The following is a 55,743-nucleotide window of genomic DNA, read 5'->3' as shown; positions in this document are numbered from 1 at the left end:
GCGATGGCCGAAGTCCTGCCGACCATGATCACGGTCGGCCTGAAAAATACATTGATCCTGGCGGCCGCGTCGACGGTGCTGGGTGTCGTCATCGGCATGATGCTCGCAATTATGGGGATCTCGCGTTCCGCATGGCTGCGTATACCCGCTCGTCTTTACACCGACATTTTTCGCGGCCTGCCTGCCATCGTTACCATTCTGCTGATTGGGCAGGGCTTTGCGCGCATCGGGCGTGAGCTGTTCGGTCCTTCACCTTATCCGCTCGGTATTCTGGCACTCAGCCTGATTGCCGGCGCCTATATCGGCGAGATCTTTCGCTCAGGCATCCAGAGTGTCGATCGCGGCCAGATGGAGGCCTGCCGGGCGCTTTCTATGAGCTACGGCCAGGGTATGCGGCTGATCATCGTGCCGCAGGGGGTGCGTCGCGTGCTGCCCGCCCTCGTCAACCAGTTCATTGGGAATGTGAAAGATTCGAGCCTTGTCTACTTCCTCGGCCTGCTTGCGTCCGAACGTGAAATCTTTCGCGTGGGGCAGGACCAGGCCGTCGTGACCGGCAATCTTTCGCCACTGCTGTTGGCCGGTGTCTTCTATCTGGTGATCACTGTGCCGCTGACCCATGTGGTCAATGCCATCGACACGCGCCTGCGGCTCGGCAAGCAACGGTCGGCCGTTGTCACAAGCGGGCTGGAGGAGGTCGGCGAACTGGACGCTGCTGCTGGAACTTCCGAGGCCGCCTTCAAGGGTGGCAGTCTCGATGTGCGAAATCTGGGCATGGCCTATGGCGACCTGGACGTGCTCAAGGGTGTCGATTTGTCGGTGAAGCCAGGCAGCGTCACCTGCATCATCGGTCCCTCCGGCTCTGGAAAATCGACGTTGCTGCGCGGAGTGAACCGGCTGGTCGAACCCAAGTCCGGTGATGTATTCATCGACGGCCAGAGCATTTTGACCATGAGGCCGGAAACGCTGCGGCGGCGGGTCGGCATGGTGTTCCAGCACTTCAACCTCTTCCCGGACCATACGGCCCTTGAAAATGTCATGCTGTCGCTGACGAAGATCAAGGGGATGCCGAAGGCGGAAGCCGAGCGGATAGCCAAGGCGCGGCTTGCCGATGTCGGTCTTGAGAGCCGTCAGCATCATCTTCCCAGCGGGCTCTCCGGTGGACAGCAGCAGCGCGTTGCAATCGCCCGGGCGCTCGCCATGGAACCGGAAATCATCCTCTTCGATGAGGTGACCAGCGCGCTTGATCCGGAACTGGTCAAGGGTGTCCTGAACCTCATGGCAGATCTTGGCGGGCGAGGCATGACCATGGTCGTCGTCACCCATGAAATGGGCTTTGCCCGCCGTGTCGCCGACCAGGTCGTCTTCATGGACGAGGGACGCGTTGTGGAAACCGGTACGCCCCAAGCCATTTTCGACAACCCGCAGAGCCCGAGGCTTCAGCGTTTCCTGGCGGAAGTGCTCTGAAGCAGACAGGAGAATGACGATGACAGCAAAGATCCGATGGGGCGTATTGGGTTGCGCCGGCATCGCCGCCAAGGCGGTTATACCAGCGATCCAAACGAGTCGCCTTGGGTTGGTTACGGCCATCGCATCCCGGGATGGCGACAAGGCACGGCAAATGGCCGAGCGCTTCGGCATCGCCAAGGCTTATGGCTCCTATGAGGAATTGCTAGCCGACCCCGAAATCGATGCGATCTACAATCCCCTGCCCAATCACCTGCATGTACCCTTGACGATCAGGGCACTCCAGCAGGGCAAGCCGGTACTTTGTGAAAAACCGATCGCGCTCAATGCTGCGGAAGCCAGGACGCTCCTGGCTGCGCAGCAGGCTGCCGGCCTGCCGGTCGCGGAAGCCTTCATGGTCCTGCATCATCCTCAGTGGAAAAAGGCGAGGGCGCTGATCGCCGAGGGGCAACTCGGCGAGGTGAGCGCCATCCAGACGGTCTTCTCTTACTATCTTGATGATCCCCGGAACGTTCGCAACCAGGCCGAGATCGGCGGAGGCGGCCTGTTCGATGTCGGCTGCTATGCCATCAACACAGCCCGTTATCTTTTCGACGCGGAACCACTGCGGGTGATTGCTCTGATCGAACGCGACCCGGCCTTCGGCACGGACCGGCTGGCAAGCGGACTGCTGGCCTTTCCGCAGGGCCGCCAGCTCGCGTTCACCTGCTCCACTCAGCTGGCACTGACGCAGAAGGTCACTGTTCTCGGCACGCTTGGGCGATTGGAAATTCCCGTTCCGTTCAATGCGCCTGCCGATTTGCCGACCCGGCTCGTCCTTGATGACGGCGGCGATCTCGACGGCGGTGGGCGTACCGAAATCAAGATCGAGCCTGTCGACCAGTACCGCGAACAAGCCGATGCCTTTTGCGAGGCCGTGCTCTCCGGCACGCCGCTTGCGACGGGGCTGGAGGACGCGATCGCCAACATGAAGGTGATCGACGCGCTCTTCCGCTCTGCCGAAAGCGGGCGCTGGGAAGAACTCTGAGCCGTCCGGTCCTTGCCACATCTGATGAAACATGACCAACCGACTGAAAGACAGACCATGACAGACAAGACCATCTCCTCGGCCGTTATCATCGGCGCCGGTATTTTCGGCGTTTCTACCGGTGTTCAGCTTGCCAGGCGCGGCATCCGGGTGACCATTCTCAACGATGGCCCGGCCGCCAACGGCGCTTCGGGCCGCTCGCTTTCCTGGCTGAACTCGGCGCGCATGCGTTCCGAGCCCTATCACCGCCTGCGTATGGCCGGCATTGACCGCTACCGCACGCTGTTTGCACAGTACCACGATACCGACTGGCTGCGTTTCGACGGCGGACTGACCTGGGATGCCGGCGATGCGGGCAACGAGATCGCCGCCGCCTATCGCCACGAGGTTTCGCTGGCCTATGATGCGCAGCATCTGGCCGCTGGATCGGTGGCGGGTGTCACACCGGGCCTTGATGCACGCGCGATTACCCCGCAGGGTGGGATCTTCAATCCCGGCGAAGGTTGGGTGGACCTGCCGGTGTTGATCGACCTGCTTCTGCAGGAGTTTTCCGCTCTCGGAGGCGTGCTGGTGACGGATCAGGGCGCGGCGCGGGTCATCATCGAAAGCGGCCGTGCCATCGGAGCACAAACCGCAAGCGGCGATCGTTTCGAGGCCGATGCCGTGGTGGTCGCCACTGGGCCGGCGGTGCCGAAGATGGTGGCCGAGAGCGGTAAGTCCATTGGCGATGATACGCCGATTGCGCTCCTTGTGCAGACGAAGCCGGTCGCACATCCGCTGCGCGCCGTTCTCAACACGCCCCGCGTAGCCGTTCGGCCGGCGCCGGGCGGGACCTTTTCGCTCGATGCCGATTGGGCTGCTGACGAGGGCGTAACGCTGCGTCCCGATGGACGCTATGAAATAGACGATACCGTGGTTGAGGCTCTGTTGGTTGAGGCGAGCAAGGTAATGGAGGGCAATCCGAAGCTTGAAATCGCGTCCATCGGCGTTGGCGGCAAGCCCATCCCCGGTGATGGCGAACCGGTCGTCGGCGCGCTCAAAGCTATTCCTGGTTACTATGTCGTCTTCAGCCACTCCGGCGCCACGCTTGGCCTGATCGTCGGTGAACTGCTCGCCTACGAGATTGTAACGGGTGGCGAACATCCTATGCTGAAAACGTTCCGCCCCGAGCGCTTTGGGTAAGCGCAGCCGATCCTTCTGCCTTGGTCGCTAACATATGACCTGATCTGCCATTTGGCCTACCGCTGTCCGCAGCGGCAGGCTTGATAAATCGCATCGCCACGCGTTGTCCCGCCGAACGAGTTCGTTTCTCTTTTGTAAGTGCTGGGATTCGGTCAATGCCGCCGCTCTGGCGCTAGAGCCCTGATGGGAGCTTCCACGACCTCGCGCACATCGCGGCGGTGGATCTCAACTCCGTGCAGGGCATCGAAAGAGTAGGGCGACGGAGAGTGTCGCTCGGCTACCCGATGATGACCAGGGCACGCGGCTTGCGGTGAAACACCTGATCGCGCGCGCGAGGTACCGCAACATATCCATTCCCGGCGAGGTTTCCGTCGTCGGGCTCGACAATTGGGATGTTATGGCGGAGCAGACGCGTCCGGCGTTTACAACTACCGATATGGAGCTGAAGGAACTCGGACGACTGGCTGGACTTGCGATCCTTGCTCCGTCCAAGCCGCAGGCGTTCAGCGGCGGGGCCCGAAAACTCCCCTGCAGCATTGTCGTCAGACAATCAAGCTGGTCGGCTTGCCCCAATTGCAAGTATTCATCCTTGATGAACAAGGCGCCTCTCATATTGGAGCGCGAGCGCCGTGATGTCGGCGGTCAATGCCGCCTCGTCATCCGGAGTCTTGGCGATCTTGCGCTGCGTGGAACGATGCTGACCGAGAACCTGGCATGCCCGTCGTTCGGACACACCCAGTTCTGCGGTGATATGATCCACACAGGCACGGCGGCGAGCGGGGCTTAAAAGTTTCCCCTGGCAGCCTCTGCCAAGATCATCTTGTCCAGGGTCAAATCGGAAACTGCCCGCCGGAGACGAGCGTTCTCGGTCTCCAGCTCCTTCAATCGCTTCACTTGATCGCCCTTCAGGCCACCATATTCTGCTCGCCAGCGGTAATATGTAACTTCCGTCACGCCTATCGACCGGATCGCCTCCGCCATCGATTTGCCTTGCACATTCAGCACGTCAACCTGACGAAGCTTCGTGACGAGCTCTTCTGCCTTGTGTCTTTTCGCTGCCATTTCAATTCCTTCCTCGGCTCATAAGCCATACTTCAAGAAGGATCACTTTTCAGGGGGCAGACCACTGCTCGATCGCATCACCCACCACGTCAACATCCTTGAGATGAACGGCGACAGCTATCGTCTCGCCCAAAGCCGAGCCCGAAAGGCAGGCTGAATACCCTTCGGAAAATCGACGCGCACGCATAAGACCCCCCGCTCGGGCTACGCCCTCCCGGAGGTCTCATGCGTGCGCCGAAAGTGGCCTGCTTTTGCTCCGCCGCCTGGCCGGTTTTTACTCCGCCGTTGACAATGCGGGCGACGATCAAAAGCTTGAACATCCCGCGGCAGACGCCGGGGACACTGGCCGAAATAGCCAAACAGCTCGATCCACTTTTTCGGGGGTGGATTGCCTACTATGGTCGGTACAGTCGTTCGGCCTTGTCCACCCTGGCTGATTAGGTCAATCAGAAACTTAGGGCTTGGATCAGGCGAAAGTTCAAGCGCTTTCAGTCCCATAAGACACGCGCCAGTCTTTTCTTGCGATAGCTGGCACATGGAAATCCGGGGCTCTTCGTGCATTGAAAGGCGTTCGGAACGAACACGTTTACCTGATGGGAGCGGTGTGAATCGAGAGGTTCACGCACCGTTCTGCGAGAGGCCGGCAGGTGAAATCCCTCCGGCCTACTCACCCCGGCCTGAGCACGAAGATGTCTCGGCTTCGCGGACGAGCCCTTTGTGGAGAACGATGCCGTTCACCGATCCCGCACGGCCATTGGAAGACAACGACGTTTACCGGAGCGCTCAGGCTATCTGGCATGACCGCGCCGATGGTCCTCGACGGTGCGATGAACGGCGTCGCGTTCCAGGCCTATGTCGAACAGGTTCTCATTCCAACCTTGGCACCGGGCGACATCGTCATCATGGACAATCTGCCTGCACACAAGGCGGAGGGAGTGCGTCACGCAATCGAAGGTGCGGGATGCCGGTTACTCGACCTTCCTCCCTACAGTCCGACTTCAACCCCATCGAGAAGGCCTTTGCGAAGCTCAAGGCTGTCTTGCGCGCCAAAGCCGAGCGGACAGTAGAGGGCTTATGGAACACGGTCGGCCAGATCGTCACACTGTTCGAGCCGCAAGAATGCGCCAACTACTTCAAATCCTGCGGATATGATCCCGAGTAAACCGGACGCGCTCTAGTTGAAGCGATTTTGGGGCTCCAGTAAGTGAAAACGCCTTGTCGTTGGTTCACATCTTATCAAGAGCAGCGAATGTCATTGATTTGGATCGACCGCAATGACCGCCAGGATTGTTGTGGCTATACCCATGGCCGGCGGGTCTGAGAAGTGCCCGAGCGACGGAGTGGGAGCTGGTCAGACTACATTTCTTGAAACACGCACCCTTCTCGGGAGCGAGCTGACCTTTTGCCGCCTCGGTGGGTTTTGGCCTATCCACCAAGGCAGGGGTTGTAACCGGTCTATGCCGCGCCGGTCACTGCATCGCCGAGGGGGATCCCATTCAAGCTTTCGGGCAACTGCACGGAGTAGATTGCGAATGGTGTCTCCGGCTTGCATCCGGCTCTCTGGGCTTGCGCGGTACGTACAGACGCCGGTCGGCCGAGATGAAGGCGCCATCCGGCCGGACAAAGTCGGGGTCGAAGGCGAGCGTCGCCGTTTTGCCTGAGGGCGCGAGCAAAGTGATCTTGCCAGTCTTGGTCTCGCAAAAATAGAAATTTCCGAGCGAGTCCATCGAGCAGCCGCTCGAAAATTCGATGTCTGCCACGTGCTGGACATGCTTCTCGATGTCGTCGTCACGCAGTTTGGTGTCGTTGAGATGCCGCGTCTCGATCTTGTACAATGGACCGGTCGGAGCCGCCCAGAACAGCCATTCACCGTCCTGGTTGATCTCAATCATGTCGCTGTTGGGTGGATTAAAGGGCTTTTCTTTGCTATCCAGCTGCAAGGCAAGGGTCATCTTCATCGGCTTGGCCATCATCGGCTTTAGCCCGGACAGGCGCCTAGTCGTCTCACCCGTCGCGAAATCATGCACGATGATCGCGCCAAGTCCTGAATCTGTCACATACATCTTCGAGCCATGGAAACGGAGATCGTTCATCTTCGCCCCGCTGGGCAGGACGTCTTCATCGAAGCGCAGCACGGTGAGGATTCCACCGGTCAGCGCATCGAGTTGGACGATCTTCTGGGTTCCGGGTTTTGGAATGGAAAACTCATGAGGAAAGACATCTGGGCTCGGCGCCCCCTGATCGACCACCCATACGGTATCGTCGGCAAAGATATGGACGGAATTCAAGTAGACGAAGGCGTCGCGGCCGTCATCGCCAAGCTTCCATTCGTTCCAACCATTGCCCGGAAACGGCATCAATTTGCCGTTCGCGTCCCGGCGTGCGAGGGCCGGTGTCTCTTCTTTTGGCGTGTATCTGGGGCAACCAAGGAAAAGCACGTCGCTGCTGGTCAACGCGACCTGATTGGCCATCCACGGGGATCGAACGGCTACGGAGAGCTGCAACGGCGACTGAGCGTTGGCGGTAGCCGGCAATACGACCGATAAGCCGATGGCACTGGCGCCGGCAAACAATGAACGTCGATTCATGTCCATTTAAGAACTTTCCTTGTTGGTCCGACGATGGTTCGCTTTGGCGCTGGGCTTACTGCGCTGCGCCTTTACCTGCGCCGCGGTAACGCGAAAGCCAGTGGGCGTAGGGAGCGGGGAGTGTCCAGGCAGGACGATCCTCGCCAAGTGCCAGGGCGACTTGATAGGGATAGTGCGGATCGGCGAGCATGGCACGACCGACCATGACGATATCCATCTGTCCAGTGGCAACGGCCTTCTCGATATCCGAGGGTGCATCGACGCACCATGCGGAGGCAACCGGCATGCCGGTTTCGCTGCGCACGCGACCGACAGTCGGAACGAGGAAGGAAGGCCCCCACGGAACTTTGGCGTCGATGGTGGAGAAGCCCATGCTGACATCCATCAGGTCGAGGCCGCCATCGCGCAGCGTCTTGGTCAGCGTGATCGCCTCGGCCAGCGTTTCCTCGTCGCGGCCGTCGAACTCGATGACACCGAAGCGGGCCGTCAAAGGCAGGTTTTCAGGCCAAACCTTGCGGACTTCCTCGAATGTTTCGATGAGGAAGCGGCTGCGACCGGCGGCGTTGCCGCCATAGGCATCGGTACGGGTGTTGGCGTGCATCGAGAAGAAGCTCTGTGCAAGATAGCCATGGGCGAAATGTAGCTCGAGCCATTCGAAGCCCGCCTGCAGGGCGCGCTTGGCGGTCGCCACGAAATCTGCCTTGACGCGTTCGATATCGGCGATCGTCATTTCCCGCGGCATTTTGGACAGGCCGCCACCGAAGGCGATTGCCGAGGGAGATATGGTCTCCCAGCCGCGCGAATCTCCGTCGGCGATGTGATCATCGCCTTCCCAGGGCAGATTGGCGCTCGCCTTGCGGCCCGCATGGCCGATCTGGATGCCAGGAACAGAGCCGGCGGCCTTGATGGAGGCGGCGATCCGCGCCATGCCCTCGATGTGCTCGTCCCTCCAGAGGCCGGTACAGCCTGGCGTGATGCGGCCATCGGCCGAAACGCCAGTCGCTTCCACGACCACCAGTCCGGCGCCACCCCGGGCAAGCACGGCATAATGGGCCCAGTGCCATTCATTGGTGAAACCGTCCCTGGCGCTGTACTGGCACATCGGCGGCACGGCGATGCGATTGCGGAGCGTGACATCCTTGAGCTTGAAAGGCTGAAAAGCTGAAGACATTCTGTGTTTCCTTTGTTCTTGTTTTTAGTTCACCTTGATCAGCGGTTTGCCGCTGAACGTGCGTTTCTGCAGGCCCGCCAAAAGCTCCGGTAGGGCTGAGAAGTCCCGTCTCAGCAGCGGCTCGGGTTGAAGCTTTCGCTCGACGATCTGTCTCATGATGGTCTCGCCAGCGTTCACAAGGCGTGTCCAGGCCGCGTCACTGCCGAAGACATGCAGGGCGCCGAGTGCAACCTCGTGAATGGACAGGCACCGTCCGAACGGATCGGAGGGCCAGGCGGGCAAGCGATCCTGAACGCAGACGATATGGCCGTTGGCCTCAAGCGCCGGCACAAGCGTTGCGGCATGGCCGCCGCTGACGGTATCGATGACCGAGAAGTAGCGGCCCATCAGTTCGCCCGGCAATTCGGCGCCAGGGTCGATCGGTCCTGCGATCAGGCTCTGGACGCCATAACCGCGTAGCCGATCCCAATGCCGGGCGTTGCACATGGCGGTGACGGAATATCCGCACTGCAGCGCCAATTGGACCAGATAGTTTCCGACTGCCCCGCCGGCGCCACTGATCAGCAGACGCGCACCAGGGCGGATGGGAAGCTTGTCGAGTGAAAGCCAGGCAGTGAGGGCAGGGCAGGGCAGACTGGCCGCAAGCGGCAGGCCGAGGCCGTCCGGCACCTGCATCAGCGCCCGTGCTGCAAGCGGCGTATATTTCGCAAAGCTGCCCTGCTTGTGCAGGCTTTGATGATAGGCGACGCGCCGACCAATCCAGGGCCTGAGGCTTTCGTCACCGACGGCCGCGACGATGCCGGCGCCATCGACGCCCGGAACATGCCCTTCGGAGCAGGAAGGTAGCCCCGTCAGCACCTTCCAGTCGACGGGGTTGAGGCCGATGATCTCGTTGCGGACCAAAACCTCGCCGCGAAGCGGCTTGGGCACCGCGATCTCGCCGCGTTCAAGCGCGCCGGGCATTGCACTGCCGCGCCAGGTCCAGGCACTCTGGGCACCCGGTATGCGTTCCTCGATCGATGCCATCTTGCCTCGCTCAGCGTTCAACGCGGATGGCTTCGATCGTCAGGCGAGCCGCCTGCTCCGATGACGCCGGGTTCTGGCCAGTCACCAGCTTGCCATCACGCAGGGCGAACGGCTGGAAATCCGGTCCGCTCTTGTACAGGCCACCAAGCGACGTCAGGCGGTTTTCGAGCAGGAAAGGCACCACGTCCGTCAGGCCGGCCGCCTCTTCCTCGGCATTCGAAAATCCGGTCACGTTGCGCCCTGCGACGAGCGGTTGGCCTTCGGCGTCCTTGGCAGACAGAAGGCCGGACGGGCCATGGCAGACCGCTGCCACCACCTTGCCATCGGCCCAGGCTTCACCCAGAAGCGAGGCAAGTGCCTGGCTTTCCGGCAGATCCCACATCGTGCCATGTCCGCCGGGAAGGAAGACGGCGTCGTATCCCACGGCCGAAAGGCCGGCCAGCGGCCGCGAGGCGTTGACCACCTGCATGGCCTGGGTATCGGCGAGGAAACGGGCAACACATGGCGGATGCTCGCCGTCGACCGAAGCGGGATCAAGCGGCACCTTGCCGCCGGCGATCGAGGCAATGTCGACCTCAAAACCTTCGGCGAGGAAGATGTAGTAAGGCGCGGCCAGTTCTTCGAGCCAGACACCCGTCGGCTTGCCGGTGGTGCCCTTGGTGGCATGCGATGTCAGGACGAGCAGGATGCGGCGTGTATCGGTCATGGCCTTGAATTCCTCGTGGCGACGGCGGGTTCAGTTATAGGCGCCGGCCGAATAGGTGAGCTCGTAGGAGTGGGAATAGAGCTCGAAAACGATGCCAAACGGATCTTCGACATAGACCATGCGGTAGGGCTTTTCGCCCGGGAAGTATTCGCGGACCGGCATGCGCTGCTTGCCGCCGGCAGCAACAATCCTGGCCAGAAGCCCCTCGACATCGGGATCCTGGATCGCAAAATGGAACATGCCCGTCTGCCGGAACGGCAGGTTGTTGTCGGGCGCGTGGTTGCCGACAAATTCGAAGAGCTCGAAGCCGATCCGGTCGGCGGTGGCGAGATGGGCGATTCGGAACTTGCCCCAGCCCGGACCGAAGACGTCGTTGCACATCACGCCAATGTCGGTCTCGTCCTGCTCGATCAACGTCGGCGGCATGATGACGTAGAAGCCGAGCACATCGCGATAGAATTCAACCGCCCTGTCCAGATCGGGAACCGACAGGCCGATATGGGAGAAGGTGCGGGGCGTGGTCTGGGTCATGAAAATCTCCGGCAATGGTATTAGGCGGTATCTAGGGATCGATGCCATCGATGTAAAATTATGATATGGATGCAAAGTGATTACGAAACGGAATGAGCCCATGCTGAACGCCCAATGGCTGGAAACTTTCGTCGTGCTTTGCGAGGAAGGTCACTTCACCAAAGCCGCTGCCAGGCTGAACATGACCCAGCCGGGTGTCTCGCAGCATTTGCGAAAGCTGGAGGATCAGGTCGGCCAGGCCCTGATTACCCGGGACGGCAAGCAATTTACCCTGACACCTGCCGGCGAGGCGGTGCGCGATGTCGCCCAGCGCCGTCGCAACGAGGAAATACGGCTCCGCCAGACACTCGACGGAGACGATGCCGGCCGCGGCGAGGTGTCGTTGGCGTGCTCGGGCAGTCTTGCCATGCTAATCTATCCGCGTGCCATCAGCCTGATGCAGAAATCGCCCGGGCTGACGGTCAAGCTCGAGGCGGCACCGCAAGTGCGCGTGCTGGAAGGCGTTCTCTCCGGACTTTACGATATCGGCATTGCGGATCATCGGCCGACGAACCCTCGCCTCGACGGTGACCTGATCGGATCGGACGAGCTTTGTCTGCTGCTGCCACTTACCGGGCCGGCCGAGCCGGATTTCGCGGACCTGGAGAGGCTTGGCTTCATCGCCCACCCGGACGGCTTCGCCTATGCGGACGAATTGCTGTCGGCGAACTTTCCGAACGACTATCAGGGCGTCGACCGGCTGCCTATTCGTAGCTTCATCAACCAGATCGGCCAGATACCGGAACCTGTGGCCAGCGGCGTCGGCTATACAATCCTGCCGCGAAGTGGCGTCGATGCCTATCCCGGCCGCCAGGCGCTCGCCTGCATGACGCTGGCCAAACCCGTTCGCCACGATCTCTGGCTCGTACGGCGGCGCGGCAAGGTTCTTGCCGCGCGCACACAACGGATCGTCTCGGAAGTGATCGATGCGGTCAGCGAGCTCAGCCCGCTGTCGTGACAGCACTCAGGCCTTCTGGGCAGCAGCGACGAGACCGTCCAGCCAATCCTGGTGGCCGTTGATCATCGGATTGGGCTTTGCCTTGGCGAGCTCTGCGGCCGGCTTGCCCTTCTGGGTTTCCTGGGTGAGGATGCGCACGCGCCCACCCGGCAGGTCCTCGACCAGCCAGGCATGATGAACATCCAGCCGCGTATCGCCTTCGCCGGCCCAGCCATGCCAGGCAACGCGACCCGGCTTGCCTTCTTCTGGCGCCACATATTCGACGACCTGTGCTTCGACCGGGAAGCCGAAGGTCTCGAAATAGAAGCGACGACCGACGTCCAGTTGCGGGCCCTTTTCATCGTAAAAGCGGATATTGGCCGAGTTGCTGTAATAGCTCGGCCAAGCCGGAGCATGGCTCAGCAAGGGCCAGACCTTGGCCGTCGTCAGGCCTGACACGATGACTTCGTTGGAGCAGAAATTTTCGGTGCAGCCGGGCTCGTAGTCCTTGGGCCATTCGATCGCGTTCATCATGGTCATGTCGGTTCGTCCTGTTGTGGAGGTGGTTCGGTTGCCTCCTGATGCCAGATGTGTTGAGATAAGAAAAATCGTCATTTCTGATTGCGGTCATAAGCATGCGTGATATCAAGTCGCTCGATCTCAACCTGCTGAAGGCGTTCGACGCGCTTCTCGACGAGGGCAGCGTGACGCGCGCCGCCGATCGCCTCGGCCTCACCCAGCCTGCGGTGAGCGGCATGCTGGGCCGCCTGCGTGATAGCTTCGACGATCCATTGTTCGTCCGCACTCAGCGCGGCATCGTGCCGACGATCAGGGCGAGCGAGTTGGCCGGTCCCATCCGGCAGATCCTGTCAGACGTCGAAACATTGTTGCAGCCGACTGTTTTCAATCCCGCCACAGCGGAATTCACGGTCTCACTTGCTGCGACGGACTATGCGTTGCATGCCGTCGTTCTACCGTTGCTGCCGCGCCTACGCTTGGCAGCACCCGGCATCCGGGTCTCTGTTCGCCCGGTGGAGAATGATAATGCACAGGCGCGGTTCGAGCGTGGCGAACTTGATCTGGCGCTGGTGACGCCCGAAACGGCGCCGCGCGATCTGCATGCCCGGCGGCTGTTCGACGAATCCTATGTCTGCGCGCTGCGGCGGGATCATCCCGATGCTGCAGGAGAGACACTCAGCCTTGATCGGTTCTGCGAGTTAGACCACGTGCTTGTATCCTATTCGGGGCAACGTTTTCATGGCGTGACCGACGATGCGCTCTTCGCCATTGGACGGCAGCGCCGGGTCGTGCTCTCGGTCATGAGCTTCCTTATTCTGGCCGATGTCCTGAAGACGACCGACCTGATTTCGGTCGTGCCGAGCCGGCTTGTCCTGCATGACACGGGCCTCAGGACGATGTCGCCGCCAGTCGCGGTTCCGGGTTTTTCCAAGATTGCCGTCTGGCACGATCGGACCCATCGCGATCCCGGACATCGATGGTTCCGCTCCCTATTGTTTGACACAATCGGGAATGTTTAATGGCGCATCAGTTCAATAAAGGTGTCTTGCTCCGGCAACTATAGCTTCTCAATAGCTTTAGGAAAGGGACATATGGATCGTCGGTCTATATCCCATCAAGGCGTGGTATCGGGAAGCCTCGGCGCTTCCGCTTGAGCTTTAAGAGCCGCCATTGTTTACCGCGCCCGCCGACGAGAAGTATCACTCGTCGCCAGGCACCCCATAAGACGGAGCCGCCAAGGGATTCAGTGCTCGTGTCACGTAGTCCCGTGCCTGCGGCTTGTAGACGTCCCAGGCCCGGGCCACCGCCGCTATCGGGCAGCCTTCGTCCAGCCAGTCGATCCGCAATTCGGCATAGGGCCAGGTTTCCTTGTCGACGATCAGCAAGCCTGCCGATCGAACCGGGCCTGCTTCACCGCCCGCGTCAACGGCCGCCTTGAGTGTGGCGATCAGCCGGTCTCCTAAGCTACCCGAGGTAGACTCGAACGCCTCGATCATCGCCTTCGGCACGCCGTCATTGGCCAAAAGGTTGCCGGCGGCAACACACTGGTGACCCGCCGCCGAGGTCCAGGTTCCAAGAGCATTGGGGCCTGAATGAATGGCGATGCCGCCCTGCGCATCGACCGCCAGCAACTGGCGATAGTTTGGAAATTCATCGCTCTGTCTCGCCGTTGCTACAGCGTCCGAAGCGCTTGCGCCTTTTGCAAGTTCGTCCAGCATTCCCGGTCCGAGTGCGGGATTGGTGACGTTCTGCGTCGCGACCGCGCCGATACCGGCACGAGCCCAGGCGCAGCGGGCGGCCACGGCCGGAGAGGACGACGAGATCGCCACACCGAACTGGCCGGTCTGCTCGCAACGAGCGACGATGGAGAAGGTCATGGGAACTCCTGTATGAGGACGATAGAGCGTCGTTGCCGGCTTGCAGTCCGCATCGGCCGGTCATTGCCGGCCGATCGCTCTGAAAAACGATCAGTCGGGGATGACGGCCGTTGCGTCGATCTCGACCAGCCATTCCGGTCGTGCCAGTGCCACGACGACGAGTCCGGTGCAGACCGGGAAGACGCCCTTGATGTAATCGCCCATCGTGCGGTAGACCGATTCGCGGTGGCGAACGTCGGTGAGATACACGACCAGCTTGGTCACATGCTCCATCTGCCCGCCGGATTCCTGCACCAGCTGGCGGATGTTCTGCATCACCTTGTGGGTCTGCTCGACCGGATCGTGGCTGTCGATGTTCTTGGCGGTATCCAGATCCTGCGGGCACTGGCCACGCAGAAAGATCATCGTGCCGCGCGCGACAACGGCCTGGCAGAGGTCGTTGTCGAGCTTCTGCTCGGGATAGGTTTCCTTGGTGTTGAACTTGCGAATGCGCGTATGTGCCATTCTCTTCTCCATCTGATTGTTCATGCGGGGATGCCGGCAGCTGGTCGATCAGGGTTGCGGCGCGTAGGCGAGGTAAGTGTCCTGGATGTGGATGTGGTCGGCAACGTGCTTGGCATCGTGCCAGACACCCCAGATGAAGCTGGAACCGCGGCCCGAAAGCCAGGGAAGGCCGAGGAAATAGATGCCCTTTTCGGCAGAAACGCCGCGCTGGTGTTTCGGCCGACCGGCCTCGTCGAAGGCGTTGACCTTCAGCCAGCTGTAGTTCGAGGCAAAACCCGTCGCCCAGATGATCGTGGTCACGCCGGCGTCCGCCAGGTTCAGGTCGCGCAGCGGATGGGTGACACAGTCGACCTCAGGCCCGAGGATACGCGCATCGGGCTCCGGCGGAAGATCGAGCCCGTTGCGGGTGACGAATGCGTCTGCCTCGTCGAGCAGCGACAGGTAGTTCTGGTCGCCGCGATCGAGGTTGCGGGCCAAATCGTCGGCGAAGGACAACAATCCGTCACGGTAGGCGCCGGTCATGCCGGCAAGGATCATGCCCTGGGATGCCAGACGGCGGAAGTCGATCGTCCGGCCGCCATGTGCGCCGCTGACGGCAATGGTCACATGCTCGGTGCCGGGCGCCTGCGCCTGCGCGTCCCATTTGCCGAGAACGCCAAGCCACCAGACGAAATCGCGGCCGCGATAAGCGCGGGGCGGGCGGTCATGCGGGCCGACGGAAAGATAGACCTTGCGGCCGGACAGCATCAGCTCCTCGGCAATCTGCACGCCGGACGAACCGGCGCCGACGACCAGCACGGCGCCGTCGGCAAGCTGGGAGGGATTGCGGTACTCGCTCGAATGCATCTGCGTCACGCCGGCATCGGCGGGTACGATCGGCGGGATGCTGGGGTTCTGGAACGGTCCGGTGGCGGCAACTACGTTGAGCGCCTCGATCACGCCCTTGGATGTTTCGACTCGGAAGCCGGGGCGATCGTCGAGCCGCTCGACGCTGGTGACATCGACACCGCAGCGGATCGGCGCCTTGTGCATGTTTGCATAGGCTTCGAAATATCCGGCGACGCCATCCTTGGGCACGAACGCGTCTGGGTGGCCGGGGAAATCCATGCCGGGAAAACGGTCGTGCCAGGCCGGGCCGTTGGCCACGAGCGAATCCCAGCGCATCGAACGCCAGCGTTCGGCAATGCGGCCGCGCTCAAGCACAATGTAATCGACGCCATTGCGGCTCAGGTGTTCGCTGATGGCCACACCCGCCTGCCCGGCGCCGACAACCAGCGTATGGATCTTCTCGACTGACATGCTTGCGCCCTTTTCTGTTTCGCCAAGACCAGCTGATCGGCATCAGCTATCGTTCCGCTCTAGCGAACGGTTAGCCTTCAGAAAATTACGATTTGCTGCAGCACTGGTTAGGATTGCCGAAAGCAGGCGTATGACCGATCGGCGCCATCGGCGGCGAAGCGGACAGCAGGAGAACATTTACATTTTAGCAAACGGCAAATAGTAAGCTGCCTTCCGCACCCTTCGCATCGGCATGGGCTTTGCCGGCCGCCGCCGGGCGCGAATCTGGATCGGGGCCTCAAATGCGTTTCACACTGCGTCAGCTGGAATATTTCATCGCCACGGCCGAGGCCGGCTCCATCACGCTCGCGTCGGACCGCATCCGTGTTTCACAACCCTCGATCTCGACCGCGATCTCGCAGCTGGAAATCGAGCTGAACACCCAGCTTTTTCTGAGGCGGCACGCGCAGGGCCTGTCTCTGACACCGGCCGGCCAGAAATTGCTGCTGCAGGCCAAGGCGGTGATCGAGCAGGTCCAGAACCTCTATACGGCGGCGTCCGAAGCGACGGATCAGATTCGTGGAACACTGTCGCTAGGTTGCCTTTTGACCTTTGCACCGATGTTGCTGCCGGAAGTCAGCCAGAGCTTCAAGGCGGCCTATCACGGCGTCACCGTCCGTCCGACTGTCGCGGATCATCGCACGCTGCTGACGCGGCTGGAGCGTGCCGAGCTGGATATTGCACTCTCCTACGATCTGTCGGTTCCCGAGGGCTTCGAGTTTACACCGTTGGCCGAACTGCCGCCTTATGTCCAGGTGGCCGAGACCGATCCGCTGGCGGAACGATCGGCGATCTCGCTTGCCGAACTGGAAGAGCATGAGTTCATCCTGCTCGATCTGCCTCTGTCCCGCGATTATTTCCTGGGGCTTTTTGCCGCCGCCGGTGCCAATCCGAATATCGTTGCGCAGATCCAGCATCAGGAGGTTATCCGCACGATGGTCGCCAGCCGTTACGGTTACACGCTCGCCAATGTCCGACCCAAGAACAAGGCCGCGCTGGATGGCCGGCGGCTGGTCAGCCTGCGTCTGTCGGGGGAACACAAGCCGATGCGCATCGGCCTGATCCGTGTCAGCCAGCAGGTCTCCACCCGGCTGGTACGGACGTTCGAAGAGCATTGCAGCAATCTGATCTCCGACAATTACGTGCCCGGCATGGAAGCCCCGATCCTCAACCTGCGTCGGACAAGCCAGAGCTAGAACGGTTCCAGCAAAAGTGCGCAGCGGTTTGCGCCCGGAACTGCGGCAAATCAAAGAGCCAGAGCGATTCGAAGAATCGCGGAAATGCACTGGGCTCGCTTTTTTCAAAGCATCAGTTTCGAATATCCTATTTTTCTTTTTGATCGCCGGCTGACAGTGTGCGCGCCAAACGCCGCCTGACCAGCGCGGCGAGTGCCGCATCACGGAGTCCAGAATGCCAGAGAAGAACCAGCCTGCAGACCAGACGATCGCATCCATCGTCGAAGCGATGACCAACCAGGAAAAGGTCGATCTGCTTTCCGGTTTCGGAATGTGGAAGACCGCAGCGGTTCCCGCTCACGGCATCAAGCCGATCGTCATGACCGACGGTACTTACGGCGTGCGCTATTCGATCCCGCAGATCGACAGCGACGAGCGCGGCGGCATGGATCTCGATGCCTTCCTGTCGGTGGTCAACCAGCGCGCCAGCGACGTCGCCATCGCCTGGGGCGAAATGAAGCCGGCAACCTGCTTTCCCAACGGTTCGGCGATGGGCAACAGCTGGGACGAAGGCCTGATGCAGCGGCTGGGCGTGCTGCTCGGTCAGGAGTGCCGCGCCATGGGTGTGCATCTGCTGCTCGGCCCGGGTATCAATCTGCGCCGTACGCCGCTGGCCGGCCGTTCTTATGAATATTACTCGGAAGATCCGCTGGTAACCGGCAAACTGTCGGCGGCGGTGATCGCGGGCATTCAGTCGCAAGGCGTCGGGACCTCGCTGAAACATTTTGCCTGCAACAATTCCGAAGTCGAGCGCACGACGATGGACAGCGTTATCGAAGAGCGCGCGCTCCGGGAAATCTACCTCAAGGGTTTCGAGATCGCCATCAAGCAGTCCAAGCCTTGGACCATTATGTCTTCCTACAACCGGCTGAACGGCGTCCAGGCCTCGCAGGATCCATGGCTTCTCAATGATGTCCTGCGGGAAGACTGGGGCTTTGACGGCGTCGTCGTCTCCGACTGGCACGGCATCAAGGATCGTCCGGTCTCGCTGATGGCCGGTGGCGATCTCGACATGCCGGAAAGCCCGCGTCGCAAGGCCGATCTTCTCTCGGCACTCGACAGTGGCACTGTCCCGGCCGAGGCGGCGAATCTGTCGTGCCGGCGCATGCTAGCAATGATCGAGCGCTGCAATGAAGGCGCCCGCCAGCCCGTGCCGGTCTACACGGCCGAGGAACACCATGCCGAAGCGCGCGCGATGGCGGCGGCTTCGATGGTTCTCGTGCGCAACGAAGGTCTGCTTCCGATCCGGCAGGAAATGAAAACCATTCTGGTGGTTGGCCGCGATGCCGGTACGCCGGTCATCCAGGGTTCCGGTTGTGCCACCACCATTCCGACCATGGTCGACCAGCCGCTGCAGCAGCTGGAACAGGCTCTCGGTGGAAACCACGCCCTGACGTTCAGTGAACAGGCCGATGCCGAAACGCTGGCGCTCGCAGCCAAGGCGGATCTGGTTCTGGTCTACACCTCCACCGAAGGCGCCTATGACGGTGAAGGCTCCGACCGCACAACGCTGGCGCTCGGCCCGGGTCAGGATGCGATGATCGCAGCGCTTGCCGCTGCTTCGGATAAGGTGGCGGTGGTGGTTGCCTGCCCGGACGCGGTGGAGATGCCGTGGATCGATGCGGTGAAGGCAGTGCTCGTCACCTTCTATTCCGGTCAGGCAATGGGCGGTGCCGTCGCCGACGTGTTGACCGGCAATGTCAATCCGTCCGGTAAGCTGTCCGTTACCTTCCCAAAACGTCTGGCCGACGTGCCCGGCTTTCTGCATTATCCGGGAGAGAACGGTCGCCACATCTATGGCGAAGGTATCCATGTCGGCTACCGCGGATATGATCTGCGTGAAATCGAGCCGCTGTTCGCCTTCGGCCACGGCCTCAGCTACACCACGTTCGCCTATTCCGACCTGACGGTGTCGTCGGCGCAGATCGGTTTTCGCGATGAGATCACCGTCGCCTTCACCGTCACCAATACGGGCGACCGGATCGGTGCGGAAGTCACGCAGCTGTATCTTCAGGCGCCCAGCAAGCGCCTGAAGCGTTCGCCGCAGGAACTCAAGGGTTTTGCCAAGCCGGTGCTTACGCCGGGCGAAAGCAGGCGGATCGAAATCGCCATCAAGGGTTCGGATCTGGCGATCTGGGATCCGGCGCTCGGCCGCTGGGTGCTGGAAGGTGTCGAAGCCCGACTGGTCGTCGGTACCTCCTCGCGCGACCCGAAGCTCTCGGCCGATGTGACCATCAGGCCTTCGGTGCTGCCGTTCCGCCGCATCGCCTATGATACCCAGCCGGCCTATGTGCTGCCGAACGCCATCGCCTGCGAGCATATCTGCGCCTACCTGACGAGCCGATGCAATATCTCTACGGAAAATGCGATGCGCATGCTCGACCATTGCTCGAATTCGTTCTTCGGGATTTTCACCTCTCTCGAGCGCCGCCTTCGCGTTTCCATTCCGGAAGCCGAGGTCGCCGGACTGATCGCCGAGATCAACGCGGCGATGGACGAGGCGGAGTCGAAACTGTGACCTCGACACAGGATTGGCTGGAGCGCCTCGTCGCCTATCCCACGGTAAGTTCCGACACGAACCTGCCGTTGATCGAGGAGATCGAGGCGGCGCTGGCCGATGCCGGAGCCGTCTGCGAACGCTTCTACGATACGACCGGGCAGAAGGCTGCGCTTCTGGCGCGCCTGGGACCAGATGCGCCCGGAGGCTTGATGCTTTCCGGGCATGTCGACGTGGTGCCTGTTGCGGGGCAGGACTGGACGGTGCCGCCGTTCAACGTCACCCGCAAGGATGGCAGGTTGTACGGGCGCGGCACGACCGACATGAAAGGGTTTGTCGCCTCTGCCGTGTCGCTCGCCCAGACGGTCGACATCAAAAGCCTGGCAGCGCCATTGTGGCTGGCCATCTCCTATGACGAGGAAATCGGCTGCGTCGGTATCAGGCCGATGCTGGAGGAGATTGCCGGGCGGGACATCTTGCCCGACCTGATCGTCGTCGGGGAGCCGACATCGATGCAGATCGGTCTCGGGCATAAGGGAAAGATGGCTTTCCATGTGAAGGCGAGGGGCGTTCCGCGCCATTCCGCCGAAGCACCGCTGGCGCTCAATGCGCTGCATATCGCCACCGACTTCATATCGGGCCTGCGAAAATTGCAGGACGAGATCGAGGCCCGGGGTCCGCGCGAACTAGGCTATTCCGTGCCGTATGCGACGGTCCATGTCGGCAAGCTGTCGGGTGGAACCGCAGTCAATCTGGTGCCGGATCAAGCGGAACTGCTGATGGAATGCCGCATGATGGCGGCAGACGATCCACTGGCTCTGGCCGAACAGGTCCGCAAGGCCGGCGCGGCTGCGATTGCCCCGTTCAAGGATCGTTTCAAGGAAGCGTCGCTCGAGATCGAGATCACCGGAAATTATCCCGGCCATTCCATTGATGGCAGCCATCCGGTTGTGCAGGCATTTGCGACTTGCCTGCCGAAGAGCGCCAGGGAGTGCCGTGTCAGCTTCGGCACGGAGGCGGGACTGTTTGCACAGGCGCTCGACGTGCCCGTTGTCATCTGCGGCCCGGGCAGCATGAATCAGGGCCATCGCCCCGACGAATTCATCGAGGAAACGCAACTTGCCCTGTGCGATACGGTGCTTGGCGCTGCCGTCATTCGCTTTTGTGTAAGCCGTCGGTCGTTTGGTTCGCATGTCCCAAAGCAGATGCACGGAAAAATATAATTTACCGAAGCCGCTGAGATGAGAAAAGTACAGCTGACGAAGGTCAAACAAACGCCGGAGGGTAAAAAATGAATAACAATGTATCACGCCGTGATTTTATGAAGACGACCACAGGGCTTGCCGCCGTTGCGCTTGCAGCTCCGGTCCTTCTGAAGGGCAACCGCGTATTTGCCGGCGAAACGCTGGTGGTGCGCGACATGGGCGGCGCCTTCTATGAAGGTTTCAAGGTCGCCTTCTATGACACCTTTGCCGCCGAGACGGGCGTCACGATCCAGACTAACACGAACGAGCCGGATCCGATCCCGCAGTTCAAGATGGCGATCGATACCGACACCAAGCTGTTCGACGTCGCCCTGATGACGCCGGAACATGTCCTGCGCATCCGCAAGCTCGGTGACAACTACATGTTGCCGCTCAACATCGAGATTCCCAACCAGGCCGACTTCGCACCGCATACGTTCGAAAAGGATTTCGCTGGCGTCGCCATCTTCGCGCTTGCCATGGCTTATCGTAAGGACACCGTAGAGACAGTTCCGACCAGCTGGGCAGATTTCTGGAACGTAGAAGCCTTCAAGGGCCGCCGCGGCATGTGGCGCAGCCCTGTCACGACGCTGGAAATGGCATTGCTCGCGGACGGCGTTCCGCTCGACAAGCTTTATCCACTCGACGTCGACCGCGCCTTCAAGAGCCTCGACAAGGTCAAGGCCAACATCGACATCTGGTGGACGTCGGGTGCTCATGCGACCCAGCTTCTCCAGAACGGCGAATTGGATATGATGTCGACCTGGTCGACCCGTGCACAGGCAGCCATCAATGCCGGCGCACCGGCAGGCATCGTCTGGAACGGCGGCCTGTTCAACATCGACGGCTGGACCATCGCCGGCAACACGCAGAAGGCCGATCTGGGCCGCAAGTTCATCGAATGGTGTCTGGATGCCAAGCGTCAGGCAGCCTATACGAACATCCTTGCTTGCGGTCCGACAAACATGAAGGCCTACGAATACCTGAGCGCCGAAAAAGCCCAGCTGCTGCCAACGGCTCCGGCCAACATCAAGGGGCTCACGGTTCTCAACGCCGCTTATTGGGCAGAGAACCAGGATGCGCTGACCCAGCGTTTCGAGCAGTGGATCTTGAGTTGATCTCCAACGGGAACAACCATCTGAGCTTCAGGTCCCGCCTTTCGGCGGGGCTGCCTATCTGACAATGGGTGGCCCGGTTCTTCAATATGCCGAACGGGCCATTTCAACAAACGGGACATCCATGGCTGAACTCTCCGCCAAAGACACCTTCGCACAGAAGCGCCCGCGAGCGGATAGCCTCTGGCTCACATTGCCGGGGCTTGTCTACATGGCTCTGTTGCTGATCCTGCCGGCTGGTGCACTGATCTGGCAATCCTTCATCGATCCAAAATCTGGCGCCTTCGATCTTAGCGTCTACCACCAGATGTTCTCTGCCCGTGTGTACGTGAAGGTACTTGCCAATACTTTTGCCATCTCGGCACAGGTGACTATCGTCTGCCTTGTGGTCGGCTACCCGATCGCTGTCTGGCTCGCAGGCATGGACGAGCGTCGCCGGCGTATGGCCATGTGGCTGGTGCTGCTGCCGTTCTGGGTCAGTCCGCTGCTGAAGAATTTTGCCTGGATCGTGCTGCTCGCCCGCAAGGGCATCGTTGCGCAGATGCTGACTGGCATGGGTTTTGATACTCAACTCGACCTGCTTTATGGCCGCGGCGCGGTGATCTTCGGCATGGCGCATGCCATGCTGCCTATCGCTATCCTGACTATGCTGCCGACCATGCTGTCGATTGACGGCCGCCTGATCCCCGCCGCCATGACCATGGGCGCAAGCCGCAGTCAGTCCTTCTGGCGCATCTTCGTGCCGCTTTCCATGCCGGGCGTTGCTGCAGCGGGCCTGCTGATCTTCGTGATGGGTCTCGGGTTCTTCATCACGCCAGCTCTTCTAGGCTCGCCGCGGGAAACGGTGATCGGCCAGATGATGATCACCCAGGTTCAGCAGTTGTTCAACCTGCGGCTTGGTGGTGCCCTTGCCGCGCTGCTGCTGGCCGTCACACTGATTACCATAGCCGTCTACGACCGCCTGTTCGGCATGTCGGCCGTTGCCGGAAACAGTGCTGCTGCCAGGCGCGGCGGCGTCATCGGTGCCATCGGCAGCGCGGCCATCGAGATCGGTGCAGCGGTGAGCGATTTCATCGCCAATCTTTTCCCCGCCCGCCTCGGACGCGCCGTCTTCATCGCATTCGTCTGTATTGTGATCGCTATCCTGATCGTGCCCGTGCTGGCTTTCCCGCCGATGGCTTTCTCCGGATCGAGTTTCCTCGAATTCCCGCCGAAGAGCTTCTCACTGCGATGGTTCCAGACCTATCTGAACTCCGACCAGTGGATGGGCGCGACCACCCGATCGGCCGTGATCGCGATTGTGACAGGTGTCGTTGCCACCATCATCTCGGGCATGGCGGCCTATGGCTTGGCGCGCACGCAGCGCAAGGCCGGCGGACTGATCTTTCTCTCGTTCATGCTGCCGATGATCGTGCCCAATATCGTCATCGGCGTGTCGCTTTTCTACGTGCTTGCCAAGATCGGCCTGATCGCCACCAATACCGGTATTATTCTCGGCCATACGCTTTCGGCCATGCCGATCGTCTTCGTGATCCTGCTGACGACGTTCCGCAGCTTTGATTGGCGTCTTCTGCAGGCTGCTGCGACGCTGGGTGCCAACACCTGGCAGCAGATCCGGCTCGTGCTTCTTCCGCTCATCAAGGGTGGCGCCATCGCGGCCTTCCTGTTCGGCCTGCTGCATTCATTCGAAGAGCTTACAATTGCGCTGTTCGTCGGTGCAGGCGTCAAGCAGACGCTGCCCAAGCAGATGTGGGACGATATCATTCTCAGCATTTCGCCGACCCTGGCCGCGGCCTCGGTCTTCATAGTGGCAGTGGTGACAGTTCTCTTCGTCATCGCCGAAAAGGCAAGGCCGCGCTGACATGCGCAAGCCCGCAGATCCCATCACGACCAAAGGAACCACATTCGACATGTCAGCTGCCACCGCCAACGCGCCGGAAATCAAGCTTCAGGTCAACGGCCTCGCCAAACTCTACGGGCACACCACCGCACTCGATTATGTCGATCTCGAAGTCCGGAAGGGCGAGCTTCTGACCCTGCTTGGACCGTCCGGTTCGGGCAAGACAACACTTCTGCAGCTCATCTGCGGCCTGCAGGAACCGTCGTCCGGTACCGTCGTCATCGACGGCAAGGACCAGACCCACGCACCGGTCAATAAACGCGACATCGGCGTCGTCTTCCAGAACTATGCGCTCTTCCCGCATATGACCGTGGCTGAGAATGTCGGCTTCGCGCTGAAGATGCGCCACCTGCCGAAGACCGAAATCGAGACCAAGGTGGCCAAGGCGCTGGAAACCGTCGGCCTGGCGCATGCCGCGGCCCGTTCTCCGTCGCAGCTTTCAGGCGGCCAGCAGCAGCGCGTCGCGCTTGCCCGCTGCCTCGTCTACGATCCGGCGATCATCCTGATGGACGAGCCGCTCGGCGCGCTGGATGCCAAGCTGCGCGAAGTGATGCAGATCGAGATCAAGCGCATTCATCGCGAGACCGGTGCGACGATCATCTTCGTCACCCACGATCAGCAGGAAGCGCTCGCACTATCGGACCGCATCTGCCTGATGAACGACGGCAAGATCGCACAGCTCGGCACGCCGCGTCAGATGTATGACGAGCCGCAGAACCTGTTCGTGGCTGATTTTATCGGCGTCTCGTCGATCATCCGCGGCACTGTGAAGGCCGGCGCGCTGGAAGCTGCCATCGGTACTCTGCCGATCGCTGGCCAAATTCCGGCAGACGGTACGAAAGGTGCGATCGTCGTTCGACCGGAGGTCATCACGCTGGGTGAAGGCTTTTGCGAGGGCCGTGTGCGTGAAACCGTCTATGGCGGTTCCGAAATGCGCGTCATCCTCAATGTCGGCGAACAGGAAATCATTGCACGCGCACCCGCGACGGCCGGCGACGTGGCGGTCGGTTCGACGATGCGCTTCGGCTGGGCGCCGGACGCTGCCCGCTTCCTCGTCGACACCAACTGAGCAGGACAGCAGAGATGACGGCCTTGCGTTTCCTCTACGACTGCGATCCTGGCGCTGACGATGCGCTGGCTATGTTGCTTGCACTCAGCCGGCCGGACGCGCTGGATATGATCGCAGTGACCTGCGTCGCCGGTAATGTCGGCCTGGAGCCGGTCGTCAACAATGCAAGGCGTATCCTCGAGCTGTGCGGACGGCAGGATATCCCGGTCTATGCGGGAGCGGCTCGACCGATCATGGCTTCGCGTGGCCGTCTCTCCATCATGCATGGTTCGGATGGGCTTGCCGGCAGTACCTTGCCTGCTCCGACCATGCCGGTAACCGATGGGCATGCGGCAAACGAGATTTCACGGATCGCCCGCGCAGAAGGAAAACTGCATATCTGCGCGACCGGCCCGCTGACCAATCTGGCGCTGGCGCTGCTTCTCGACCCCGATCTGCCTGATTTCATCAGCGCCATTACCATCATGGGCGGAGCCGCTTTCTGCCCCGGCAACACGACTCCACTCGCCGAATTCAATTTTACCGTCGATCCTCAAGCGGCCGCGATCGTCTTTGACAGCGGCATCCCGATCACCATGCTTGGTCTCGATGTCACCCGCCAGGTCACGGTCACGGCAGATATGATAGGCCAAGTCCAGGCCATCGATACTGCGGTTGCCAGGGAAGCGGCGCATCTGCTGATCAACTACGGCTCCAAGGACCCTTGCCTGCATGATCCGGCGGCAATCGCATGGATGCTGGCGCCGGAGATCTTCGAGACAGTGAAGGCACATGTCTCCATCTACACCGACACAGGGCCGGCCGCCGGACAGGTGGTCGCAGCCGTCAGCGAAAGACATCTTGCGGGACGGGAGCCGAACTGCACCGTTGTCACGGGTGTCGACGCGGAAGAGTTCAGGCGGATGTTTGTAAGCGCACTGGCCTGAGCGCCATCTTATTGAAACGACGTGATTCGTGCACTGAATGGATGCGTGAGATGTTTAGCCAAGTACCTAAAAATTTCGAAATTGTTGTGCTCCCGCGTGTCTCCAAGTGAGAATGGCGCGCCGACGGTTCCATCCCCATCAAGGCGTTCGTGACTTTGCTTGTCCATACCGAAGACATGCTGTCCATCAGCTCTTAAACAGTGCTGAGAGGTTACGCCGTCCGTCCACCACTCGGACGATCTCGACGGCATGAATAGGGCCGTCATCGGCGTCGGGCTTTGTCTCATAAAGAATGACAGTAACGTTGCTAGATAGCGCTTGGAAGCAGCTCATGTCTTGCGCGAGAGAGGTCGGTCCAGAGCATGATCTCTCCGTCAGTGTTCGCCGTGTATTTCGCGCTTTGAAAGACTGATTAAGCCAGTCCATTAAAAGTTCGTCTGACCCCATCGGGAGAACGCCCGTGTTACGGAAGAAAGCAGTTGAAAACCGACCTCGATAGTCCGCGGCCGGTGCACTCATTCTGAAGTACCGGACACGCTTATGGACTTGTCGAAAATCAAAACTCTGATCGATTTTGTCGGACGATCGAATGTTACCGAGCTGTCGGTGACCGATAAGGACGTTACCGTCCGCATTTTCCACAGCTCAAAGCCCGGTCCGGAGCCGGTGTCGGGTTCTGCGAAACAGCAAGCCCTGGGGCCATGCGATGCTGCGGTCGTTCCAGAGGCTGCTTCCTTCCTGGTCAAGGCTCCCGTCTTCGGCGTGTTGCACCGTTCGCCGGCGCCTGGGCAGGCGCCGTTTGTCACGCTCGGTGACTCGGTAGTGGAAGGCCAAACCTTGTTTGTCATAGAAGCCATGAAGGTGTTCAACGCGGTCGTGGCGCCGCGCGCTGGGCGCATTACCCGCCTTACCGATATCGATGGCGGTGAGGTTGAGACCGGTCACGTGCTGGCGGAGATCGTGTGATGCTGTCACTGCTCGAAGAGACCTCTGTATATGGCATGCGCTTCGATACGGTCCTGATTGCCAACCGAGGCGAAATCGCCAAGCGCATCCAGCGCGCGTGCTGCGATCTTGGTCTCAAAGTGGTATGCATATGTTCGGAGGCCGATCGTGAGGCTTCTTACGGCAAGACCGCAGGCAGCTTTGTCTGCATCGGCCCTTCGAGCGCGGCGAAAAGCTATTTGAACCAGGATGCCATTCTTCTGGCCGCGCGCCTCACAGGTGCTGGAGCCATCCATCCGGGCTACGGCTTCCTATCGGAGAATGCAGCCTTCGCCGAGGCGGTGGAAAAGGCGGGGCTGGTTTTCGTCGGCCCAGATTCCAAGTCGATCGGTATCATGGGTGACAAGATCTCGGCAAAGCGGGCGATGATCGCGGCCGGCGTTCCTTGCGTCCCCGGTCCGGACACGGCACTTCCCGAAGATCCTGCCGTTGTGGAGCAGATCGCGCTTGAGATCGGCTATCCCGTGATCATCAAGGCGGCCGGCGGTGGTGGCGGGCGCGGCATGCGCGTCGTACCCGAGGCCGGACTGCTGCACGACGCCGTCGCGTTGACGCGAGAGGAAGCGCGGCAGGCCTTTGGCTCGCCAGCGCTCTACATGGAAAAGTTTCTCCAGCATCCACGCCATATCGAAATTCAGGTTCTGTGCGACAGCCACGGAAATGCGGTCTGGCTCGGCCATCGCGACTGTTCGATGCAGCGACGTCACCAGAAGGTCGTCGAAGAGGCGCCAGCGCCCGGCATTGCGCCGGAGATCATCGGCCCAGTCGGTGCCGCCTGCGTAAAAGCCTGTCAGCAGATTGGCTATCGCGGAGTCGGGACCTTCGAATTTCTCTACGAGGACGATGCCTTCTATTTCATCGAGATGAACACACGGCTGCAGGTCGAGCATCCGGTCACTGAATTGACGAGTGGATTGGATATCGTCCAGGAACAGATCAAGGCCGCGCAAGGGCTTCCCCTCACCATGACCCAGGCGGATGTGCAATGCGAGGGCCATTCCTTCGAATGCCGCATCAATGCCGAGGATCCCGAGAGCTTCATGTCGTCGGCGGGTATAATCACTGACATTAGCCTGCCGCAAGGCGAAGGCGTCCGCGTCGACACCCATATCCATGCGGGCTACAAGGTGTCGCCCTACTACGACTCGCTGATCGCCAAGGTGATCGTCCATGCGCCGACGCGGGCGCAGGCGATGGAGAAAATGCGCAAGGCGCTGGCCGATACGCGCATCGACGGCATTTCCACAAACATTGCCTTCCTGCGTGCCCTGTTCGAAGACAGCGCCTTCGCGCAAGGCGAGACGGACATCCACTACCTGGAGCAATGGCTGAAGCAGCGGAGCAAGCCATGAGCGCGATCGATTTCAGCGATCCGGAGATCATCGCCTTTCTCGCCGACGCGCTCACTTCGGCCGGTGTCGATGGGGTGGAAATCTCTACCGCCTCAGGGCAGCTCAGGATCGTCGTTTCCGCCGATGGAAGCACACGAACTGCGGTGGATAGGTCCGTTGCGACCATTGCAATCAAGGCTTCGATGGCGGGTATTTTCTGTCTGCAGAGGCCCGGCTCGGTGGACATAGTGGCAGACCTGCCGCGTCCGGTCACGGCCACCGAGGTACTGGGCTTTCTTCGCGTTGGCCCGGTTCTCGTCCCCCTCACTGCCGGTCGAACCGGTCTTTTGACCAGGAGGCTTACCGAGCCGGGCGCACTCGTGGGTTTTGGCGAAGCCCTGTTCGAAATCGAGGCAAACCCATGATAGCCGTGCCGAATAAACACATGCCCAACGAGATCATTCCGGCGACCAAGCTCCGTGCCAGCATCTCGTCGATTGGCACAAGATCCTTCCTGCTGGAGGCGCCGGGCGATTTCGATCTGGCTGCGCAGCGCCGGATCTGGGCTTTGACGCAAACGCTGAAAACTTGGACGGATCTGGTGGAAATCATTCCCGGCATGACCAACGTGCTGGCAATTTTCAAGGAAACGCCTGAGGACCCGGACGCGGTCGTCGGCCGACTGCTGTCAGCGTGGGACAACTCCCAGAGCATCGATCTCTCGGGCAAGACCATCGAAATACCGGTCCACTATGGCGGCGAGTTCGCTACCGATCTGCCCACTCTCTGCGATCTTTCCGGCCTGAGTGCGCGGGACGTCGTGCGGCTCCACTATGAAGCGACCTACCGGGTCTTTGCGCTCGGCAGCGCTCCGGGTTTCGGCTATCTGCATGGTCTCGACTCACGTCTCTACATGCCGCGCAAGACCGTGCCTTCACTGAAAATGGCCAAGGGCTGCGTTACAATCGGCGGTATGCAGACGGGTGTCGCCATGCTGACAGGTCCCAACGGCTGGAATTCCATCGGCTTCGCCGAATTGCAAATGTTCGATCCGCTGTCGCCGACGCCGGCGATGATGGCACCCGGTGATACGGTTCGGTTCGTGCCGGAGAGGGTCGAGCTATGATTGAGGTCGTCGAAACAGGTCCTTTCAACACGGTGCAGGATCTTGGGCGCCCGGGCTACCGCGATATCGGTGTGTCATCCAGCGGCGCAATGGACCCTCTGGCCGTCCGGATCGGCAACAGTCTCGTCGGCAATGACGAGGGCGCGGCGGTACTAGAGATCCAGACCTTTCCAATCCGCCTGCGTTTCGACCAGCGTACCGTATTCGCGGTCTCCGGCACGGATGGCAGTCCTCTTCTCGATGGGGTCGAACGGCTTTCGTGGTGCGCCTACAGCGCCGAAGCCGGCCAGGTTCTCGAACTGCGGCAGCCGCCGAAACTGGCGCGTGCCTATGTCTGCGTCGCCGGCGGCCTGGACGTACCGTCTGTCATGGGCTCGCGCAGCACGTCGCTGCGTGGCGCCTTCGGCGGCCATGCTGGACGGCCGCTGGAGAAGGGCGATCGCATCGCGATCGGGGCAGGGGCCGATATACTTTCGGTGCCGGCTTCGGGTCTTGCGGCGGTTGAACCGAACGCAGCTTTAGCGGATTTCATCCCGCAGACCGACGATGGTGCCTTGCTGATCCGCGCCTTGCCGGCTGGGGAATACGGTCTTTTTGCCGAGGACGGCATGGCTTTCTGGAACCAGACCTGGCGGATTTCGTCGCGCAGCGACCGCACCGGCTACCGCCTGTCGGGAGAGCCCATCCTGCCAATGGAAAGCGTCGAGATGCGCTCCCACGGGGTCGTGCCGGGGGTGATCCAGGTTCCGCCCGGTGGCGAACCGATCGTGCAGATGAGCGATGCCAACACGGCCGGCGGCTATCCGAAGATTGCCGGCGTCATCGAATGCGACCTATGGCGGCTGGGCCAGGCTAGGATCGGCAGCCGTATCCGGTTCCTGCGTTCAAGCCATGCAGAAGCACGCGCCGTGGAGCAGGCCGTCGCCCGGTATGTCGAGGATGTCAGGGCCACATCCCAGATGATCAAACGCGCATTGAAGGCGATGGCCTAGCAGTGCCAGCCAAAAACAAGCCCGAGGGAGGGCAGGATGAAGATCGATCTGAATTCCGATATGGGCGAAGGATTTGGTCCTTACCGTTTGTGCGATGACGATGCGATGATGAAAATCGTGTCGTCGGCCAATATCGCCTGCGGCTTCCATGGCGGCGATCCCGATACGATGGCGCGCATGGTGCGGCTGGCGAAAGTGAACGGCGTCGGCATCGGCGCGCATCCAGGATTGCCGGACCGCATGGGCTTCGGTCGTCGCGAAATGCCATTCCAGCCGGACGAGTTGCGCCAGCAGATGCTCTACCAGCTTGGTGCGCTGATCGCGATCGCGCGGAGTGAAGGCGTGGAAGTGGGGCATTTCAGCTTTCATGCGGCCATGGGCAATATGGTCAATCGCGATCCCGTTCTTGCCGATTTGATGATGAATGCGATCGCTGCCGTTGATGCCAAACTGGTCGTTTTCGTCACGGCTGGAAGCGAGATCGAAAAGGCGGCGAAACGGGCCGGGCTGAAGACGCTGGTGCTGTTCCTCGCTGACCGGGCCTACGATTCCAGCGGGGCACTGGTCGCCCGCGGCCTGCAGGGCGCTCTTGTCAAGGATGAGGCTTCGGTTCGCGCGCGGGTGCGCCGCTTTCTTATGGATGGCACCGTCGAGACGATCGACGGCACCGTGATTCCCATGCAGGCGCGCTCCATTCTTGTCCATAGCGATACGCCGGGGGCTCTGGACCTTGCCCGCATCGTGCGCAGCGAGATCGAAGCGGCCGGTGCCACTCTGGCACCTGCAGCGGAACTTGCCTGCTGAAACAAACCCGGTCGCCGTGAAGGCGATCTCATATTTCAATCTACCATTGAAAGATCACGTTGATGTCTGTCACAGCCGACCGCCTGAAGAATGTTTCCATATCGGCCTCCGCCGCCATGACCCAGCGCGCCAGGGAACTGGCTGCCAAGGGGATCAAAGTGGTCAGCCTTTCCTCCGGAGAACCAGACTTTCCAACGCCCGCCCATGTGATCGAGGCAGCCCATGCGGCAGCCCTGAACGGTGATACCAAATACCCGCCGATGGACGGAACAGCAGCGCTCAAGGCCGCGATCAGCCGGAAGTTCAAGCGCGACAACAATCTTGACTATGATGTCAGCCAGATTGTCGTTTCGGGCGGCGGCAAGCAGGTGATCTTCAATGCGATGCTTGCGACCTGCAATCCCGGTGACGAGATCGTCATACCCACGCCTTCCTGGGTCAGCTATGCCGATATTGTAAAGTTCGCCGGCGGCGTCCCCGTTGCCGTACCTTGCTACGAGCAGTCCGGATTCAAGTTGCGGCCGGAGGATCTCGAAGCCGCGATCACGCCGCGTACCAAATGGCTGTTCCTGAACTTCCCCAATAATCCGACAGGGGCCGCGTGTTCGCGCGCCGAGATGGCCGCGATTGCCGAGGTGATGCTGCGCCATCCGCAAGTGTTCATCCTGACGGACGATATCTACGAACATCTGGTCTATGACGACTTCGAGTTCTGCACGATTGCAGAGGTTGAACCCAGACTCCACGATCGCGTATTGACGATGAACGGTGTCTCCAAGGCCTATGCCATGACCGGCTGGCGGCTCGGTTTCTGCGCCAGCGGTTCGAAGGAACTGATGACCGCCATCAGCAATGTCAACGGCCAGAACAGCGGCGGTACTGCAACGCTCACTCAGGCCGCCGCAATCGCCGCGCTCGACGGCCCACAGGACATCCTCAAAGAGCGCGCTGCGATCTATAGGGAGAGACGTGATTTCGTCATCGAAGAGTTGTCGCGGGTGGAGGGCCTTCGCTGCCACAAGCCGGAAGGCGCCTTCTATCTCTATCCCAATATGTCAGGTCTGATCGGCAAGACGAGCAAAGGTGGGCGCAAGATCGAGACCGATGTCGATTTCGTCATGGCGCTGGTGGACGAGCATCATGTCGCCACCGTTCAAGGTGCCGCCTATGGCATGAGCCCCTATTTCCGCATTTCCTATGCGACGAGCATGGAGATGCTGACAGAAGGCTGCGCCCGCATCGCCCAGTTCTGCCGGGACATGCGCTGAACTTTACAGCTGTTATCGGCTAGCTCTTCAATCCTTCGGTCAGTTCGACTAGAATGTCCCTGACCGCAAGGGCTGGCTCTGACAGTGGGTTCTGATCGGAGACGCACAGCGACAGCGTCTCCTCAATCCGCGGGGAGATGATCCGGCAGATCAGCGGCTCGCTGGTTTCGGTGACGATGCGATCGGCAATCGCTTTGGGCATGATGGTGGCGCCGAGACCGGCAGCGACGGCGCGGGCCAAGGTCCGCACGATTTCGACCTCGGCCACCACCTTCATCGTGTTGCGCGTCCGGGTGAACGCGGTATCCACGGCGCGGCGGACGAAATTGTAGGGCGGCGGCAGCAGAAGTGGCACGCCATCGAGTGCAGCCAGCGGCACCGGCTTGCTGTCTGCCTCGATCCCAAGGTCGCGGTGCGCGACAAGATAGAACTCCTCGCTCAGGATCGGATCGAACCGCACGCCCTTGATCGGTCCATTGCCATGGATCAAGGCCATTTCCAGCCGACCATTCATGATCATCTGGCTATAGGTCTGGCCGACGCTTTCGGTCAGGTGGAGCAGGATGCCGGGATGGCGTCGGCGTGTTTCGGCCAGGAGCTCGACGGACAAAGTGGCGGCGCTGCTGAACGGAACAAGCCCGACAGAAACACGTCCGGCCAGTGAATTGCCGGCAGCGGATGCATCCGCTTGCGCCTGTTCCATCTGGCGAAGAATGATTTGTGCATGGCGGTAAACCGCAAGCCCCGCATCCGTCATGCTGACGCCTTGTTGGCTACGAATCAGAAGCTTCTGGCCGAAATGCTCCTCAAGCGCTGCCAGTTGCTGGCTGAGCGCGGGCTGGGCGATATGCAGCAGATCGGCGGCACGCGTTATGCTGCCGCTATCCACGATCACGATGAAAGATTTGAGACGTCTGATATCCATTGCGACCGCATGTTGTTTGAGCTGTGCAAATGCATGTTTGCAGACGCACCCCCCTTTTGCAACGCGATCCGTCAGGTAATTCGATCTCCTGGAAGGCAGGCTTTTGCGCCTCCATACAAGTTGCTTATTGCTCCAGAGATAATCGGTCTTAGGCAAGGAATTAAAGCTTCGCTAGTGTCTCAGGCAACAACAAGGGGATCAGAATGCCTTTCTCCGATTACAAGACTGCACTGGTGACCGGCGCATCCTCCGGTATCGGCGCTGCCGTTGTAGAGCGGTTTCGTCGCGAGAATATCGAAGTTCACGCCATCGCCCGCAGTGACGATGCCCTTCACCGACTGGCCGCCCGCACCGGCTGCATTCCCCACGTGATCGACGTCACGGATCGCGCAGCAATCGCCGACCTCGCAGGCCGAGTTCAGTTCGACATTCTCGTCAACAATGCTGGCGTTGATCGACCGAAGAAATTCCTGGAAGCGGATGAAGGCGATATCGACCTGCTGGTGGATGTCAATCTGCGCGCCGTGCTGCATATCTGCCGCCTCATCGTACCAGGCATGGTGGCGCGTGATCGAGGTCACGTCATCAATATCTCCTCGATCGCCGGGAACTATAATTTCGGCGGCAACTCGACCTATCATGCCGTCAAGGCGGGCGTCGCCATGTTGTCGAACCAGCTGCGTCTCGACGCCTTCGGCAAACGTGTGCGCGTCACGGAAATCTGCCCCGGGCGCGTGGCGACCGACATCTTCAATCATGTTCACGGCAATGATCCCAGCATCCGCGAGCGCTTCATCGACGGTTTCGAACTGCCGCAGGCTGCCGACATTGCCGAAGCGATCGCCTTTGCTGTCGCGGCGCCGGTGTCGATGAATATCGGGCACATGGAGATCACCCCGACGCTTCAGGTCATGGGCGGCCTGCAGACGGCCCGGCCGCAGTCCTCTCCGGAGGAAGCAGGCGATGGCGGGGAGCAACTGCCGTGACCGGGTTCGATCTGTCAGCAATCCTGTCCAACCCGGAATACGTTCAGATGCTGTTGCACGGCATCGAAATGACGTTCGTGATCTTTTTCGGCTCGTGGATGCTGGCGATGACGCTGGCTTTTACTCTTCTCTGCATACGTTTCTCCCCGTTCCGTTTTGGCGATAAATTTGTTGCCGCCTATGTCTCCTATCACCGCAACGTCCCGACACTCGTGCAACTGATGTTGTGGTATTTCGGCATATTCACGCTTCTGCCCGATTGGTTGACGTTCTGGCTGGTGGAGCACAACGCCGAAGCGATCTTTGCCGTCATCGGACTCGGTTTGTGCCAGGCTGCGTATTTCAGCGAAGATCTGCGATCCGGCCTACGCTCGGTGAGCCCCGGGCAGATGGAGGCGGCCAAGGCGCTCGGACATGGCTATCTCTCGGCAATGCGTTTCGTGATCATGCCTCAGGGTGTCCGCAATGCGTTGCCACCGCTCATCAATCACAGCGTTTCCTTGTTCAAGAACAGCAGTCTGGCAATCGTCATTGGTGCGCCTGAACTGACACATGCCGTCAAGGAAGTCGAGAATCTGAGCTTTCGTACCTTTGAGATCTACCTGATCGGCACGGTGCTTTACCTCTTCCTCTCTCTCTTGATCATGGGTGCCGGCGCCTACCTGTCATTGCGCGCCGATCCCACGTGGAGGGCACGCGCATGATCAGCGACATCACGGCTATCATCAGCGACTACTGGCTTTTGCTGCTGATCGGGCAATATCCCAACGGCCCGCTCGGCGGACTGGCAAACACGCTCATACTGTCTGCGTGCAGCATCGCGCTGGCCTTTCCGGTCAGCATCCTGTTCGCCCTGGCGCGTCTGTCGAAGTGGCGGCTGTTGCGTTGGCCGGTCACGGCGCTGGTCTATGTCACCCGCGGCGTGCCTTTGCTGATGCTCATCCTCTGGAGCTATTTCCTCGTGCCGCTGCTGACCGGGGCAGACGTTCCCAGCTTCGTGACCATGCTGACGACGCTGGTGGTCTATCAGGGTGCCTTCCTCAGCGAGGTAGTCCGCGGCGGGATCGTGGCGCTGGGTCACGGCCAGATGGAGGCGGCCAAAGCACTCGGTCACAGTTATCTCGGTGCCATGCGGTTCGTTATTCTGCCACAGGCGCTCTACAACATGATCCCGAGCATCATCTCTACCTTCGTCTCGACGATCAAGGACACGACGCTCGGCTATGTCATCAATGTGCCGGACCTTACGTTTGCGGCAAGCCAGGTCAACAACCAGCTGCTGACCCAGCCGTTCCAGGTCTTCCTTATCCTCGCAGTCGTCTACTACGCCATCTGCTGGAGCCTGACGCATGTCGCCAACGTCATCGAGCGACGGATCACACGCCGACGTGCCGGTTTGACCGATCGCGCGACGCCTGTGTCGCTGGCAATGTCCAAAATCGTACCGGAGCAGCCATGACCCTGTCAGACACATCACCTCAACTGCCCCAGGCTATTCGGATTTCGAATGTCAACAAGAGCTACGGGGATCATCCTGTTTTGAAGAATATCGACGCGGAGGTTGCCCGCGGTGAGGTGGTGGTGATCTGCGGCCCGTCGGGGTCGGGAAAGTCGACCCTGATCCGAACCATCAATCGCCTGGAAGAGATCAGCAGCGGCTCGATCAGCTTCGACGGCCAGAATATCCACGCTCCGATGCGAACCAAGGAGCTCAATCTTCTGCGCAGCCGCATTGGATTTGTGTTCCAGAGTTTCAATCTTTTCCCGCATCTGTCAGTTGTCGAGAACGTTTCGATGTCGCCCGTCCGGGTGAAAGGCATCGCCCCAGCCCTAGCCCACGACAAGGCGTTGAAGCTGCTCGATCGGGTAGGGCTGGCGGACAAAGCGAATGCCTATCCGGCCCAACTCTCCGGTGGACAGCAGCAGCGGGTTGCGATCGCGCGCGCGCTCGCCATGGAGCCGCCGGTCATGCTGTTCGACGAGCCGACAAGTGCGCTGGATCCGGAAATGGTTGGGGAGGTCCTGGCGGTCATGAAGAGCCTGGCCGCTGATGGCATGACGATGATGTGCGTCACGCATGAAATGGGCTTCGCCCGCGACGTCGCCGACCGGATCTGGTTCATCGATGCGGGACAAATCATCGAGACGGCTCCACCGGAAGAGTTCTTCAAGGCGCCCCGTCACCCTCGTGCACAGCGGTTCCTCGCCGACCTGCGCCACTGACATCCGCAACCTCAAGCAAAACCAAAACCAAAACAACGGAGAACAGCAATGAACTGGAAATCACTTACACTTACGGCACTGCTGGCCGGCGCATCGGCCATCTCGCCGGCCAGGGCGGATCAGCTCGACACGATCATGTCGGCCAAGACCCTGCGTTGCGCCACCTTTGCCGACGTGCCTCCCTTCGCCTCACCTGATCCGGCAACCCGCGAAATGGCAGGCTTCGACGTTGACCTGTGCCATGCGATAGCCGCCGAACTCGGCGTCAAGGCCGAAGTGAAGCCTGTCTCGGTTGAGGCGCGCGTGCCGGAGGTCAAGCTCGGACGGGTCGACATCACGGTCGCCAACCTGGCCTACACGCTCAACCGTGCAGAGCAGATCCAGTTCAGCGATCCTTATTATCTTGCGAAAGAAATGCTGATCGTTCCAGCCGACGATGCCGGCCAGAAGAAGTCCGATTACGAAGGCCAGCGCATCGCCTCGACCAAGGGTTCGACCTCGGAAATGTCGATCAAGCTCAACAAGTCCGAGCCCCTGACCTTCCAGGATACAGCGTCTGCCTATCTCGCGGTACAGCAGGGCAAGGCGCGCGGAATGGTGGCCAATACCATGACGACGACCAAGTTCGTCAACGAATCCAAGACCAAGGGCAAAGAGATGCGGATGATCCCGGACCCGATGCTGTTCCAACCGATCGGCATCGGCATGGCCAAGGACAACCCGGCCTTGACCGCCAAGATCAACGAAGTGCTGCGCAAGCTGGATACGTCTGGCGAAATCAACAAGATCTGGGACAAATGGCTTGGTCCGGACACCGAATACAAGATGACGCGCGCCGACAAGGTTGTGCCGCTGTCCGAACTGAAGTTCGACCCGATCCCCTAACGCTGAAGGGCTTTAGCCCGCAGCGATCACAACTGAAGAAACAAGAGTGACAGAAGGCGGCGGGATGTGCCCGCCGCCGGTCCAACCGTGGGAAAAATCCAGTGATCCACATCAAAGACATCGCCGAACGGCCAGCCCAGGCCGATATCGACGCCCTTGCCAAATTCTCGCCTGCAACGATCCATGAAGCCCAGGGTCGTCGCGGCGCATTGTCCTCGCGCCTGAAGCCCGTGGACTACCGCATGAAGCTGTGTGGCCCGGCCTTCACGGTCAAATGCGCCCCGCGCGACAACATCATGCTGCAGCTTGCCATCAATTATGCCAAGCCCGGCGATATCATCGTCGTGTCGGCTGGCGAATACGAAGAAGCCGGATCCTTCGGCGATGTGCTCGCCAATGCCTGCCTTGCCAAGGGCATCGGTGGTTTGGTGACCGATACTGGCGTGCGCGATACGCTGCAGCTACGTGACCTCGGCTTCCCGGTCTTCTCGCTCAGCGTCTGCATCAAGGGTACCGTCAAGGAAACCATTGCTGCGGTGAACGATTCCATCATCGTCGGCGGAGAAACAATCCATCCCGGTGACATCATCGTTGGCGATGCCGATGGACTGGTGGTCGTGCGCCGCGAGGACGTCCAGGATGCGGCCAAGCTTTCGCAGGCCAGGGAAGATGCCGAGGCCGGTTTTATCGAAGCTTACAAACAGGGCAAATCGGTGATCGAAGTCAGCAATCTCGAAGCGGTTCTGAAAGCAAAGGGCCTGGTCGTCGATATCTGAACTTGTGAAACCAGCCTATTGCTGGCGGCTCTTAGCCATAACGCCGACCTTTGCGCGTGCGATGTCGGAGCTTGCGGCGATAGCAAGGCAGGCTGAATTCAATCCACCTGCTCTCTGCTTCTGTGTCCGGCAACGAGCCTGCACATGCGGGCTTAGTTGAGTTGCCCCTGGCGTCGACGAAACTGCCTTCTCCCACTCGAATCCAATCGGCCAATTCAGGCGCGAACCGACGAGTACCGGCTCTTATGAATCTACTGATTGGCGGATCTGGTTTCGAGTGTCGGGTTCAGTCGATGAGGCGACTTTGCGCCAGAATGTCACAATTCAACTGTGCCTCTGGTTGGCTCCGTCGGCCGGCATCATCAGCAAAGAAAGCCCCGCCTTCCGGCGGGGCTTGCAATAGGGGAGGTCCGCCACATCTGGCGTTTCAACAGACTGACGTACTTGGCCCATGTTTAGTAGCCTAAAAAATCATCGACAATTAGAGGCTGTGAACAGTGTTGTTGCTGGGGCGCTTGCCCTTGGCGGTTAGCCCATAAAGTCCGCTGCCTACCTGTGCTGAACGCGCATCTTTTCCTGTGTCTATCCAACGATCGGCTTCAGCGTCCAGTCACCAGTCACCAGTCACCAGTCTTGAATCCCCACCAGACCTAGCCCGCTGCGGGATTGGGCGGGTGTGGCGGACCAGGAGGAATTGAGCTTAGAATTTCTGGCGAAAGCAAAATTGCCCAATGCGCCAATCTCATTGCTTGGTCGCGACGCGGGGTGCAACGACCGATTTCTGGCGGAGTTGTACTAGTCCGGTCTGCATGCGACCGTGTTTCCCGCAGTCAGGGAAATGTCGATTATATCGACTGAAGGATCTGAGCCGATTGGCGGGGTTGCGAGAGCGGCTGTCGCTGCCCTGCGGCCGATCTCCATGAGCGGCACCTCGATGGTCGTCAGTCGTGTCGTGAGGGAATGGGGCAGCGCTGTCCCGTTGAATCCGTTGACCGAGACTGTTTGGGGAACGGCGATTGAGGCCTCATTCATGAAGCGCAGGCCGCCGATGGCCATGGCGTCGTTGAGGTAGTGTATGGCTTGCGGGGGCTCATCCTGCTCGATCAGTCGTTTGGTCAGAAAGTATCCGGTTTCCGCCGAGCGCGACAGGTTGCCATCTGTAAGTTGCCGCAGGGTAGCGCCAGTTGCAGACAACGCTTGCGAAAATCCTTCGAGCCGGCAGGCCGCGCAGAGATCCCGGTCGAGCTGTGATCCGATATAGGCGCAGCGGGTGAGGCCGGCATCAAGGAAGACCTGGGCTGCCAATTGGCCCGCTCTCCGATGGGAGAGGCCGACTGTGGCGTCGAGGTCCGGACGGTCGCCGTCCCAGAGATGCACAGCGCGGATGCCGGAGCGGCGCAACAGGCGCGTAGTGCGCTCATCACGCGCTAGGCCTCCCGTCAGGATCAGGGCGGCCGGCTTCATCGTCAGCATCATGTGCACGATGCGCAACTCGATTTCGGGATCGAAAAAGCTTTCTCCGATGAAAGCTGTGTAGTTCCGGCCGTTCAGAACCCCGTTTATCCCGGCCAGCACGCCAGCATAGACCTGATCTCCGATGGAGGGGATGACGATGCCAATCAGGGAACTCGTTTGGGACGACAGTGCCCCTGCCAGCCGATTGGGAACATAACCGAGTTCGTCGGCGATCTGTGTCACACGCGCGCGCGTTTCGGCTGCAATGCGGCCTGTTCCGCGAATGACTTTCGAGACCGTCATACTGCTCACGCCGGCCGCCTTGGCCACGTCGGCGATCGTGATCGTGCGCGAGAAATGTGGGTCTTGACTCATCACAATGTTATCGATACCAATTTGGGTTAACGATAACCCAATGGCGGGTTAAGCGCAACGAGTCTTCGGGGAGGAGGATCTCATGCGACGTTTTATCCACGCGTTCTGGTCGATGATCGATATACTGATGGCGGTCATACTCGCGGCCATGATTGCTCTCGTCTTTGCCAATGTAGTCCTGCGCTACGGCTTTTCGTCGGGCATACGACAATCCGTCGAACTGGCGCGATTGTGGTTCGTCTGGATCGTCATGCTGGGAGCCGCAGTGGTCTTGCGCCGCGGCGAGCATCTCGCCGTTGCCGAGTTCTCCGAAGCGCTAATGCCAAGGGTTGTGCCGATCCTGCGCCGCCTCTGCTGGATCGTGGTGATGGTTGCTGTCGGCATGTTGTTCATCGGTGCGCTCAACCAGACGATCGCGAACTGGAACAATATCTCGCCGTTGACGGGACTTCCGTCCGGCCTCTTTTATCTCTCCGGTGTCGTTTCGGCCGTCTTGATGGCCTCGATTGCCGTCGTTCGTTTCATCGATCCGATGAGCATCGATGCCCGCTTTCCGGAGGATACCAAGGAATGACACTTATCCTGTTCCTCGGCGTTTTGTTCGTCGCGATCCTTGCGGGTCTTCCCGTCGCCTTCGCCCTCCTGCTTTCCGCCATGGCACTAATGCTGCATCTGGGCACGTTCAGCCCGGATATCCTGGCACAGGGGCTAATAAACGGCGTGGACAGCTTTCCGCTGCTTGCCATTCCGTTCTTCCTCGTGGCCGGCGAAGTCATGTCAAAGGGTGGGCTGTCGGAGCGTATCGTCCGACTCGCGATGACGCTTGTCGGTCACAAACGTGGTGGCCTCGGTTATGTCGCCATCCTGACCGCAATCGTCTTGGCCGGACTATCCGGATCAGCCGTTGCGGATGCCGCGGCCCTGGTCGCGATCCTCTATCCGATGATGCGAAAGGCCGGCTATCCCGAGGGCCGCAGTCTGGGCTTGCTGGCATCGGGTGGCATCATTGCGCCGATCATTCCTCCATCCCTTCCGCTGATCCTCATCGGCGTTGCCGGCAACATCTCGATTGCCAAGCTGTTCATGGCCGGCATCGCGCCGGGATTGATGATGGGGCTGACGCTCATGACGGTCTGGTCTTTCATCATGCGCAACGAACAGATCGAAACCCTTCCAAAGGCGAACGGAAAGGAACGGTTGGCAGCGCTGAAGGACGGTATCTGGGCGCTCATCCTGCCGGTTATCATCATCGGTGGCATACGCTCCGGCGCCTTCACACCGACCGAAGCTGCGGTGGTGGCCGCTGTCTACGCGATCATTGTTTCCACCTTCGTCTATCGCGCCCTGACCTGGAAGATCCTTCTCGAAGTGCTGGTGACGGCCGGTCGCTCGACCGCCATGGTCATGTTCCTCGTCGGTGCAGCCATGGTCGCCGCCTGGCTGATCACAGTGGCTCAACTTCCACAACAGCTGGCAGAAATGCTTGAGCCCCTCATCGACAGTCCGCGACTCCTGATGCTGGTGATCATGCTGATCGTGCTTGCCGTCGGCATGGTGATGGACCTGTCTCCCACCGTTTTGATCCTGGTGCCACTGTTCATGCCGGTGGTGAAGCTGGCGGGTATCGATCCGGTCTATTTCGGGCTGATGTTCATCCTCAACTGCTCGATCGGCCTCCTGACCCCGCCGGTCGGCACCGTCCTCAACGTGATCTGCGGGGTTGGCCGCGTGCCGATGAGCGTGGCTGTGCGCGGTGTGTTGCCATTTATTCTCGCCTATGCAGCGCTGCTCGGCCTTTTCATCATATTTCCACAACTCATCACCGTTCCCGCCAACTTCCTTGGCGGCTGAGACTTCACAACAGGGAGGAGCCTGACATGAAAATTCTGAAAGTGCTTGGACTGGCAACCGCAATCATATTTACCGGCGTTTTGGCTCATGCCGAGACAGAACTGAAACTTGCCCATGCTGCCCCCGATACCGATCTGCAACAAATCCTCTCGGTGTTCTTCAAAGAGCAGGTGGAAGCGCGCACGAACGGATCGGTCAAGGTCACCATCTTCCCCCAGGGGCAGCTCGGCAACGACCAGGCGATGATCGACGGTGCCCGTTCCGGCATCATCGACGTCGTAATGACGGGCCTCAACAACTTGACCGGACTGGTGCCGGATGCCGGTGCATTCGAACTTCCCTTCATGTTTCCCAACCGGGAGCTGGCCTACAAGGTTCTCGATGGTGAGGTCGGCCAAGGCGTTTCGGCTCAGTTCACCCAGCATGGCCTGAAAATGCTCGGCTATCCGGAAAACGGATACCGCAACATGACCAACAATCGCGGCCCGATCCGCGTGCCGGCGGATGTCTCCGGGCTCAACATGCGCGTCAACAACTCCAAGGCGCTGAACGACATGTTCGCAGCGCTCGGCGCCAATCCGACGCAGTTGCCGGTCGCCGAACTTTACACGGCGCTCGAGACGGGTGTGGTCGATGCGCAGGATCATCCGATCGGCATCGTCCTGTCCTTCAAGTTCAACGAAGTGCAGAAATATCTGAGCCTGACGCAGCATGCCTATTCCGCGCTCGCACTTGCCATCAACGATGCCAAGTTCAACGGGATGACGGCTGAAGAGCAGAAAGTGATCCTGGATGTGGCTGCGGAGGCCATCGCCATGCAGCGCAAGCTTGCACAGGAGAAAGAGGCTTCTATGATCGCTGAGTTGCAGGCAGGCGGCATGGAGGTCAATACTGACGTGGATGCCGCCGCCTTCCAAGCCGCGGTCAAGTCGGTCTGGGATGGCTATACCGCCGCGAATGGCGATGCAGTCGTCAATGCAGTGCTGGCAACGCAGAAGTAACTTCTGGACGATGGTTCAATGCAAGGGGCGCACAGGCTGCGCCCCTTTTCCATGCGCTTAAGGCGTTGATTTGCGCCGCATCAGGATGGGTTCAAGGGCAATGGTCGCGGTGTCTGCCTGCCGGCCATCGAGCACATCGAGAATGAGCTGGGCTGCCTGTTTGCCGATTTCGCGTGGCAGAGGGTTGATCGTGGTCAGTGACGGCACACAGATCCCGGCGATCTCGTAATCGCCGAACCCGGCGACCGCGATCTTTCCGGGGACATTGACGCCACGTCTCTGGCATTCCGTCAGGGCGCCGAAGGCGGAGAGGTCGGAGACGCAGATGACAGCCTGGGTATCCGGCAACGTGTCGAGCAGTCGGCCCATGGCGTCGGCGCCTTCTCTCATCGATATCGGCGGCGTTCCTGCAGCGATCAGCCGATTTGGGTCCAGACCGTGAGCCTGCATGGCCGCGATGAAGCCGGCGCGGCGATCCGTGCCGCGGGTGTCTCGGTCGGCATCGCCGCCGATGAAGGCAATCCGCGTAGTGCCGAGCGAGACGAAGTGGTCGACCATGGAGCGTACAGCGGCGGCGTTGGAAAAGCCGACGACATGACCCACCGGCTCGTCGGGCAAATCCCAGGTCTCGATGACAGGTATGCCGGCATTCTCAAGCAGCCTTCGCGCACGAGGTGTGTGTCGTCCACCGGTGACGACGATCGCTTCCGGGCGGCGGCGAAGCAGTTGTTCGATCAGCCGCTCTTCTTCCTGAATATCGTAGTCGGTGTAACCGAGCAGGATCTGCAGCCCGCGTTCCTTCAGCCCCTCCGACAATCCCCGCACAGTGTCGGCGAAGTTGGCGTTGTTGATCGACGGGATCGTCACGGCAACAAAATCCGTGCGCTGTGAACGCAGGTTCGAGGCAGTGCTGTCGAAGACGTAACCGAGCGTGTCGGCTGCTTCCAAGATGGCGCTGCGTGTCGCGTCGCTGACCGATGTGTCACGCTTGAAGGCTCGGCTGACCGTCATGGGTGAAACGCCCGCGAGGCGGGCGACGTCGGCCATGGTCGGTGCTTTGCGGGGCGTGCTCATACCATTTTGTTATCGTTATCTTTGGCGAAAATCCAGTCTCGCCGAAAGAACCTTACAGGGGTTCGTATTCGTGAGCCGTTGTGACGTGATGATGGATCTTGCCGGTAAAGAAACGTGCCAGCACGGCCTCGGTCGCAGCTCTTGCCTCGCTGCGAACGGGACTTGCAAGGGCGAGGTCCACGCTCGGAAGGTCGGGATAGCTGATGGCGAGGATCATCGGATACTCCGGTGCGCCCTCATCGCGGCTTTCGGAGAAGGTGACGCGGACCGAAAGTGCGCCTGGAAAGGCTCGCCATTTCGGCAGGATCTCTGCGAGCACGGCGGCTCGGAACGCCTCAGTCTGGCCTTCTTGAATCTGACCATCGAAAAGTGCGTAGCGGGTGATCATGGGGCAAGCTCCTTGTTGGGTCCCTTGAAATATTCCATCAGTGCGGCCTGGTCCTCGCCGCCGAGGCCGGCAGCTGTCAGCATGCGGTGGACTTCCGCGCAGATGGCTGTCAGCGGCATTGAGGTATTGCTCAGCCTTGCCAGATCCTGTGCCGCGTTGAGGTCCTTGACCATATTGTCGATGCGACCGGTGCGGCGGTAATCTCTGGCGGCAAAGCGCGGCATGTATTCCTGCAGCAGTGCGCTGTCGGCGCGGCCACCTTTGAGCGCCTGCGGGATCTTCTCGACATCGACGCCGGCTGCTTCGGCAAGGGCGGTTGCCTCTGCGACGGCAAGGAAGCCGAGGCCGCAAAGCACCTGGTTGATCATCTTGGTTGTCTGTCCTGCACCCGCGCCGCCCATATGGGTCTGGTTGCCGGCGAGCTTCGACAGGATGGCTTGCGTTTCCTGCGCATCTGCCTGCGCGCCACCCTGCATCAGGGTCAATTGGCCGATCGCGGCCTTCGGAATGCCGCCGGACAGAGGGCTGTCCACCCAGCGCAAGCCACGGGTCGCGCCTTCTGTCGCGAGCGCTTTTGTCGTCTCCGGATCGATCGAGGACATGTCTATGATCAGTGTGCCGGGCTTGGCCCCTTCGGCAACGCCCTGTGGCCCGAAGACGGCTGCGCGGACGATGGCCGCGGAATTCAGCGACAGAATGACGGCCTTCGCCTGGTGCGCGGCATCCGCGGCGGACGAGGCCGCCACGGCGCCCTTGGCAACAAGGGCGGCGATTTTTTCAGGGTCTCGGTCGTAGACGATCAGATCCGTCCCGGTTTCGGCAAGGCGGGCGCCGATGGCACCGCCCATGGCGCCGGCCCCGATCAAGGCGATCTTGTTGGTCATTGTGGGCTTCCTCCGAGATGGGACAGGACCTGTCCGACGATGGCGTCCATCGATTGATCTATCGTCACTTCGAGAGCCTCGTCCGGTCCCGGTCGCTCCAGGGTGGCGAACTGGCTGTCGAGGAGTGACAGGGGCATGTAGTGGCCGGCGCGGGAGGCCATGCGGGATGCGATGAGATCTCGGTCTCCCGCCAGGTGGACGAATGTCACGGGGCCGCAAGCTCCTGCGCGGATGCGGTCTCTGTAGGCGCGGCGCAGTGCCGAGCATCCAATGATCAGCGGCGCGTCACTCTTGAGCGTATTGGCGATCCGATCGAGCCAAGGCCAGCGGTCGTCATCGTCAAGCGGAATACCTGCCCGCATCTTCTCGACCGCCTCGGGGCTGTGGAGGTCATCGCCATCCCCGTAGGGAATTTGGAGCTGTTTGGACAGTGCTGCGCCAACGGTCGACTTGCCGCAGCCCGCCACGCCCATGATGACCACACGCAAGTTCATAGCGATGCCGTGATCCCGCCGTCGACATAGAGGATATGTCCGTTGACGAAGCTGGATGCGTCAGAGGCTAGGAAGATACAGGCGCCCTGCAGCTCTTCGACTTTGCCCCAGCGGCCGGCCGGTGTGCGTTTTTCGAGCCAGGCCGAGAAGGTCGGATCAGCAACCAACGCTGCATTCAGCGGCGTGTCGAAATAGCCGGGCGCGATCGCGTTGCAGTTCAGGCCGTGCTTGGCCCAGTCGGTTGCCATGCCCTTGGTCAGGTTGCCGACCGCGCCCTTGGTCGCGGTGTAAGGGGCAATAGACGGGCGGGCGAGCGCAGTCTGGACGCTGGCGATATTGATGATCTTGCCGCGACCGCGGCCGATCATGTGGCGGGCAACGGCTTGGCCGACATGGAAGACGCTGGCGATATTGGTCTGCAGCAGACGTTCAAAGGCGTCGGCGGGGAAGTCTTCGAGTGGCGCGCGATGCTGCATGCCGGCATTGTTGACGAGGATGTCGATTGCTTTGCCGGAGGCCTCGTAGGCATCGACGGCCGCGCGCACAGCATTGTGGTCCGTCGCATCGAAAGCCAGCTGGTCCGCGCCCTCGATCCGTGCGGCCGCATCCTTGAGTTTCGTCGCGTCACGACCGTTGAGGACGATCTCAGCACCGGCGGCCTTCAGACCCTCTGCCAGCGCAAAGCCGATCCCTTGCGAGGATCCCGTAATCAGAGCGCGCTTGCCCTTCAGGTCGAACAGGTTCAGTGCCACGGTTTACTCCCTTCAGTTTCGCTCTCGACAAGCGTCAGATGATTTGTATATGTTATCGATAACAATCGAAAGTCAAGCATCCCTGGGGAGAGACATCATGACCAAGCCCGATATCCTGCAGATGGGTCCATACCCGGACTGGGACCAGATGCCATTGGAACAGAATTTTCATATGCATCGCTATTTCGAAGCCAGCAACAAGGCTGGTTTTCTGGCTGAGGTCGGTCCGAAGATCCGGGGAATCGCGACCCGCGGTGAACTCGGCGCGAATGCCTCCGTCATTGCGGCTTGCCCCAATCTCGAAGTCATTTCGGTCTATGGCGTCGGCTTCGATGCGGTCGATCTCGCAGTCTGCCGAGAGCGTGGAATCCGGGTGACAAACACGCCCGACGTTTTGACCAATGATGTGGCGGACCTGGGTGTCGCGATGATGCTCGTCCAGTCGCGCGGGATGATCGGGGCGGAGAGCTGGGTCAAGGACGGGTCCTGGGCTACGAAGGGTCTCTATCCACTAAAGCGTAGGGTCTGGGGGCGCCGGGCAGGGGTGCTCGGTCTCGGACGCATCGGCTTCGAGGTCGCCAAACGGCTCGCCGGCTTCGACATGGAGATCGCCTATAGCGATGTCTCGGCCAAGGATTTCGCCAAAGAGTGGGAATTCGTCGCTGATCCTGTGGCACTTGCCGCGCGCTCCGACTTCCTCTTCGTCACGCTCGCCGCTTCTGTCGCGACCCGCCATATCGTCGGGCCAAAGGTGATCGATGCGCTAGGACCCGAGGGCATGCTCATCAATATCAGCCGCGCCTCGAATATCGACGAGGAGGCCCTGATCGAAGCGCTCGAAACCGGCAAGCTCGGGTCGGCGGCACTCGATGTTTTCGAAGGTGAGCCCAACCTCAATCCACGATTCCTCACTTTGCCGAACGTGCTCCTCCAGCCGCATCATGCCAGCGGTACGTTGGAAACCCGTCAGGCCATGGGCAAGCTCGTCCGTGACAATCTCACCGCGCATTTTGCCGGTGAAGCCCTCCTCACCCCGGTGCTCTGATGAAAGCCATCGTCATTCATGCCGCCCGTGATCTCCGGATCGAAGACCGTCCCGTCGAGGAACCCCAGGCAGGGCAGCTTCGCTTGAGCCTCGCCACTGGCGGGATTTGCGGTTCGGACCTCCACTACTATAATCACGGCGGCTTCGGCGCAGTGCGGTTGAAGGAGCCCATGATCCTTGGCCACGAAGTCTCAGCCCGTGTTGAGGCCATCGGGCCCGGTGTCTCCGGCTTTGAGATCGGGCAGCTTGTGGCCATTTCGCCCTCTCGGCCCTGCGGCCAGTGCCGCTACTGTGCGGAAGGGCTGCAGAACCAATGCCTCAACATGCGCTTTTACGGCAGCGCCATGCCCTTCCCGCACATCCAGGGGGCTTTCCGCGAAAGCCTTGTGGCGGAGGCCTATCAATGCGTCGACGCTACCGGTCTTTCTGCCGGTGAAGCGGCGATGGCCGAACCGCTGGCCGTGACCCTGCATGCCACGACGAGGGCGGGCAGCCTGTTCGGCAAGCGTGTGCTCGTGACAGGCTGCGGACCGATCGGTGTGCTCTGCATCCTTTCGGCGCGCCGGGCCGGGGCAGCCGAAATCGTCGCGACCGATCTTTCCGATTTCACCCTCGGGCTGGCGGCTAAGGTCGGTGCCGACCGCGTGATCAACACGGCGAAGGAGCCGGATGCTCTGTCTTCCTCTGCGGGCGACAAGGGCACCTTCGATGTGCTCTACGAGTGCACGGGCGTTGCCGCAGCACTTGCAGGTGCCATTCCGGCGCTCAGGCCGCGGGGCATCATCCTGCAGCTTGGTCTGGGTGGCGACATGACGCTGCCGATGATGGCGATCACGGCCAAAGAGCTCGAACTGCGTGGTTCCTTCCGCTTCCATCAGGAGTTTGCGATCGGTGTCGAGCTGATGCGCAAGGGGTTGATCGACGTACGGCCGCTGATCACGCATACGGTATCATTGGCTGAGGCTGAAAAGGGCTTTCTACTGGCTTCGGATCGAAGCCAGGCGATGAAGGCGCAGATCGACTTTTCGGCCTGAATGCCAAGATCGTCCAGGGAGGAGTTTCATCCATGTCGTTTTTCGAAGTCATCGATCCGGTCTTTGCCACCTATGTGCTAGGCAATGCACCGGTGAAGCGGCTCGCGACCGGGTTTGACTGGGTGGAGGGGCCCGTCTGGTTCGGCGATGCCGGCTGCCTTTTGTTTTCCGACATTCCCAACAACCGCATCGTCCGCTGGAGCGAGGATGGCGTGACCACTTATCGCCAGCCCTCGAACTATGCCAACGGCCACACCCGGGACCGCCAGGGTCGGCTCGTCAGCTGCGAGCATGGAACGCGCCGGGTAACGCGGACCGAATGGGACGGATCGATCACGGTCATCGCCGACAGTTATCAGGGCAAACGCCTCAACAGTCCGAACGATGTCATTGTCGCGCCGGATGGTGCAATCTGGTTCAGCGATCCGCATTACGGGATTATGACGGATTACGAGGGGGCGAAGGCAGAGCAGGAGCTGCCCTGCTCGGTCTATCGTATCTCGCCGGATGGCAGGATCGAGGCCGTGATTACCGACATGCAGGGACCGAACGGCCTCGCCTTCAGCCCGGATGGCAGCCGTCTCTATGTTGCTGACACCGGGCGGATGTTCTCCGCCGATCCGCAGCATATCCGGGTCTTCGACATGGTCGAAGGCCGACCTGTCAATGGCCGTGTCTTCCATGTGATCACGTCGGGGTGCGCAGACGGTATGCGGGTCGACAGTGACGGAAATCTCTGGTCATCAGCGGCCGACGGCGTGCACTGCATCGCGCCTGATGGCCATCTGATGGGCAAGATCCTGGTGCCGGAAATGGTGTCTAACATCTGCTTTGGCGGCCACTCGAAGAATCGCCTGTTCATTGCGGCGACCACGAGCCTCTATTCGGTCGTCCTCAACCGACGCGGCATCCAGACACCGTAAAGCCGGCCTGGTCCATCGCTTCAAACTGTCTCGCCCGGGACGAGGCGCGTTGGGACGAATGTGATGGTTTGCACAGGTTCGCCTTTCAGCTTGGCGACCAGTGCCTCTGCTGCAGCCTTGCCGATGCTGGTCGTTGGCACCACGGTCGTGGTCAGGCGCTTCTGCAGAATGGAGGCTGCCTCCATGCCGCCCCAGCCCGCAATGCCGATATCCTCGGGTACACTCAGGCCGCGCGATTGGCAGAAGGCAAGGCCGCCGATTGCCATTTCATCATTGTGGAAATAGACGACGTCGAAGTCGTTCCTTCGGCTGAGTAGCGTTTCCAAGCCGTAATAACCCGCGTAGAAACCCGGCGCATCGTGCAGCATTTCGGCATCGACAAGGGGATGTCCGGCACGACCGAACGCGTCACGAAACCCTTCGAAGCGGGCCTGTCCCATCACGTCGGAGCGGGCGAGCGCGCCGACATAGCCGGCCTTGCGGCGACCGCGTGCCAAAAGATGGCGGGCCATTTCGGCGCCGCAATCAGCATGGGAAAAGCCGACCGCCATGTCGATTGGGCTCGTCGTCAGATCCCAGATCTCGACCACCGGTATTGCTGCGCTGCGCAGGAGCTCGATCGTGCCAGGGGTATGGTGGCGACCGGAGAGAATGAGGCCCGCCGGACGCCAGCTTGCCACCTGTCGGATCCAGGCCTCTTCCTCCAGCATTGAGTGATCATTGGCGCCGATGATCAGCTGGTAGCCGAGGCGACCCAGTGCCCGGTCCACGCCGTCGAGTACATGGCCGAACAGGCCCGATGTCAGGCGAGGGACGCACATGCCGACGAGGGTTTCGGCCTGATCGGAGCCGAAGGCCGCCGCAAGCCGGTTCGGGACGTAGCCCAGTCGCTCGGCGATCTCCATAACCTTCCGCCTTGTCTGGTCGGAAAAGCCGGATCCATCGCGAAGAACGCGACTGACCGTCATCTTCGATACGCCGGCGGCGCGGGCGATGTCTTCGAGGTTGGCCTTCATCGAGGACTCCGTCCTTGCGAAACGGCGCTGATGCTAGAGTTCATGTTATCGATAACTTTTTTCTTGACTCGGCAAATGATGCAAGTACGTTAGTTACGTTACCGGTAAACCTGACGCAAGATCTGGAGCCGGCATGGGAGGAGACATAGTATGCAACCGTCCGCAGACGGCCTGCTTTTCGATCGCATTGTGAAATCCTTTGGTGGGACGCAGGCCCTCAAGGGTGTTTCGCTGAAGGTCGAGCGTGGCGAAATCGTTGCCCTGCTTGGCGAGAACGGAGCCGGCAAATCGACGCTCATCAAGGTCCTCGGCGGCATCCACCGCCCCGACGAGGGCGGCGTCTTCATTGAAGGCGTGCCTTACGCCCATGAGACCGGCAAGTCCGGCGGCCAGAAGGTCGCCTTCATCCATCAGGATCTCGGTTTGATCGACTGGATGAGTGTTGCCGAAAACATCGCCCTGTCGCTTGGCTATGTGAAGAAGGGCCGTCGGATCGACTGGTCCGCGACCGAAGCTTTGGCCGACAAAGCGCTGTCACTGGTCGAAGCCGACTTTTCGGCGACCGCCCGGGTTTCCAGTCTCACTCGCACGCAAAAATCCTTGGTCGCCATTGCCCGGGCGCTGGCCGCCGATTGCGACTACCTTGTTCTCGACGAGCCGACCGCCAGCCTCCCGGCCGACGAAGTTGAGCGCCTGTTTGCGGCACTGCGCCCGCTGAAGGCCCGCGGTGTTGGCATGATCTATGTCAGCCACCGGCTGGACGAGATTTTCCGGATCGCCGATCGGGTCGCCGTTCTGCGCGATGGCCAGATGGTCGGGATGCGGGCTATTGAGCATACAACGCCGGAGGAACTGGTCGGCCTTATCGTCGGCAGGAAGGCACGGGAAATAGCCCGGCCGGCCATCCTGGAGGGGCCGTCCATCCTGAAGGTCGATGGCCTCGCGACCGGAGCCGTTGGTCCGGTCAGCTTCGAGATCCGACGCGGCGAGTTGCTCGGTCTCGCGGGCCTGCGCGGCGCCGGTCACGAGGATGTCGGCCGCGCCCTCTTCGGTCTCATCCCGCATGCGGGAAAGATCACGCTGAACGGCGTTGTGCCGGATTTGAATGACGCTGGTGCCGCCATGCGCTCGGGGATCGGTCTCGTTGCCCGTGATCGCGTCGCCGAAAGTGTCGCGCCGGGGCTCAGCATCCGCGAGAATGCGTTTCTTAATCCCTCTGCCACGGGGCGACGCCTCCTGAGCTTCCTATCTCCCCGTGCGGAAGATGAGGCCGCCCATGAACTCGGCCGGCGCGTGGGGCTCTCGCCCAATGACCCGACACTTGCCATCGAGGCGCTCTCGGGTGGCAATCAGCAGAAAGTCGTGGTGGGACGCTGGCTCGATTCCGGCCGCCGCCTGCTGATCGCGGAAGACCCGACTGCCGGTGTCGATGTCGGGGCCAAGGCTGAGATCTATCACCTTCTCTACCAGGCTCTCGCAAGCGGCATGGGCGTCCTCGTGGTGTCCACCGATTTCGAGGAGACTGCCAATATCTGCCATCGCGCGATCGTCTTCAGTCGCGGCCTGCCCGTGGCCGAATTGAGTGGCGTCGAACTGTCAACCGAATCCCTGATCCAGGCCGCATCGGCCGGTGAAGCCGCCTGAGGACCGCCATGCCCGGTATCCAATCCAACGCTGTTGAACCCACCAAGGACGAATTGCGGGGCCTGTCGCCCGGTCGCAAGCTCGTGCGCCTCGCGCCCACCTATGGTCTCGTCATCCTGATGTTCGGCCTGATCCTGCTGTTCTCGATCCTGTTGCCGACCACATTCCCGACCATGCTCAATGTCAGAGCCATCCTGTCCGACAAGGCGATCATCGCTCTTCTGTCCTTGGCGGCGATGATCCCCATGGTCGCCGGCCGTATCGATCTGACGGTCGGCTACGGCATCGTGCTCTGGCATATCCTGGCGATCAGCCTGCAGACGCTCTACGGCTTCCCCTGGCCGGTGGCCGTTGCCATCGTGCTGGTGCTCGGTGTCGTGATTGGCGCGCTCAATGGACTTCTGGTCGAGGTTGCGCGGATCGACAGCTTCATCGCAACCCTTGGCACGGGCACGATCCTGTACGCCCTCGCGCTCTGGCATACCGGCGGCCGCCAGATGGTCGGCGCGCTTCCAGATGCCTTCTATGCGATCAACGGCACTTTCGTTTTCGGCCTGCCGATCACCGCGCTCTACGTGCTGGTCATCACCGTCGTGCTCTGGGTTGCGCTGGAATACACCCCGATTGGTCGGTATCTCTATGCGATCGGCGCCAATCAGCGGGCGGCCGAACTCAACGGCATTCCGACGCGCAAGTTCGTTATCGGTGCCTTTGTCACGTCCGGTCTGATGACGGCGCTCGCGGGCGTCCTGCTCGCCTCGAAGCTGCGGATCGGCCAGGCCTCGGTCGGCCTCGAATTCCTGCTACCGGCGCTCGTCGGCGCCTTCCTAGGCTCCACTACTATCAAGCCCGGACGCGTCAATGTCTGGGGCACCATCGTCGGCGTGATGATCCTCGCCGTCGGTATTTCCGGTATCCAGCAATTCGGCGGCAGCTTCTGGGTGGAGCCGTTGTTCAACGGCATGACCCTGCTGATCGCCATCGGGATCGCCGGTTACGCGCAAAGAAAGAAAGGCGCGAAGTCCAAATAAGTCAATTCAGCTACTTTGGGAGGAAACCATGCTGAAGAGAGCCCTAGCCGTATCAATTCTGGCGCTGACGGCCGCCATGCCTGCCCATGCCGACGCGATTTCGGACGCGATGGCAGAGGTCCAGAAGTATGCCGGTGAAAAGACGACCTGGGACGGCCCGACCAGCGGCCCGACCGCGGCCGCTGCCAAGAAGGTCGTCGTGCTTGCAGCTGACATGAAGAATGGCGGCATTCTCGGCGTCACCAATGGCATCCAGGAAGCTGCGGCCAAGATCGGTTGGGAGGTTACCGTTCTTGATGGCGCCGGTTCCGTGCAGAGCCGAGCCGGCGCCTTTGGTCAGGCGCTTGCGCTGAAGCCCGATGGCATCATCATCAATGGCTTCGATGCCGTCGAACAGCAGGCAGCCCTCAAGCAGGCATGCGATGCAGGGATTCCGATGGTCAGCTGGCATGCCGGCCCGGTCATCGGGCCTGATCCGACCAATTGCCTCTTCGCCAATGTCTCGACCGATGCGATGGAAGTCTCGGCCGCTGCCGGGAAATGGGCCTTTGCGGATGCCGGTGGCAAGCCGGGCGTCGTGATCTTCACCGACTCGACCTATGCGATCGCGATTGCCAAGGCCGACAAGATCAAGGAGACGATCGAGAAGCTCGGCGGCACGGTGCTCGAATATGTCGACACCCCGATTGCCGATACCTCGAACCGCATGCCGACCCTGACGACCTCGCTTCTGCAGAAGTATGGTGCAAGCTGGACGCATGCGCTCGCGATCAACGACATCTATTTCGACTTTATGGGCCCGAGCCTGGCCGCTGCCGGCATTGCCGGTGACGGCGCACCCAAGGCAGTTGCAGCCGGTGACGGGTCGGAATCCGCCTATCAGCGTATTCGTTCGGGTCAGTATCAGGCGGTGACGGTGGCCGAGCCGCTCAACCTGCAGGGCTGGCAGCTGATCGACGAACTGAACCGTGCGGTCAGCAAGGTCGAATGGTCGGGCTACACCTCGCCACTGCATGTCGTCACAAAGGCGAACATCAGCTCCGATGGTGGTGACAAGAACATCTTCGATCCGGGCAATGGTTACCGCGACCAGTATGCCAAGATTTGGGGCAAGTAAGACTAGGCCCTTTGCGGCCGGCGCAACTCCTCTGTGCCGGCCGCATCAATCTCTATGAGAATAAGGACCGCGTGCATGAGCAACTTCTTTGAGCCTTCGGCTCAATTGACGGACAAAGGCGTGCTCGCCATGCTGCAGGCGGCGATCGACACTGCCGCTGCGATGGGACAGCCGCAATGCATCGTCGTGGTCGATCAGAGCGGAGTGGTGCTCGGGTCCTTCCGCATGAAGGGCGGGCGCTTTCTTTCCTTGAAGAGTGCACTTGCCAAGGCTCGGACCGCTGCCTCCATCAATGCGCCTTCGACGGCAATCCCAGAACAGGCACGTCTTCTGAATTCCGGGGCCACGCAGGGCGAGGTGACCGGGCTTAATGGTGGTCTGCCAATCCGCCTCAATGGAGTTCTCGTTGGCAGTATTGGCGTCGGCTCCGGAAGTGGCGATCAGAACGAAGAGGTGGCGCTCCCCAAGCGGTCGATGCTAGTGAAAATGCACCGTAGTTTGGGCTCGTGATCGCCGACGGCCTTCGATAGAGGTTAGACGCAGGCTGCACGGCACACCGGGTGCATTGGTGGGCTAGTCGCGCTGCTGGTTCCTCTGTGGAGTAAGCTTGTTTGGGGTATGGGATAAACTCCCTCGCCTCCGCTCATTCCTTTGAATCAGGAACCGCCGGCTATCGACTTCATGTGGCGTAACGTTGTCTCATATGTGAAATGGACTTCCCCAAGCGAAATCTCATCAACCTGTTTTCTGGACCACGATCACAAAAGCGATCTGCAGGTTGTAGGTCGGCATCTCATCAAGGCGAGCAATCCGCGGTCGGGATTATGCAGAGTATGGTCAAACAACGCCGAGAGAAGATGCTCGCGTGGATCGGCTCGATCGATGGAGCGCAACGTACCTTGGGCAGGGAACCGGATGCCAGCCTATCACGGCGGCTAGTCACAAGGATAATCGGACGGTTTCCATTGGAGAGCCACAGCTATGAGCAAGGGAACCCTATCTGCATCTCCTATATCTAGTTCCTATCGCAATCCCATCTAGCCGTGCCCCCATCGCGACTGACGCCATGCGCTTGGTGTTGTTCCTTCCCATGAGCGAAACGCCCGGTAGAACGAATTCGAGTCTTCGAAGCCGACGAGGTAGGCCACTTCATTGATTTCGATGGCGGGGTCCATGAGCAACCGTTGCACGACGTCCTGCCTGGCTTCCGTGAGAAGCTGGCGGAAATTCTTGCCTTCGTCCGTGATACGCCGCTGTAACGTTCTTTCGCTCATGCCCAGCTCGCGGGCGACATCGCCGAACTCCGGACGACCCGTGGCAAGTGCTCGCTTCAGCAAAACCTTCACCTGATCGCCGATTGAACTGTCTTCCTGGATCTCTT

Annotated in this window: 54 protein-coding genes and 5 pseudogenes (1 of these 59 only partly in view); 39 read left to right on the top strand and 20 right to left on the bottom strand. The window is 60.6% G+C overall.

Features of this window, described 5'->3' with window-relative positions; all coding sequences use genetic code 11:
• The 4 genes and pseudogenes from GVK95_RS25365 to GVK95_RS06110 form a co-directional block, all read left to right on the top strand.
• Positions 1-1,464, top strand: partial view of an amino acid ABC transporter permease/ATP-binding protein gene (locus GVK95_RS25365; RefSeq protein ID WP_159947632.1) — the 3' portion only. The gene continues 45 nt to the left of window position 1, outside the view; the window shows 1,464 of its 1,509 coding nt (coding positions 46-1,509); its start codon lies beyond the left edge, outside the window; the stop codon is at positions 1,462-1,464.
• Positions 1,465-1,483: 19 nt separating this feature from the next.
• Positions 1,484-2,491, top strand: coding sequence for a Gfo/Idh/MocA family oxidoreductase (locus tag GVK95_RS06120; RefSeq protein WP_159947630.1), 1,008 nt, complete (start codon positions 1,484-1,486; stop codon positions 2,489-2,491).
• 57 nt (positions 2,492-2,548) lie between these two features.
• A complete protein-coding gene (locus tag GVK95_RS06115; protein ID WP_159947628.1) occupies positions 2,549-3,673 on the top strand; it encodes an FAD-binding oxidoreductase in 1,125 nt (374 codons plus the stop codon).
• Positions 3,674-3,983: 310 nt separating this feature from the next.
• Positions 3,984-4,217 (top strand): annotated as a pseudogene (locus GVK95_RS06110) (substrate-binding domain-containing protein); the annotation flags it as partial.
• Positions 4,218-4,277: 60 nt separating this feature from the next.
• On the opposite strand, the pseudogene GVK95_RS06105 reads toward GVK95_RS06110, so the two are convergent.
• Positions 4,278-4,735 (bottom strand): annotated as a pseudogene (locus GVK95_RS06105) (transposase); the annotation flags it as partial.
• 64 nt (positions 4,736-4,799) lie between these two features.
• Here GVK95_RS06105 and GVK95_RS06100 point away from each other — a divergent pair.
• The 3 genes and pseudogenes from GVK95_RS06100 to GVK95_RS06090 form a co-directional block, all read left to right on the top strand.
• A pseudogene (locus tag GVK95_RS06100) lies at positions 4,800-4,892 on the top strand (ATP-binding protein); the annotation flags it as partial.
• Between the two features lie 68 nt (positions 4,893-4,960).
• The gene (locus tag GVK95_RS25185; protein WP_348532446.1) at positions 4,961-5,176 is read left to right on the top strand and encodes a group II intron maturase-specific domain-containing protein; all 216 of its coding nucleotides are present in this window, start codon (positions 4,961-4,963) and stop codon (positions 5,174-5,176) included.
• A 233-nt stretch (positions 5,177-5,409) separates the two neighbouring features.
• Positions 5,410-5,897 (top strand): annotated as a pseudogene (locus tag GVK95_RS06090) (IS630 family transposase); the annotation flags it as partial.
• Positions 5,898-6,231: 334 nt separating this feature from the next.
• On the opposite strand, the gene GVK95_RS06085 reads toward GVK95_RS06090, so the two are convergent.
• Genes GVK95_RS06085 through GVK95_RS06065 form a run of 5 tightly spaced genes read right to left on the bottom strand, consistent with a single transcriptional unit; the run spans position 6,232 to position 10,757 of the window.
• Complete coding sequence (locus GVK95_RS06085; RefSeq protein WP_159947626.1) at positions 6,232-7,329, bottom strand: hypothetical protein; 1,098 nt, start codon at positions 7,327-7,329, stop codon at positions 6,232-6,234.
• Positions 7,330-7,378: 49 nt separating this feature from the next.
• Positions 7,379-8,494: an NADH:flavin oxidoreductase/NADH oxidase gene (locus GVK95_RS06080; RefSeq protein WP_159947624.1), complete on the bottom strand. Its 1,116-nt coding sequence runs from the start codon at positions 8,492-8,494 to the stop codon at positions 7,379-7,381.
• A gap of 24 nt (positions 8,495-8,518) precedes the next feature.
• Positions 8,519-9,520 carry a zinc-binding dehydrogenase gene (locus GVK95_RS06075; protein ID WP_159947622.1) on the bottom strand — a complete coding sequence of 334 codons (1,002 nt, stop codon included), beginning with the start codon at positions 9,518-9,520 and terminating at the stop codon, positions 8,519-8,521.
• Positions 9,521-9,530: 10 nt separating this feature from the next.
• The gene (locus GVK95_RS06070; RefSeq protein ID WP_159947620.1) at positions 9,531-10,226 is read right to left on the bottom strand and encodes a type 1 glutamine amidotransferase domain-containing protein; all 696 of its coding nucleotides are present in this window, start codon (positions 10,224-10,226) and stop codon (positions 9,531-9,533) included.
• Between the two features lie 30 nt (positions 10,227-10,256).
• Positions 10,257-10,757, bottom strand: coding sequence for a lactoylglutathione lyase family protein (locus GVK95_RS06065; protein WP_159947618.1), 501 nt, complete (start codon positions 10,755-10,757; stop codon positions 10,257-10,259).
• A gap of 100 nt (positions 10,758-10,857) precedes the next feature.
• Between GVK95_RS06065 and GVK95_RS06060 the strand changes: the two genes are divergently transcribed.
• Positions 10,858-11,754 (top strand): LysR family transcriptional regulator, encoded by an 897-nt coding sequence (locus GVK95_RS06060; protein ID WP_159947616.1) that lies wholly within the window; start codon positions 10,858-10,860, stop codon positions 11,752-11,754.
• Positions 11,755-11,760: 6 nt separating this feature from the next.
• Here the strand turns inward: GVK95_RS06060 and GVK95_RS06055 are convergent, their stop codons facing one another.
• A complete protein-coding gene (locus tag GVK95_RS06055) occupies positions 11,761-12,273 on the bottom strand; it encodes an SRPBCC domain-containing protein (RefSeq protein ID WP_200844228.1) in 513 nt (170 codons plus the stop codon).
• A 95-nt stretch (positions 12,274-12,368) separates the two neighbouring features.
• Here GVK95_RS06055 and GVK95_RS06050 point away from each other — a divergent pair, with 95 nt between their 5' ends.
• The gene (locus GVK95_RS06050; RefSeq protein ID WP_159947614.1) at positions 12,369-13,271 is read left to right on the top strand and encodes a LysR family transcriptional regulator; all 903 of its coding nucleotides are present in this window, start codon (positions 12,369-12,371) and stop codon (positions 13,269-13,271) included.
• Between the two features lie 180 nt (positions 13,272-13,451).
• Here GVK95_RS06050 and GVK95_RS06045 read toward each other — a convergent pair whose 3' ends face one another.
• From GVK95_RS06045 to GVK95_RS06035, 3 genes are all read right to left on the bottom strand, one after another.
• Positions 13,452-14,129, bottom strand: coding sequence for a DUF1028 domain-containing protein (locus GVK95_RS06045; RefSeq protein ID WP_159947612.1), 678 nt, complete (start codon positions 14,127-14,129; stop codon positions 13,452-13,454).
• A gap of 90 nt (positions 14,130-14,219) precedes the next feature.
• On the bottom strand, positions 14,220-14,633 hold the full coding sequence (locus GVK95_RS06040) for a RidA family protein (RefSeq protein WP_159947610.1): 414 nt from the start codon (positions 14,631-14,633) through the stop codon (positions 14,220-14,222).
• Between the two features lie 48 nt (positions 14,634-14,681).
• The gene (locus GVK95_RS06035; protein WP_159947608.1) at positions 14,682-15,932 is read right to left on the bottom strand and encodes an NAD(P)/FAD-dependent oxidoreductase; all 1,251 of its coding nucleotides are present in this window, start codon (positions 15,930-15,932) and stop codon (positions 14,682-14,684) included.
• A 281-nt stretch (positions 15,933-16,213) separates the two neighbouring features.
• Here GVK95_RS06035 and GVK95_RS06030 point away from each other — a divergent pair, with 281 nt between their 5' ends.
• The 7 genes from GVK95_RS06030 (at position 16,214) to GVK95_RS06000 (ending at position 25,957) form a co-directional block, all read left to right on the top strand.
• Positions 16,214-17,167, top strand: coding sequence for a LysR family transcriptional regulator (locus GVK95_RS06030; protein WP_159947606.1), 954 nt, complete (start codon positions 16,214-16,216; stop codon positions 17,165-17,167).
• 214 nt (positions 17,168-17,381) lie between these two features.
• Positions 17,382-19,724 carry a glycoside hydrolase family 3 C-terminal domain-containing protein gene (locus GVK95_RS06025; protein WP_159947604.1) on the top strand — a complete coding sequence of 781 codons (2,343 nt, stop codon included), beginning with the start codon at positions 17,382-17,384 and terminating at the stop codon, positions 19,722-19,724.
• Positions 19,721-20,926, top strand: a complete 1,206-nt coding sequence (gene argE, locus GVK95_RS06020; RefSeq protein WP_200844227.1) for an acetylornithine deacetylase — start codon at positions 19,721-19,723, stop codon at positions 20,924-20,926. The genes GVK95_RS06025 and argE overlap by 4 nt, the downstream gene beginning before the upstream one ends.
• Before the next feature lie 68 nt (positions 20,927-20,994).
• A complete protein-coding gene (locus GVK95_RS06015) occupies positions 20,995-22,065 on the top strand; it encodes an ABC transporter substrate-binding protein (RefSeq protein WP_159947600.1) in 1,071 nt (356 codons plus the stop codon).
• A gap of 121 nt (positions 22,066-22,186) precedes the next feature.
• Positions 22,187-23,923 (top strand): ABC transporter permease subunit, encoded by a 1,737-nt coding sequence (locus tag GVK95_RS06010; protein WP_159947598.1) that lies wholly within the window; start codon positions 22,187-22,189, stop codon positions 23,921-23,923.
• A 49-nt stretch (positions 23,924-23,972) separates the two neighbouring features.
• Positions 23,973-25,031 (top strand): ABC transporter ATP-binding protein, encoded by a 1,059-nt coding sequence (locus GVK95_RS06005; RefSeq protein WP_244618668.1) that lies wholly within the window; start codon positions 23,973-23,975, stop codon positions 25,029-25,031.
• 14 nt (positions 25,032-25,045) lie between these two features.
• Positions 25,046-25,957 (top strand): nucleoside hydrolase, encoded by a 912-nt coding sequence (locus GVK95_RS06000; RefSeq protein WP_159947594.1) that lies wholly within the window; start codon positions 25,046-25,048, stop codon positions 25,955-25,957.
• A 186-nt stretch (positions 25,958-26,143) separates the two neighbouring features.
• On the opposite strand, the pseudogene GVK95_RS25180 reads toward GVK95_RS06000, so the two are convergent.
• Positions 26,144-26,254: pseudogene (locus GVK95_RS25180) on the bottom strand (type II toxin-antitoxin system RelE/ParE family toxin); the annotation flags it as partial.
• 243 nt (positions 26,255-26,497) lie between these two features.
• On the opposite strand from GVK95_RS25180, the gene GVK95_RS05995 reads away from it, so the two are divergent.
• From GVK95_RS05995 to GVK95_RS05965, 7 genes are all read left to right on the top strand, one after another.
• Positions 26,498-26,923: an acetyl-CoA carboxylase biotin carboxyl carrier protein subunit gene (locus GVK95_RS05995; protein WP_159947592.1), complete on the top strand. Its 426-nt coding sequence runs from the start codon at positions 26,498-26,500 to the stop codon at positions 26,921-26,923.
• Complete coding sequence (locus tag GVK95_RS05990; RefSeq protein ID WP_159947590.1) at positions 26,923-28,314, top strand: acetyl-CoA carboxylase biotin carboxylase subunit; 1,392 nt, start codon at positions 26,923-26,925, stop codon at positions 28,312-28,314. The genes GVK95_RS05995 and GVK95_RS05990 overlap by 1 nt, the downstream gene beginning before the upstream one ends.
• A complete protein-coding gene (locus GVK95_RS05985) occupies positions 28,311-28,718 on the top strand; it encodes an acetyl-CoA carboxylase (RefSeq protein WP_159947588.1) in 408 nt (135 codons plus the stop codon). Before GVK95_RS05990 ends, GVK95_RS05985 begins: the two co-directional genes overlap by 4 nt.
• Positions 28,715-29,419 carry a 5-oxoprolinase subunit PxpB gene (gene pxpB / locus GVK95_RS05980; protein ID WP_159947586.1) on the top strand — a complete coding sequence of 235 codons (705 nt, stop codon included), beginning with the start codon at positions 28,715-28,717 and terminating at the stop codon, positions 29,417-29,419. Before GVK95_RS05985 ends, pxpB begins: the two co-directional genes overlap by 4 nt.
• Positions 29,416-30,411, top strand: a complete 996-nt coding sequence (locus GVK95_RS05975) for a biotin-dependent carboxyltransferase family protein (RefSeq protein ID WP_159947584.1) — start codon at positions 29,416-29,418, stop codon at positions 30,409-30,411. Before pxpB ends, GVK95_RS05975 begins: the two co-directional genes overlap by 4 nt.
• Before the next feature lie 36 nt (positions 30,412-30,447).
• A complete protein-coding gene (locus GVK95_RS05970; protein ID WP_159947582.1) occupies positions 30,448-31,215 on the top strand; it encodes a 5-oxoprolinase subunit PxpA in 768 nt (255 codons plus the stop codon).
• Positions 31,216-31,277: 62 nt separating this feature from the next.
• A complete protein-coding gene (locus GVK95_RS05965; RefSeq protein WP_159947580.1) occupies positions 31,278-32,483 on the top strand; it encodes a pyridoxal phosphate-dependent aminotransferase in 1,206 nt (401 codons plus the stop codon).
• 19 nt (positions 32,484-32,502) lie between these two features.
• Here the strand turns inward: GVK95_RS05965 and nac are convergent, their stop codons facing one another.
• On the bottom strand, positions 32,503-33,408 hold the full coding sequence (gene nac, locus GVK95_RS05960) for a nitrogen assimilation transcriptional regulator NAC (RefSeq protein ID WP_159947578.1): 906 nt from the start codon (positions 33,406-33,408) through the stop codon (positions 32,503-32,505).
• 203 nt (positions 33,409-33,611) lie between these two features.
• Between nac and GVK95_RS05955 the strand changes: the two genes are divergently transcribed.
• The 6 genes from GVK95_RS05955 (at position 33,612) to GVK95_RS05930 (ending at position 38,278) form a co-directional block, all read left to right on the top strand.
• Complete coding sequence (locus tag GVK95_RS05955) at positions 33,612-34,394, top strand: SDR family oxidoreductase (protein ID WP_159947576.1); 783 nt, start codon at positions 33,612-33,614, stop codon at positions 34,392-34,394.
• Positions 34,391-35,098 carry an amino acid ABC transporter permease gene (locus GVK95_RS05950; protein WP_159947574.1) on the top strand — a complete coding sequence of 236 codons (708 nt, stop codon included), beginning with the start codon at positions 34,391-34,393 and terminating at the stop codon, positions 35,096-35,098. Before GVK95_RS05955 ends, GVK95_RS05950 begins: the two co-directional genes overlap by 4 nt.
• The gene (locus GVK95_RS05945) at positions 35,095-35,853 is read left to right on the top strand and encodes an amino acid ABC transporter permease (protein WP_159947572.1); all 759 of its coding nucleotides are present in this window, start codon (positions 35,095-35,097) and stop codon (positions 35,851-35,853) included. Before GVK95_RS05950 ends, GVK95_RS05945 begins: the two co-directional genes overlap by 4 nt.
• Positions 35,850-36,617 (top strand): amino acid ABC transporter ATP-binding protein, encoded by a 768-nt coding sequence (locus GVK95_RS05940; protein WP_159947570.1) that lies wholly within the window; start codon positions 35,850-35,852, stop codon positions 36,615-36,617. The genes GVK95_RS05945 and GVK95_RS05940 overlap by 4 nt, the downstream gene beginning before the upstream one ends.
• Before the next feature lie 48 nt (positions 36,618-36,665).
• The gene (locus tag GVK95_RS05935) at positions 36,666-37,502 is read left to right on the top strand and encodes an ABC transporter substrate-binding protein (RefSeq protein WP_159947568.1); all 837 of its coding nucleotides are present in this window, start codon (positions 36,666-36,668) and stop codon (positions 37,500-37,502) included.
• Positions 37,503-37,603: 101 nt separating this feature from the next.
• Entirely contained in the window at positions 37,604-38,278 is a 675-nt protein-coding gene (locus GVK95_RS05930) for a 4-carboxy-4-hydroxy-2-oxoadipate aldolase/oxaloacetate decarboxylase (RefSeq protein ID WP_159947566.1), read from the top strand.
• A 795-nt stretch (positions 38,279-39,073) separates the two neighbouring features.
• Here GVK95_RS05930 and GVK95_RS05925 read toward each other — a convergent pair.
• Entirely contained in the window at positions 39,074-40,108 is a 1,035-nt protein-coding gene (locus GVK95_RS05925; RefSeq protein WP_159947564.1) for a LacI family DNA-binding transcriptional regulator, read from the bottom strand.
• An 82-nt stretch (positions 40,109-40,190) separates the two neighbouring features.
• On the opposite strand from GVK95_RS05925, the gene GVK95_RS05920 reads away from it, so the two are divergent.
• From GVK95_RS05920 to GVK95_RS05910, 3 genes are read left to right on the top strand one after another with little or no spacing between them, the layout of a single operon-like run.
• The gene (locus tag GVK95_RS05920) at positions 40,191-40,682 is read left to right on the top strand and encodes a TRAP transporter small permease (protein ID WP_200844226.1); all 492 of its coding nucleotides are present in this window, start codon (positions 40,191-40,193) and stop codon (positions 40,680-40,682) included.
• Positions 40,679-41,959 carry a TRAP transporter large permease subunit gene (locus GVK95_RS05915; protein ID WP_159947562.1) on the top strand — a complete coding sequence of 427 codons (1,281 nt, stop codon included), beginning with the start codon at positions 40,679-40,681 and terminating at the stop codon, positions 41,957-41,959. Before GVK95_RS05920 ends, GVK95_RS05915 begins: the two co-directional genes overlap by 4 nt.
• A 26-nt stretch (positions 41,960-41,985) precedes the next feature.
• Positions 41,986-42,960 (top strand): DctP family TRAP transporter solute-binding subunit, encoded by a 975-nt coding sequence (locus GVK95_RS05910; RefSeq protein ID WP_159947560.1) that lies wholly within the window; start codon positions 41,986-41,988, stop codon positions 42,958-42,960.
• Between the two features lie 57 nt (positions 42,961-43,017).
• On the opposite strand, the gene GVK95_RS05905 is transcribed toward GVK95_RS05910, so the two are convergent.
• From GVK95_RS05905 to GVK95_RS05885, 5 genes are read right to left on the bottom strand one after another with little or no spacing between them, the layout of a single operon-like run.
• Positions 43,018-44,034 carry a LacI family DNA-binding transcriptional regulator gene (locus GVK95_RS05905; RefSeq protein WP_159947558.1) on the bottom strand — a complete coding sequence of 339 codons (1,017 nt, stop codon included), beginning with the start codon at positions 44,032-44,034 and terminating at the stop codon, positions 43,018-43,020.
• 52 nt (positions 44,035-44,086) lie between these two features.
• Entirely contained in the window at positions 44,087-44,422 is a 336-nt protein-coding gene (locus tag GVK95_RS05900) for a hypothetical protein (protein WP_159947556.1), read from the bottom strand.
• On the bottom strand, positions 44,419-45,306 hold the full coding sequence (locus GVK95_RS05895) for an NAD(P)-dependent oxidoreductase (protein WP_159947554.1): 888 nt from the start codon (positions 45,304-45,306) through the stop codon (positions 44,419-44,421). The genes GVK95_RS05900 and GVK95_RS05895 overlap by 4 nt, the downstream gene beginning before the upstream one ends.
• Positions 45,303-45,800 (bottom strand): gluconokinase, encoded by a 498-nt coding sequence (locus tag GVK95_RS05890; protein ID WP_159947552.1) that lies wholly within the window; start codon positions 45,798-45,800, stop codon positions 45,303-45,305. Before GVK95_RS05890 ends, GVK95_RS05895 begins: the two co-directional genes overlap by 4 nt.
• Positions 45,797-46,552, bottom strand: a complete 756-nt coding sequence (locus GVK95_RS05885) for an SDR family oxidoreductase (RefSeq protein WP_159947550.1) — start codon at positions 46,550-46,552, stop codon at positions 45,797-45,799. Before GVK95_RS05885 ends, GVK95_RS05890 begins: the two co-directional genes overlap by 4 nt.
• Before the next feature lie 97 nt (positions 46,553-46,649).
• Here GVK95_RS05885 and GVK95_RS05880 point away from each other — a divergent pair, with 97 nt between their 5' ends.
• The 3 genes from GVK95_RS05880 to GVK95_RS05870 are packed head-to-tail and all read left to right on the top strand — an operon-like array spanning position 46,650 to position 49,554.
• Complete coding sequence (locus GVK95_RS05880; RefSeq protein ID WP_159947548.1) at positions 46,650-47,597, top strand: 2-hydroxyacid dehydrogenase; 948 nt, start codon at positions 46,650-46,652, stop codon at positions 47,595-47,597.
• Entirely contained in the window at positions 47,597-48,631 is a 1,035-nt protein-coding gene (locus tag GVK95_RS05875; protein ID WP_159947546.1) for an L-idonate 5-dehydrogenase, read from the top strand. Before GVK95_RS05880 ends, GVK95_RS05875 begins: the two co-directional genes overlap by 1 nt.
• A gap of 32 nt (positions 48,632-48,663) precedes the next feature.
• Positions 48,664-49,554, top strand: a complete 891-nt coding sequence (locus GVK95_RS05870) for an SMP-30/gluconolactonase/LRE family protein (protein WP_159947544.1) — start codon at positions 48,664-48,666, stop codon at positions 49,552-49,554.
• 20 nt (positions 49,555-49,574) lie between these two features.
• Here the strand turns inward: GVK95_RS05870 and GVK95_RS05865 are convergent, their stop codons facing one another.
• Positions 49,575-50,570 (bottom strand): LacI family DNA-binding transcriptional regulator, encoded by a 996-nt coding sequence (locus tag GVK95_RS05865; RefSeq protein ID WP_159947542.1) that lies wholly within the window; start codon positions 50,568-50,570, stop codon positions 49,575-49,577.
• A gap of 150 nt (positions 50,571-50,720) precedes the next feature.
• Here GVK95_RS05865 and GVK95_RS05860 point away from each other — a divergent pair, with 150 nt between their 5' ends.
• From GVK95_RS05860 to GVK95_RS05845, 4 genes are all read left to right on the top strand, one after another.
• Positions 50,721-52,214, top strand: coding sequence for a sugar ABC transporter ATP-binding protein (locus tag GVK95_RS05860; protein WP_159947540.1), 1,494 nt, complete (start codon positions 50,721-50,723; stop codon positions 52,212-52,214).
• A gap of 8 nt (positions 52,215-52,222) precedes the next feature.
• Positions 52,223-53,245 (top strand): ABC transporter permease, encoded by a 1,023-nt coding sequence (locus tag GVK95_RS05855; RefSeq protein WP_159947538.1) that lies wholly within the window; start codon positions 52,223-52,225, stop codon positions 53,243-53,245.
• A gap of 28 nt (positions 53,246-53,273) precedes the next feature.
• Positions 53,274-54,362 (top strand): substrate-binding domain-containing protein, encoded by a 1,089-nt coding sequence (locus GVK95_RS05850; RefSeq protein ID WP_076398261.1) that lies wholly within the window; start codon positions 53,274-53,276, stop codon positions 54,360-54,362.
• 75 nt (positions 54,363-54,437) lie between these two features.
• Positions 54,438-54,872, top strand: a complete 435-nt coding sequence (locus GVK95_RS05845) for a heme-binding protein (protein WP_159947536.1) — start codon at positions 54,438-54,440, stop codon at positions 54,870-54,872.
• Between the two features lie 527 nt (positions 54,873-55,399).
• Here GVK95_RS05845 and GVK95_RS05840 read toward each other — a convergent pair.
• A partial coding sequence (locus GVK95_RS05840) for a helix-turn-helix transcriptional regulator (RefSeq protein ID WP_159947534.1) occupies positions 55,400-55,743 on the bottom strand: 344 nt, incomplete at its 5' end.

Source organism: Rhizobium sp. 18065 (assembly GCF_902706095.1).
Taxonomy (GTDB): domain Bacteria; phylum Pseudomonadota; class Alphaproteobacteria; order Rhizobiales; family Rhizobiaceae; genus Allorhizobium.
Note: the sequence above shows the minus strand (reverse complement) of the source record. Positions and strands in the feature narration are given on the sequence as shown.

Coding starts and splice junctions, on each gene's coding strand:
- GVK95_RS06120 (WP_159947630.1), top strand. CDS start 1,484: ATGACAGCAAAGATCCGATGGGGCGTATTGGGTTGCGCCGGCATCGCC.
- GVK95_RS06115 (WP_159947628.1), top strand. CDS start 2,549: ATGACAGACAAGACCATCTCCTCGGCCGTTATCATCGGCGCCGGTATT.
- GVK95_RS25185 (WP_348532446.1), top strand. CDS start 4,961: ATGCGTGCGCCGAAAGTGGCCTGCTTTTGCTCCGCCGCCTGGCCGGTT.
- GVK95_RS06085 (WP_159947626.1), bottom strand. CDS start 7,329: ATGGACATGAATCGACGTTCATTGTTTGCCGGCGCCAGTGCCATCGGC.
- GVK95_RS06080 (WP_159947624.1), bottom strand. CDS start 8,494: ATGTCTTCAGCTTTTCAGCCTTTCAAGCTCAAGGATGTCACGCTCCGC.
- GVK95_RS06075 (WP_159947622.1), bottom strand. CDS start 9,520: ATGGCATCGATCGAGGAACGCATACCGGGTGCCCAGAGTGCCTGGACC.
- GVK95_RS06070 (WP_159947620.1), bottom strand. CDS start 10,226: ATGACCGATACACGCCGCATCCTGCTCGTCCTGACATCGCATGCCACC.
- GVK95_RS06065 (WP_159947618.1), bottom strand. CDS start 10,757: ATGACCCAGACCACGCCCCGCACCTTCTCCCATATCGGCCTGTCGGTT.
- GVK95_RS06060 (WP_159947616.1), top strand. CDS start 10,858: ATGCTGAACGCCCAATGGCTGGAAACTTTCGTCGTGCTTTGCGAGGAA.
- GVK95_RS06055 (WP_200844228.1), bottom strand. CDS start 12,273: ATGACCATGATGAACGCGATCGAATGGCCCAAGGACTACGAGCCCGGC.
- GVK95_RS06050 (WP_159947614.1), top strand. CDS start 12,369: ATGCGTGATATCAAGTCGCTCGATCTCAACCTGCTGAAGGCGTTCGAC.
- GVK95_RS06045 (WP_159947612.1), bottom strand. CDS start 14,129: ATGACCTTCTCCATCGTCGCTCGTTGCGAGCAGACCGGCCAGTTCGGT.
- GVK95_RS06040 (WP_159947610.1), bottom strand. CDS start 14,633: ATGGCACATACGCGCATTCGCAAGTTCAACACCAAGGAAACCTATCCC.
- GVK95_RS06035 (WP_159947608.1), bottom strand. CDS start 15,932: ATGTCAGTCGAGAAGATCCATACGCTGGTTGTCGGCGCCGGGCAGGCG.
- GVK95_RS06030 (WP_159947606.1), top strand. CDS start 16,214: ATGCGTTTCACACTGCGTCAGCTGGAATATTTCATCGCCACGGCCGAG.
- GVK95_RS06025 (WP_159947604.1), top strand. CDS start 17,382: ATGCCAGAGAAGAACCAGCCTGCAGACCAGACGATCGCATCCATCGTC.
- GVK95_RS06015 (WP_159947600.1), top strand. CDS start 20,995: ATGAATAACAATGTATCACGCCGTGATTTTATGAAGACGACCACAGGG.
- GVK95_RS06010 (WP_159947598.1), top strand. CDS start 22,187: ATGGCTGAACTCTCCGCCAAAGACACCTTCGCACAGAAGCGCCCGCGA.
- GVK95_RS06005 (WP_244618668.1), top strand. CDS start 23,973: ATGTCAGCTGCCACCGCCAACGCGCCGGAAATCAAGCTTCAGGTCAAC.
- GVK95_RS06000 (WP_159947594.1), top strand. CDS start 25,046: ATGACGGCCTTGCGTTTCCTCTACGACTGCGATCCTGGCGCTGACGAT.
- GVK95_RS05995 (WP_159947592.1), top strand. CDS start 26,498: ATGGACTTGTCGAAAATCAAAACTCTGATCGATTTTGTCGGACGATCG.
- GVK95_RS05990 (WP_159947590.1), top strand. CDS start 26,923: ATGCTGTCACTGCTCGAAGAGACCTCTGTATATGGCATGCGCTTCGAT.
- GVK95_RS05985 (WP_159947588.1), top strand. CDS start 28,311: ATGAGCGCGATCGATTTCAGCGATCCGGAGATCATCGCCTTTCTCGCC.
- pxpB (WP_159947586.1), top strand. CDS start 28,715: ATGATAGCCGTGCCGAATAAACACATGCCCAACGAGATCATTCCGGCG.
- GVK95_RS05975 (WP_159947584.1), top strand. CDS start 29,416: ATGATTGAGGTCGTCGAAACAGGTCCTTTCAACACGGTGCAGGATCTT.
- GVK95_RS05970 (WP_159947582.1), top strand. CDS start 30,448: ATGAAGATCGATCTGAATTCCGATATGGGCGAAGGATTTGGTCCTTAC.
- GVK95_RS05965 (WP_159947580.1), top strand. CDS start 31,278: ATGTCTGTCACAGCCGACCGCCTGAAGAATGTTTCCATATCGGCCTCC.
- nac (WP_159947578.1), bottom strand. CDS start 33,408: ATGGATATCAGACGTCTCAAATCTTTCATCGTGATCGTGGATAGCGGC.
- GVK95_RS05955 (WP_159947576.1), top strand. CDS start 33,612: ATGCCTTTCTCCGATTACAAGACTGCACTGGTGACCGGCGCATCCTCC.
- GVK95_RS05945 (WP_159947572.1), top strand. CDS start 35,095: ATGATCAGCGACATCACGGCTATCATCAGCGACTACTGGCTTTTGCTG.
- GVK95_RS05940 (WP_159947570.1), top strand. CDS start 35,850: ATGACCCTGTCAGACACATCACCTCAACTGCCCCAGGCTATTCGGATT.
- GVK95_RS05935 (WP_159947568.1), top strand. CDS start 36,666: ATGAACTGGAAATCACTTACACTTACGGCACTGCTGGCCGGCGCATCG.
- GVK95_RS05925 (WP_159947564.1), bottom strand. CDS start 40,108: ATGAGTCAAGACCCACATTTCTCGCGCACGATCACGATCGCCGACGTG.
- GVK95_RS05920 (WP_200844226.1), top strand. CDS start 40,191: ATGCGACGTTTTATCCACGCGTTCTGGTCGATGATCGATATACTGATG.
- GVK95_RS05915 (WP_159947562.1), top strand. CDS start 40,679: ATGACACTTATCCTGTTCCTCGGCGTTTTGTTCGTCGCGATCCTTGCG.
- GVK95_RS05910 (WP_159947560.1), top strand. CDS start 41,986: ATGAAAATTCTGAAAGTGCTTGGACTGGCAACCGCAATCATATTTACC.
- GVK95_RS05905 (WP_159947558.1), bottom strand. CDS start 44,034: ATGAGCACGCCCCGCAAAGCACCGACCATGGCCGACGTCGCCCGCCTC.
- GVK95_RS05900 (WP_159947556.1), bottom strand. CDS start 44,422: ATGATCACCCGCTACGCACTTTTCGATGGTCAGATTCAAGAAGGCCAG.
- GVK95_RS05895 (WP_159947554.1), bottom strand. CDS start 45,306: ATGACCAACAAGATCGCCTTGATCGGGGCCGGCGCCATGGGCGGTGCC.
- GVK95_RS05890 (WP_159947552.1), bottom strand. CDS start 45,800: ATGAACTTGCGTGTGGTCATCATGGGCGTGGCGGGCTGCGGCAAGTCG.
- GVK95_RS05880 (WP_159947548.1), top strand. CDS start 46,650: ATGACCAAGCCCGATATCCTGCAGATGGGTCCATACCCGGACTGGGAC.
- GVK95_RS05875 (WP_159947546.1), top strand. CDS start 47,597: ATGAAAGCCATCGTCATTCATGCCGCCCGTGATCTCCGGATCGAAGAC.
- GVK95_RS05870 (WP_159947544.1), top strand. CDS start 48,664: ATGTCGTTTTTCGAAGTCATCGATCCGGTCTTTGCCACCTATGTGCTA.
- GVK95_RS05865 (WP_159947542.1), bottom strand. CDS start 50,570: ATGAAGGCCAACCTCGAAGACATCGCCCGCGCCGCCGGCGTATCGAAG.
- GVK95_RS05860 (WP_159947540.1), top strand. CDS start 50,721: ATGCAACCGTCCGCAGACGGCCTGCTTTTCGATCGCATTGTGAAATCC.
- GVK95_RS05855 (WP_159947538.1), top strand. CDS start 52,223: ATGCCCGGTATCCAATCCAACGCTGTTGAACCCACCAAGGACGAATTG.
- GVK95_RS05850 (WP_076398261.1), top strand. CDS start 53,274: ATGCTGAAGAGAGCCCTAGCCGTATCAATTCTGGCGCTGACGGCCGCC.
- GVK95_RS05845 (WP_159947536.1), top strand. CDS start 54,438: ATGAGCAACTTCTTTGAGCCTTCGGCTCAATTGACGGACAAAGGCGTG.